Source organism: Photorhabdus noenieputensis (genome assembly GCF_018448935.1).
Lineage (GTDB): Bacteria > Pseudomonadota > Gammaproteobacteria > Enterobacterales > Enterobacteriaceae > Photorhabdus > Photorhabdus noenieputensis.
Map to the genome: position 1 here is coordinate 1 of NZ_RCWC01000005.1, position 57,671 is coordinate 57,671.

Genomic DNA, 57,671 nt, shown 5'->3' on the forward strand with positions numbered 1-57,671 from the left:
TTTTTGAAAGGTAATCGACGTATTGCAACACGCTATGAAAAAACAGCACGAAACTATCTGTCGATGGTGAAATTAGGCTGTATTCGACTCTTTTGCCGGAGATTATATAATTAAGGGACACTACCTAGTGCGTAGAATAGGTGGGTTTTACAGAGTCTTATATCAAATTAAATACAGCTATTTTACTTTCGTGCTCTGTTTAAAAAAGCCGTAGTATGATTGACCGGGTGTAATCCTCCATCAAATTCAAGTCCCAGTTCTTGAGGCGTAATATCTGTACTTGGCCAGATGAACATCCCTCCTTCATATAAACGCCTTAGATCTAATTCATTTAACTTGTTAAATAAGGCATCTTTATATTTATTGTAATGAACTCTATTTAGCCAATAAGTAAATGAACTTGAAATAATATCAGCAATTTGTAATTGCTTATGATTTTCTGATTTTGCGAAAATTAACTCTTTTACTTTTAGAGGTAATTTAAACCTTCTTTTATCATATCCAAGTTCTATCTCTGACTGGGTGTTATCCATAAGAAGCCTAAATGTTTCTTTTTTAGATTCAATCGCTTTTGAGTCATCATGAATTATATTAAACCCATCATGATATATTTCCCCCCATAAAACAGAATGAGAAAACAAAGCAGGAATAGCAGGATCTAATGCTGTTTTATCCACCGTACAAAGTACGTTTCTAACAATATGCCGTGTTCTCATTATTTCGGATATAAAATATCGCAATTCTACATCCGAACATTTCTCATATAGCCTTTGAATGTTTGAATAAAAATCAATTATATTTTTCTCTGTTTTTTCCTGTATCATTTTAATGAATGATATATACATTTCATCTACATGTTCTTTTTCAAAAAAATTTGAAAATATAATAAAAAATACGTTTGAGTAAGAGATATTTAGTCCATTTTTGTGTAGGTCTCTACCCTCTGCATGCCATTGGCTTTCTATTAATATATCTACAATTTTACTAACAACCATAAAGGGTTTGTTAAATATAGAAATCTTGACATTATTAGGGTTAATTAAATGATTGCTCATTAGATTAATTATACTATCTTGTCCATTGGTACTCTTTCTGAGTCGTTTAAAATGAGCCTCTGTAGTAAAATTGCTTTGAATGATACTAATTAGTTCATTTGATTGTTCATCATCAAAATTACACGAAGCTAATACAAATACTGGCTGTTCACTGTCTGTAAGATTATGACCTGTATTTCCTGATTCATCAAAATATATATTTGTAAAATTATTTATTTTCACATTAACACCACGTTATTTAATAAAAACACTGCATATAATAAAGTATGGCAAATTAGACCAATAAGTACAATTTATTTGTATAAATCGATAAATATTATCTTTTGCCATATTATAGAAATATAAATTTCCTGATGGATGAGATTATTCATCTTTTGGTATTAAAATTCGCTTACCAATCCATGTCATCACAGGCACAGCCATTGAATTTCCGATTGCCCGGTAACGGTGACCATCAGGACAATCAGCCGAAGCCTTGCCATTCCACGGAATTTGGGTGTGATTGTCGGGAAAACCCTGTAGTCTTTCGCATTCCACTGGTGTTAAACGACGCACAGCCCCATGAATTGCTATTAGGTCAGTAGCGCTTTTATTATCTCTGGAGCGCAGTGTTGATGAAATATCATCTGTCCGGTATTCACCAAACGAAAGCAACCGATACGTAGATACCAATCCACTGCCTCTCTGAGAAAATATCTCCTGATTGCTCATGCCAATACCGCCTGAGTTTAATGTCGGATGCGGGTTTAACCCTGAATCCCAGTGACTACCGATAACAACACGGCTTCCAGCATTTTTGGTAATTGCTTTCCTCTCCGTTCCGCGCGATTCAAAATGCCGACGCACGCTGCTTGGCTCAAAAAGTATTTTTGCGGGACAGATGTCTGTTCTAGCACTTGCGACAACAAACACACGGCGACGTCGTTGGGCCACTCCGAAATATTGAGCGTCCAGCACCCGCCACGCAACAGCTCTTTGTGGTCCAGACACATAACCTGAGTTCGTCCATTTCTTCCTTGACGGCTGCAATGGTTCATCTTCTCCGGTAAGTCCCGCAAGAAAACAACCAAAGGCATTATCCTTACTGGATAGAACTCCGGGGACATTTTCCCAGACGATAATTGAAGGCTGTTCGCCGTTTGCTGCTCTGACTGAATCAATGACATTTGCCAACTCCACGAATGATAATGTTAGTTTTCCCCGCTCATCGTCCAACCCATTACGCCGACCTGCAATGCTGAACGCCTGACAGGGTGTACCACCAACCAGAATATCCGGCGCATCGGCCTGATTTTCGGTAATCATGGCGGGGATTTCAGTCATATCCCCCAGATTTCGGACATAAGGCCAGTGATATTGCAGTACCGCGCTGGGGAATTTCTCAATTTCACTGAACCATGCCGGAGACATACCCAGCGGTTCCCATGCCACACTGGCTGCTTCAATACCGGAACAAACCGAACCGAAACGCATATTCACGATAGGTTTTTCCTCATTTCACCAATATTCTTAATCCGTTGCCACAGCAAATCGCGACGTGCTTCTTTCTGACATTCCCTCTCTATCGGAATAAAACTGCCATCCGTCCATAACTTGAACGACTGTTCACCTATGTTGATTTTTCCTCCGATGATTAATGACTTCGCCATAGCCCGGCTAAAATCCATGCCAATTGAATCCGCATAATCAATAACTTTTTCCACTAACAGATCACCGCCTCTGGCCGTACTGTCACACCCCGTACAGTTATTGACAGAACTCCAAGAGGCGGCAGAGCCGCCAGAAAACCCCAAACCCACGCCTTTAACATCAGCGTTAAATTTAGGAACAATGTTCCATTTAACAGTACGGGTAATAAAAGAAGAGGAGTCGCCCAAGCGGGGCGAGTAGACACCGGAAATACGCAACACATTTTCGCCGTAAGCATTGCCTTGTTCGGTGATTTCATAGGACAACCGCACGGTTAAATCTTTTCGTGCAACCAGAGGCCCACCTTGGAACTCGGTATAGGCGAACCAGTCCCCCACATCCGCAGCAAATCGAACATTATCCATATCTACATCAGACAAGATTTGCTCATCACCACTCAAACGACGCAATTCGCGCCAGACGGAAACGGGCGCACCACCGATCTGCTGAAACTGCCGGATACGCCAACGACTGGCCCAGGCAGAGACAGAGCGTGACATATCCTTAAGAAGTTGGCCTGTTTCCCCATCCTTTTCACCATCCAGCGCGTAACCGTCAATATTCTTGGAAATGTACTTAGCGATATAGCCCGTAGCCGAACCTTTCGCCTTATCGATGGGCTTCACATGGAATCGTGCTTTTAGTGCTTTCTGCCCCTGTAATTCTTCTGAATCTTCCAACCGGGCGTAATAACACATGATGTCACGCATTTCATCGACATGTTCAGGACGCATAAACAGCAACATATGCCAATGCGGCGTACCATCATGGTGGGGTTCAACTACACGAAAACCGAAAGCGCTGATCCCCGCACGGGAATAAGCCGCCCTGATTTTCGCCCAGACGTTGCACAGATATTTTTGTGTATCACGGGGACTGGCCCCGTTCCAATTTGAAACAAAGCCACCGACACTGTGGACAGCGTGATATTTTGATGGCGCGGTGATGGTATAAAACTCACCGACATAGCCGAGTTCGTCAGCCAGATTTTCAAAACCGCGCATTCTCACCATCAATTCACTACGGCGGATAGCAGGATTAGCCACACTACCGAGTACCATATCTTCCAGCGGCACCCTGTCGCCCTGTTCATTCTCAACATCAAACTGTTTGATAAAATCCCAATTACGGCGCTTCTGCTCTAACCATTCACGCAGCGTACTACGGGAAACATAGGGAGAGGCTGATTTCTGCACTTGACCTACCGCAATAGCCATATGCTCAGCACGAATATCACGCATTCTTTTCAAGCGGGCATACCACCATTTATCCGACATCATGCGCAGGAGGCCGGCACACAATTGATCGACTGTGGCACCTTCCCTGCCTTTGGTGAACTGCTGCCAGTAAGGAGCTGTTGTGCCGGCTTGTTGAGTCAGTTTTGCCAGTAACTCATAGATACGGATCAAACGTTCTCTGGCGTCTTGTTCGCTCACAGGTTGTTGATTGACATACTGAGCCGATGTATTTTCGTAGTTCTCGGCCATAAAATGGGAAATTCCCCAGGCAAGCTGTTTGATATCCTTACGCTCCAACGTAACCAATCGCTCTAACTGCTCAATAAAGGGGAACGGGGTAACGCCGGATACCTGATGCTTGAATTGATAGCGTTCAGTGACTTTATTCAGCCGTGGTAATACGTTCTCGCCAAACTGACGCAAAAACGTATTAGCACGACGGCGATCACCCCCCGATTGGGTAAATATTTTTTTGTACCGGGTAGCAAAATAGAGCGCCAAAAAATCGGGCATATCACCGATAATTTTATGACGCCAGTCATAATCATCAGGGTTTACCTGCCACATGATCTGTTCAGCTAACGTTGACTCGCCGGGCAAACCGGGCTTGAACATCTCATATTGCAGGCGTTTTGACTGCTGGTAATCGCTGTTGTGCTCCTGCAACAAGTCGATTAACTCACTCATGCACTCGCCTCTAGCGTCGCAATAATTTCTATTACTGGCTGACGATTGCCATTGGCGGCAATGGTGCGGGGTGCTTCGATTTCATGGATAGTGAACCCCAGATCAGCATAAAGTTCTTTGGCTTCAATGGAGTTGGACACGGTGACCGGAACGCCCAATAACTCATTGAGCTGTTTCAGAGAAGTCGCTAGCTCCTGATGATCATGATGAAGAAAGCCATTTTTGCAATACTGCGTGAAATTAACGCCGTTGGTGAAATAAGGCGGATCGCAATAAACCACATCCCCAAAATCAACCATTTTCAGTATTTCGCGCCAATCGGCGCAATGAATAGAGGCAATCTTAGATTTCGCAGCAAACGCCAATATTTCTACTTCGGGAAAGTAAGGTTTTTTACCGTTCCCAAAAGGCACATTGAATTCACCTTTTGAGTTATAACGACACAGGCCATTAAAGCAATGCCGGTTTAGAAATAAAAATACCGATGCGTGCCATATCTGTGATTTATATTTTTTATCATCAGAACTAAATAAAGCTCTCAGACAATAAAACCCATGCTCGCTATTAAAATACGAAAACCAGTCTTGCGCAGAATTTATAAACCCATCACAATTCACTTTGATACACTGATACATATCAATTAAATCGCTGTTAGCATCTGCAATTAAATACGCATCATATTGCGTATTCATCATTACAGAACATGAACCTGCGAACGGTTCAACCAACCGTTGACCTGCTGGCAGATGGGGCAGCAATTTATCCATAATGCGAATTTTAGAACCTGCCCATTTCAAGATAGTTTTATTCACCAATTCATATACTCCGATAATGCTTCTGTTTCAGTTCAAAAACTTCCTGACATGCGACGCAGCAGATAACTCCAACGATACTCATCCGGCGTTCTACGGGGATAGGTTGGCCGCACTCTTCACATTCAAACGCAGAGACACCGACGGAGCGGTTTACATGCTCTGATATTCTGCGCTCTAACGTTTTCTCAGCATGTTGGCAAGCACGGTCGATTTCCCTAGACACTCTCCAGCTCCCGTGCTTCGAGTTCTATTTTCTCGGCTTCACTGTTCAACAATGCAGATGACGCGGCGTAATCCAATTTCTTTGCCACAATATGCGCCGCGATTTTTAACAGACGTGAAGAAGAACGCTCGGCTAATATCTTGCGTTCGTCTTCTCTATTTCTTTTAATTAATTGCTCTATATTCATTTTTTATTTCCTATTTTTAGGCAATAAAAACCCCTGCGAATTTACACATTAATTTCTTAGATTATGCTTTAAATTAATATTGGGTTGATTTTGGCAATGCCAATTTATCTGGCAATATAGATGCCACAGCCCGAAGTTGATTAATTGCCAGTATTAATGATCGCCGTCCCTCTATTGTTAATTCCTTAAACTTGACGTGATAACGCTCTTTATCAAAACCTGCCAAGTGAAAAATCAAATGCAAAACCCGTTCATTGTTTCTAACGCGGTTATTTGTACGATCGCGCATAGTTTCAATGAAATCGTCCAATTTGTTATTATTTTCTTTATCATCGAAAAAATACCGATTACGCGCCTCAGAGGCTTTATTGAGACCATCGATTTTTTCATCCAGTGTTAAGACAACAGCACGGCACGGCTCTGTATTTGCCATTTTGTCACCTGTAAATAAAAACTAATAACGGGGTTAATATCACAGTTGCCAAACCAATTACCGAAACTACAAAATATCTGTAATGATCCATCTTTTTGAAATCATCACCCGTTAATTTATATTTATGCAGAATTTTCGTTAACTCGTTCATTTATTTTTCTCCCGTAAAGCTGCCTTGCAAAACTGATAGCCTGCTTTTTTGAATCGAATCGGCCATAAGAATATTCACCATCACTGACCTGATATTGGGTAATCTGAACTATGGCGTTCTTGCGTAAAGGTCGAATAAGTAATTTTCCAAATTTTACCCGTCCCTTTCTATATTCCTCTAGTGCCGGTATTTGAGTCATTGCACTCACCTTACAATCCAACCCACAATAACCACGCATCACGTAATTCTTTAGGACGGTTCAAATATGCGTCACGCATTCCTCTATTAAACTCAGGTAAATAAACCCAGTTTTCTCCACGAGTTTTTACTCCCTCTGGTGCCTCTGGTATCTGCCACGGAATAATTGGTAATTTACTCTTGTCAATCATTCCCTTAACAGCACTCGGAGTTTTGCCTATCAGTTCAGCAAACTTCTGATAGGGCACTGCATCAACTGGATAATAAACCTGCATGTACCCATCTGAATTTTTTTCCATCACTCATCAATTTCCTTTCTATAACACTCAGTAGTGGTCAATTAAGAACCTCGTAATTTCCCAACTCGTTTGCTAATCTGGCTAGCTCAAACGCCTATAGTTGCTTCTAAGGGCATCTTTAGGGGTTTTTACGCTTTAAAAGGTCTTAAATGTGGAACCTTTTGAGGGAGTTTAGTCTTAGAAATGGAACCTGTCAACTATGGACATGTCACAAAAAATTCGGGCTATACGTAAGGCCGAAGGACTTACACAGATGAAGTTTAGTGAATTAACAGGCATTGCCTTAAGCACTCTAAAAAACTACGAAGGTGAGCACACCGCGCCTGGATTAAGTACCGTCCTACAAATTACCAATCACCCCAAATTTGAAAAATACACACTCTGGCTAATGACGGGAAAGATTGCCCCAGAATCTGGGCAAATTAGCCCAACCCTCTCCCCTGATGGTGTAGACATCAAAACGTCACACCACTCAGACCGGAAAACTGGCTAACACTACATGAGGAATTAATCGACTGGATCGACAGTCAATCAATTTGTTGCATCGGAGGGCTTCACTATGCCAATTAAGAAGCTCGATGATGGTCGTTATATGGTGGACATTAGACCTCTTGGGCGACAAGGAAATCGCATCAGGAGAACATTCAACAAGAAGACAGAAGCTATTGCCTTCGAACGTCATTCAATGGCAAATGCTCAAAAACTCAGTGCAAGGACTAATAGACGAGACCTTAGCGATTTACTGAACTTATGGTGGCTATATCACGGACAAACCGCAGAGAACGGCACTATAGAAAAACGACAACTGATGAAGACAATCAGGCAGTTAAATGATCCATCGATAAACCGTCTCAACAAGCATGTTTTACTGGAACACCGCAGTAATCGCCTGGCTGATGGGATCAAAGCGTCAACGATAAATCGGGATATGTATCGTCTATCAGGAATGATAACGACATTGCAAAAACTTGAAGTTTTTAGCGGGAGCAACCCACTGAATGGATTACCCCCGTTAAAGGAAAAACAGCCAGAAATGACCTTTTTAACAAAAGAAGAGGTCAAAACTCTGTTATCAGTACTATCAGGGGATGAAAGAAAAATTGCGCTGCTATGTCTCAGCACGGGTGCTAGATGGGGAGAAGCATCAACCTTAAAAAGCGCCCAAGTAAAGAGTTGTCGAGTGACATTTTTAAAAACCAAAAATGGCAAGCAAAGAGCTATTCCGATATCAAAAGAGTTAGAAAAGGAAATCAAACAGAAGTCAGGGGAATTATTTGACGTTGATTACGAAAGCTTTCGTACAAAGTTAAAATCAATAAAACCTGATTTACCAGAAGGACAAGCAACGCACGTTCTACGCCACACATTCGCGAGTCATTTTGTGATGAAAGGTGGAAACATTGTTGCACTGCAACAAATACTCGGTCATGCCAATATACAACAAACTATGGCGTATGCTCATCTGGCACCCGACTATTTGCAATTTGCAATCACGTTAAACCCACTGAATGGCGGCATGGAAATTTAGCAATCATAAGCAACCGTAGCACTCAAAAGTGTCCACACTAGTGTCCACACTTGAAAATTTCCACGCTACTTACAGTTGCTTGTAAAACTTTTATCTGGTTGATTTTAAAGTGAATTAATCTTAGCCAGATAAAAAAATCCCGCCATAAGGCGGGGGAAAAGACAGGGATGGTGTCTATGGCAAGGAAAAATTCTCGTTTGCTACTACTTTGTACTACTACTTTGCTGCTATGGGTATTACAAATCAGTTCGGTAACTGGGACATACGCTGCCGATAATGTTGCTCCAATTGTACTTGTTGCTCAGGCGTCAACAGTTGGTACATCTGATGATGGATACGTGCCATTTCTACCTGACGTTCCACATTACATCTGATCATCTTTTCAATTAGGGCTTTTACTGCCACTTCATCAAAATCCTTCGCGATGACCAGCTTACGCATCTCTTCTCGCTCCGTGCGATTCATTGACATCGATGAACGCGGTTGATGTTTCTGCCCTACCAAATCACGCATCTGTTGACGCTGCTGCTCAGTTAAAGTGATACCGCTGAACATATGGTCATTGTCACCAACATCATTATTATTACGATAATGATAGTTTCCTACATTTTTATAATCGCAAGGTGTGCAATTATCGGGTACCGTAGCAGCGTGAATTGTACTTGCTGTTCCAGCTAAAGATGCTGTCGAGTCAAGAACAAACATTGACGCTAAAACTAACGCTGCTATGTTACGCATTAAATAACTCCTCGTTTCCCCGAACGATGCTATTAGGTCCAATGTGGACAACTATACCTACGCGGCTGCAAACTAGCGTCAAAAGCTTGTAAAAGAACGTAAAGTCGTGGAATAGCAAAGTTTGTTATCGTATTTTTGTTCTTGGAGGAAGTAATCGATGCATAAAATCCTATTAGTTGATGATGACCGTGAACTGACATCACTATTAAAAGAATTACTTGAAATGGAAGGATTTAACGTTGTGATCGCTCATGACGGAGAGCAGGCATTAAAATTCCTTGACGATTCGATCGACTTACTGCTACTCGATATTATGATGCCACGTAAAAATGGCATTATGACATTAAAGGAGCTTCGTCTACACCATCAAACTCCAGTCATTATGCTGACAGCACGAGGAAGTGATTTGGATCGTGTTCTGGGACTAGAATTAGGGGCGGATGATTATCTTGCCAAACCATTTAATGATCGTGAGTTAGTCGCGCGTATACGTGCTATTCTTCGCCGCTCAAACTGGAGTGAGCAACAACAAACAGACAATGGCCTACCTACACTTCAGGTCGATAACCTACAACTGAACCCTGGCCGACAGGAAGCCAGCTTTGCTAATCAGATTCTCGATTTAACCGGTACCGAATTTACCTTGCTCTATTTATTAGCTCAACATTTAGGTCAGGTTGTCTCCCGCGAACATTTGAGCCAGGAAGTATTAGGTAAGCGGCTCACCCCATTTGACCGAGCAATTGATATGCATATCTCTAACCTACGCCGTAAATTGCCCGATCGGGAAGATGGACTCGCCTGGTTTAAGACTTTACGTGGCCGAGGATATTTAATGGTTTCCGCGACATGATAAATAGTTTAACGGCACGCATCTTCGCGATTTTCTGGTTTACTCTGGCATTAGTCCTAATGTTGGTATTAATGGTACCGAAGCTGGATTCCAGACAACTAACCTCTCTGCTGGAAAATGAATATCGGCAGGGAGTTATGCTGGAACAACATATCGAAGCAGAATTAGCTCAAGATCCCGCTAACGATTTACTTTGGTGGCGACGTTTATTTCGCGCAATTGAAAAATGGGCACCCCCGGGTCAACGCCTGATACTGGTCACCAGCGAAGGGCGAGTTATTGGTGCACAAAGAAGTGAAATGCAAGTTGTCCGCAACTTTATCGGACAATCAAATAACGCCGATCACCCGAAAAAGAAAAAATATGGCCGCTCTGAAATGCTAGGGCCTTTTTCCATTCGAGATGGAGAAGATCATTATCAACTTTATTTAGTTCGTCCAGCAAATAGCCCACAATCGGATTTTATTAATCTGATGTTTGACCGGCCACTATTATTATTAACTGCCACCATGTTAATCAGTGCGCCACTCCTATTATGGCTGGCATGGAGTTTAGCTAAACCTGCCCGCAAATTAAAAAATGCCGCAGACGATGTTGCTAAAGGTAATTTACGCCAGCATCCAGAGCTGGAAGCCGGCCCACAAGAGTTTCTAGCCGCCGGTAACAGCTTCAACCAAATGATCAGTGTATTGGAAAGAATGGTCACCGCACAACAACGGCTAATTTCCGATATTTCCCATGAACTACGCACACCTCTCACCCGCCTACAGCTTGCAACAGCATTACTTCGCCGCCGTCATGGTGAGAGTAAAGAGCTGGAAAGAATTGAGACAGAAGCCCAACGGCTAGACAGCATGATTAACGATCTGTTAGTACTCTCCCGCAGCCAGCATAAAAATGAACTGTTGAGAGAAAACATCAAAATGACAGATTTATGGAACGATATCCTTGACAATGCCCGCTTCGAAGCTGAACAGATGGATAAAATCCTTGAAGCAACCTTACCACCGAGTTCTTGGGCGATTTACTGCAACCCATTAGCACTTGGCAGTGCTTTTGAAAATATCGTGCGTAATGCCTTACGCTACTCCCACCACCATATTGCGGTCGCATTTCACGCTGATAATCAAGGGATCACCATTACCGTTGATGATGACGGCCCGGGTGTCAACCCAGAAGACCGCGAACACATATTCCGCCCTTTCTACCGTACAGACGAAGCCCGCGATCGGGAATCCGGCGGCACTGGCCTTGGTTTAGCAATTGTTGAAACCGCGATTAACCAGCACCGCGGTTGGGTGCGAGCTAAGGACAGTCCACTCGGCGGCTTACGTTTGGTTATTTGGCTACCGCTTCATGGCCGGTAATACAGATTTCCGCTAACCTTATTCCACAAATTTATTAAATAAATAAATTTTATTTATGCTTGACCCGGCGAGTCTGACGGTTTAACCTCCCCAATTATTCATTAAAAATACTTATCTTTAATTGCTTTTCTATTACAGCGACAAAAGCACTGAAAAATCAGAACAGTAGATAAAATTATAAGATTCGATGGAGTTCTGGGAACCAATAACCTAGTGCGGTAGCTTTGTTATTACCTTATTTATTATTTCAATCATATATCTTACACAATCTATTTAAAAATCTTGTTAAAGTTTCACTTGCCAAATAAAACTTATGAAAATAGATAACATCCTATTAAAAACCAAATGTAATTTATTTTCACAATTTCATTTTTAAGTCATCATCTTAAAAGGCAAAATATGTCCTCACTCAACATTCTCACCGAGAAATTTGATAATAAAACCGCCACCATTGCCATTGTTGGCCTGGGTTATGTTGGTTTACCGTTAATGCTCAGATATAACGACATTGGTTTTAAAGTCATTGGTTTCGATATTGATCAAGAAAAAACAGATAAATTAAATCACGGCCAAAGTTACATTGAACATATTCCCGCAGCCAAAATTAGTCACGCGATAAAGACCGGTTTTGAAGCCACCACGGATTTCACCAAAATCGCGCAATGCGATGCCATTATTCTTTGCGTCCCGACACCGTTAAATAAATACCGTGAACCCGATATCAGTTTCGTGATTAACACCACCGATAGGGTGAAACCGTATTTAAGGGCCGGGCAAGTCCTCTCCTTAGAAAGCACCACCTATCCGGGCACCACGGAAGAAGAGTTACTCCCCCGGGTTGAAGAAAGCGGATTAAAAGTAGGTGAAGATATCTTTCTGGTCTATTCACCCGAACGGGAAGATCCCGGTAACCCCGATTTCGAAACCCGTACCATTCCTAAAGTCATAGGTGGTCATACTGAAAACTGCTTAAAAGCCGGCATCGCCGTTTATCAACACGCGATTGATCAGGTTGTTCCCGTCAGCTCAACCAAAGCCGCCGAGATGACAAAACTCCTGGAGAATATCCATCGGGCGGTCAATATCGGCTTAGTCAATGAAATGAAACTGGTTGCCGATAAAATGGGGATTGATATCCACGAAGTAATTAAAGCGGCGGCAACCAAACCCTTCGGCTTTGTCCCCTATTATCCCGGCCCCGGATTAGGCGGCCACTGTATTCCGATTGATCCTTTCTATTTAACCTGGAAAGCCCGAGAATATGGTATCAATACCCGCTTTATTGAACTCTCCGGTGAAGTCAATTCCTCCATGCCCGATTATGTGGTCACTAAGACTGTATTAGCCCTCAACAAAGCGAATAAATCCATTAATGGCAGCCGCATTTTAATCCTCGGCATCGCCTATAAAAAGAATGTGGATGATATGCGAGAAAGCCCCTCCGTGCATATTATGGAAAAATTAAGAGGATTAGGAGCCAATATTGAATATGCCGATCCGCATGTTCCGGTCTTCCCGAAAATGCGGGAACATCATTTTAATTTAATCAGCCACCCTGTCACTGAAAATAGCCTCAAAGACTTCGACTGCGTTATTTTAGCCACCGATCACGATAAATTTGATTATGAATTAATTATTAATAACGCCAAATTAGTCGTCGATACCCGTGGCAAATACTCTCCCAATCACAAAAACATTATCAAAGCTTAACTTAGGATAAGATTATGCTGAACACTATCAACGACAAAAAGATAAGATTTGCTTTAGTCGGTTGTGGGCGGATTGCCAAAAATCATTTCAATTCTCTGGAAATACATCAAGACACGGCCGAATTAGTGGCCGTCTGTGATAACGATCAAAACGCATTAAATGCGGCGGTAGAAAAAACCGGTGTTCCGGGTTTTAGCGACTTCAATACAATGCTGGATAACATCACCGCCGATATCATTATCCTGACCACCCCCTCCGGCCTGCATCCAGCGCAAGCGATGACCTGCTTTGATAAAGGCTTTCATGTCGTCACCGAAAAGCCGATGGCCACCCGGCTGGCTGAGGGGGAAAACATGGTTAAAGCCGCGGATAAAGCCGGAAAACACCTGTTTGTCGTCAAACAAAACCGCTTAAATGCCACCCTGCAATTACTGAAACGGGCGGTCAGTGAAAAACGGTTTGGCAAAATCCACCTAGTCCACCTCAATGTTTTCTGGACCCGTCCTCAAGCCTATTACGACCAGGCCGCCTGGCGAGGCACCTGGGAATTTGATGGCGGCGCTTTCATGAATCAGGCGAGCCACTATGTGGATTTAATTGAATGGTTAATCGGCCCGGTCAAAGATGTTCAGGCCATGACCTCGACACACTTAGATATCGAAACAGAAGATACCGGGGTACTCAATATCCGCTGGCGGGATGGCACATTAGGCTCAATGGCCGTCACCATGTGCACTTACCCTCAGAACCTAGAAGGCTCTATCACCATCTTGGGGGAAAAAGGCACGGTCAGAGTGGGGGGATTAGCCGTCAATGAAATCCAGGAATGGCATTTCGCTGACGAAAAAGAGTATGACCAGCAAGTCAAAACCGCCAATTACGAAACCACCTCGGTGTACGGATTTGGTCATCCGCTTTACTATAAAAATGTCATTGATGTGATGAAAGGCGAAGCCAAACCGATAACCGACGGCCGGGAAGGCTTAAAATCCCTGGAGCTGCTTATCGCCGCCTACCTATCCGCCAGAGATAATAAAACCATTTCTTTGCCTTTAACCTATTAAACCTATGGAACCGGTCTCATGTCAGCGGAACACGTAATGATACATCCCAGTGCCATTGTGGATGCCGGGGCGCAAATCGGGAAAAACAGCCGTATCTGGCATTTCACCCATGTCTGTTCTGGCGCTCAAATTGGCGAAGGCTGTTCTTTAGGACAAAATGTCTTTATTGGCAATCAAGTCACCATCGGCAATCACTGCAAAATACAAAATAATGTCTCGGTTTATGACAACGTTCATCTGGAAGACGGAGTATTTTGTGGCCCCAGTATGGTGTTCACCAATGTCTATAATCCCCGCTCATTAATTGAAAGAAAAAGTGAATATCAAAATACGCGGGTAAAAACAGGTGCCACCTTAGGTGCCAATTGTACCATTATTTGTGGCACCACCATTGGCGCTTATGCCTTTATTGGTGCCGGCGCGGTAGTGAATAAAGATGTCCCCGATTATGCCCTGATGGTGGGGGTGCCAGCCAAACAAATTGGCTGGATGAGTGAATTTGGTGAACAATTAGATTTACCGCTACACGGACAAGCCACCGCCACCTGCCCGCACACCCAGCATATTTATCAGCTCAATAACAACATTGTCGTGCGCATTAAATAATCAAGGACCAAAGCATGCAATTTACCGATCTGGCAGCACAGCAGCTTAAAATTAAAGATAAAATTGACGCGAATATCCAGAAAGTATTAGCACATGGAAAATATATTTTAGGACCCGAAGTCGCCGAATTAGAAGACAGGCTCATTGAATATACGGGGGCACCATATTGCATTACCTGCGCCAATGGCACCGATGCGCTACAAATTGCTTTAATGGCGATTGGCATCAAACCGGGCGATGAAGTAATTACCCCGGGCTTTACCTACATTGCCACCGCTGAAACCGTTGCGCTACTGGGCGGGGTTCCGGTTTATGTTGACGTCAAACCCACCACGTATAACTTAGATCCAGCGCTACTTGAAGCAGCGATTACCCCGAAAACCAAAGCCATCATGCCGGTTTCCTTATTTGGTCAATGTGCCGATTTTGACGAAATTAACACCATCGCCGAAAAATATAACCTGACCGTGATAGAAGATGCAGCCCAAAGTTTCGGCGCAACGTATAAAGGCAAACGTTCCTGTAACCTGACCACAATTTCCTGTACCAGTTTCTTCCCCAGTAAACCGTTGGGGTGTTACGGTGATGGCGGGGCGATTTTCACCCGTGATGAAGAGCTGGCAAAAATTATTCGTCAAATTGCCCGTCACGGCCAAGACCGACGATACCACCATATCCGAATCGGGGTGAACAGCCGTTTAGATACGCTGCAAGCGGCTATTCTGTTGCCCAAACTGGAGATATTCGATGAAGAAATGGCATTACGCCAGCAGGTAGCAGAAAACTACAATAACGCATTGAACGACATCGGTATCATGACCACGCCGTATATTGAGCCACACAATCTCTCAGCCTATGCACAATATACTCTCCGGGTTAAAAACCGCGATGAATTGCAACACAAATTAAAAGAACAGGGTATTCCCACCGCCATTCATTACCCCATTCCCCTGAATAAACAACCTGCGGTGGCCAGCAATATTGCTCTGCCTATAGGAGACGAAATCGCCCAAGAAGTCATTAGCTTGCCCATGCACCCCTATTTATCCATAGATTTAATTAATAAAATTGCCCGTTCAATTTAAAATCTATGAACTATAAATTATTGAGGAATATATCTGGCTTATTACTCTCATCATTATTCAGCCAGATATTATTATTACTATCAACGCCGGTATTAACCAGACTCTTCTCACCTGAAGAATTAGGTATTTACGCTTCATTTTCATCGCTTTTAAGTGTTTTTGCCGTCGGCGCTTGTCTTCGTTATGAATTTTCAATCAGTGCATCAGGAAAAACGCGTGAAATTAATTCACTAATTACATTATCTTGCATTATTCCAATAACCATTAGCTTGATAGTTATCACCGTTCTTGCGATATCTAATATCCCAGAAAAGATAATTATCGGAAATTATATATACTATATTCCACTGGGCATTATCACCTATGGATTTTATCGTGCAATGAGTTTCAATAGTATAAGAGACAAGCAATACCATGCACTCTCTATCACTAAAATAACGCAAACCGTTGCCATGATTAGCACTCAAATCATGGGTGGCATTGCCCATTTAGGCGCAAGCAGTCTCATCTTAGGCCAAATATTAGGCCAATCATTAGGTGTTCTATTTTTAAGTAAAAGATCCAAATATCGTTTAATTATCAACAAATATGAATTCAAAAAAATAAAACTGCTTGCGAATAAATATTATAAATTTCCCGTTTATGATTTTCCTGCGTCTCTCATTAACACATTGAGCAACGAGCTACCTCAATTGTTTATCATGTCCACCTATGGGCTAAAATCCGCAGGATTTTATCTAATTGCATCTAGAATATCAGGCACCCCAATTACATTATTAACCCAAACCGTTTCGTCTATATTACAAGGATATTTAAAAGATACGATTACATCACCTTTTTTAAAGATTAAAAAAACATTTTATTGCCTAACGGGCATTGCTATTTTATTTGCTATCGTGACATACTTCACGGGCATACCCATCATAACCTTTATCTTTGGTGAAGAATGGCTTGAATCAGGTAAATATCTATTATGTTTAATCCCCCACTTATGCGGACAAATAATATATTCATCGTTATCGATATATTTATCCATTTATGAACACCAAAAAAGCAATTTATTTATTCAAACAATATCAATTATATTAAGATTAACAGCTCTTCTTGCTGGATATCTATTAGGTAATATTTACCTTACTCTTTTGTTATTTTCACTCACAAGTTTTGTTCTTTATATGACAAGTACGGCTTATATTTTAAAATTATCTTTCATGCGTAAAGAAGGTTAACATGAAGAAAATCATAATAAAAATAATTCCCTATATTATTATCGTGATGATTGTCAGCTATACATTCAATAAATATGCTTATGAGCTAGATGAATTCAATGGCAATGTAAGAAACCTGGTCATGAAAGGAAAATTCACGCAACGCGAATTTAATAGCAATGGTTTTCCTTTATCACACTCACCTCATATTTCAGATTCATTCTTATCCCCATTTTATGTTGTTCACTATGGCCTGATATACTCGTCTTTAGGCTTAAATAAAGATAACGTCAATATATTATGGCGAACCGATTCATCCTTACCCGGATGGAATGTACCGCCACCTCAATTCAATCAAAACGAATTGATTGCTAATTTTAAATTTTCAGCCGACTGGTTATTAAATAACGTAAAATTATTTCATGGTGAAAGTCATTACTTATATGATTTTGACTGGTCATATAAAGGCTACAAAAATAATAAACTCTCTGCCCCCTGGTGGTCTGGACTAACCGATGCCTATGCCATTATTCTCTTATTAAGAGCTTATGACTATTTTGGTGATGATAAATATTTGCTAACTTCGAAACAACTCTACCAATCATCACTAACCCCTATCCATCAAGGCGGCAGTTTAACAACCTTAGATACTATGCCGTGGATTGAAGAATATGTTGATCCTCAAGCCAATTCAGACCAATTAGCTTTTGTATTAAACGGCATGATCTACTCTACTTATGGTATTGAATCCTTTGAGGATCATTTAAATATAGATGAAAACACCAGAATATCCGACAAATTATATCAGTCAATCAGTCATAATATATTTAAGTTCGACATAAAAAATGAATGGTCCAGTTATGATTTAATTGGCAATCCAAGTAACATTAAATATCATAAAATACATACTCTGCTTTTAAAAGATCTGATAGAGAGAAATCAAAATTTTAAAAATAAAGAAATAATAGATTTATATCATAACTGGAATAAATCCGCTGCTAATAGCGGGTATTATTACATCAAACATGGCCCTACGAGTTGGGCATACTATCAATTTATTACTATGTATTTCCTAACTATCCTGGCATTATCAGCCCTTTATTTCTTTATCAGCAAAAATGCAAAACAAAATTAAAATAATCCTGAAAATATTCATCTATCAGATTATTATCTACCTGAACTCAGTGCTTATATTAGACACATTTCATGAGGTAAGAGGCTATAATATTACCCCACAAGGTTACTTAAGTATTTTTTTCTGTTGGATATCATTCTTACCGCTCATTTTACTCAACAACCAAAAAAATCCCGTGATGGTTTTTTTATGGTTAATCTATATCACTTACATTATACCGGTATCAATTATATTCCCACTAATTAATTCAGCTTCTATCTACTCAATCATTTTCGTATGCACCATAAATATATTATTTTTCTCATCGATATTATTCTTTCGGATAATAGATAGAATAACGATGCCGAAATTAAAAATCCCGTGGGATTTATATAAGATACTGATAATAGGGTGCGGTATTATTGTCCTCTTATTCGTCATGAGTAATCCTGGATTAAGTTTAATCCCACCTAACATATTTAAAGTTTATTCCGTGAGACAGCACTTTAAAGACAACACGCCGCTACTCACTATGTACATCATCACCAATGGGGGATATGTTATCTCACCATTACTACTATTAGCTTCACTCTATATCAGAGGTCCAATTAAATATCTCCTCATTACAATAAGTATTTTGATTTCCTATTTAATCTACAGTTCTTCAGGATTAAAAAGCATCGCATTCATGAATCTCGCGGTTATCATTCTATACTTCTATATAAAAGGAACAAAATCGATAAGTCATTCGGTGATAAATATCATTCTCTATTTATTCTTGGCCGCCGGGGTATTATATTTTATTTTCGATTTTTATGATCCACTTATCCATTGGCTACGCAGAGTATTCTTCACACCCACATTAAATACCTATTACTTTTATGATTATATCTACAATAACAATAGTGAATTTACAACAGAAGCACCTCAAATAATTTCTCAAATCTATTATGGTACCTCAGGCTCGGCTAATACCGGCTTTATTGGCGACGGTATCGCCAGATACGGCACACTGGGTTTAATCATAAACTTTTTTATATTTAATATATTACTCTTTGCCATGAACCTGAGCTCAAAAAAGGTTCCATTTGAATTTTCAACGACACTCTATCTCCCCTTTGTATACACGATAGCAAACTCAGCGATTACAGCACTGCTACTAACATACGGACTGCTAGCATTAAGCATATTATTATTTCTATTCCCAACGAAAACTAACAAAATACCCTTATGAAAATCACACATATGACCTCGGTACATTCGCGTTTCGACATTCGTATTTTCCTAAAAGAATGTTCTGCCTTACAAAAAGAACATGAGGTCTCCCTTATTGTCGCAGATGGTAAAGGTAATGAAGCCAAGAATAACATTGCTATCATTGATGTCGGTATATTACCCGGCAGACTAAATAGAATATTTAAAACAACCGATAAAGTTTATAGAAAAGCATTAGAATTAGATGCTGACTTATATCATTTTCATGATCCGGAGCTTATCCCTATCGGATTAAAGCTCAAAAAGAGAGGTAAAATAGTTATTTTTGATGCCCATGAAGATATTCCTAAACAAATTTTCAGCAAGCCTTATTTAAATAAATTTACCCAAGTGATTATCTCTAAATTATTCTCCCTCTACGAAAAATATTCTACGCCTAAATTTGATGGGATTATTACGGCCACTCCCTCAATAAGAAACAAATTCTTAAAACTCAATAACAACACCATAGACATTAATAATTATCCCATATTAGGCGAATTACATAATAAGCATGTCAACTGGTATGAAAAAGAAACACAAGTCTGCTATGTCGGCGGCATTTCTGACATTAGAGGTATCGCAGAGATGGTTGAATCCCTCTCTTACCTCACAACGAATACAACAATGAAACTCGCGGGCAATTTTTCAGATACAGAGCTAGAGAATAAAATAAAAAGTATGAAAAATTGGCACAAAATAGAGGCACTGGGATTTTTAAATCGCATAGAAACCAAAGAACTTTTATCTAAATCCATTGCGGGCATCGTGCTATATCACCCATTACCCAATCATATCGATGCCCAGCCCAATAAGATATTCGAGTATATGAGTGCGGGTATCCCGGTTATCGCTTCCAATTTCACATTATGGAAAGATATTGTTGTAAAAAACCATTGTGGCATTTGTGTCGATCCATTAAATCCGAAAGAAATAGCTGATGCGATAGATTACTTATCAAATAACCCTGATATCGCGGAAGAAATGGGTAACAATGGGCTTCTGGCAGTCAATGAAAAATACAATTGGGATATTGAACAGAATAAATTAACCAAATTTTACCAACACATTGGACATTAATCGATATGAAAAAAATCATTACCGTATTAGGTGCCAGACCGCAATTCATTAAAGCCAGCCCAGTCTCTCGCGCTTTAAAAAATCATAATAAATTTAAAGAGATTATCATTCATACCGGTCAACATTTTGATACTAATATGTCTGATATATTTTTTAATGAATTAGCCATTCCCAAACCGGATTACACACTCAATATTCATGGCGGCTCGCACGGTGAAATGACCGGAAAAATGCTCATAGAAATTGAAAAAGTACTTATCACAGAAAAACCGGATGCCGTTATGGTATATGGTGATACAAACTCGACTTTAGCTGGCGCATTAGCCGCCTCTAAATTACATATTCCCATTATCCATGTTGAAGCCGGTCTGCGCAGTTTTAATATGCAGATGCCCGAAGAGATCAATAGAATATTAACCGATAATGTCAGCTCAATTCTCTTCTGCCCAACAGACGCCGCTGTCAATAACCTACAAGCAGAAGGCTTCAATTCAAAGCCCGTTCATATCAGAAAAGTCGGTGATGTCATGGAAGATGCCGCTTTATATTTCAGCCAAACAGCAAAAAAACCTGATGAGCTAGATTCCATACAAAACTTCATATTAGCCACACTCCATCGTGCTGAAAATACCGATAATCAGGCACGTTTAACTGAAATAGTAAACGCATTGAATGATATACACAGAAGAATTGCTACTGTTGTTATGCCGATCCACCCAAGGACTAAAAAAATGTTAGCACAATACGGCTTACATTTAGATGTCCATTTAATTGAGCCAGTGGGATATTTAGAGATGATCTGGCTACTCAAAAACACCGCCCTGATTATTACCGATAGCGGCGGACTGCAAAAAGAGGCTTTCTTCTTCCGTAGACCTTGTATCACCGTGAGAGATCAAACTGAATGGGTAGAATTAATTGAAGCCGGCGTAAATAAACTCTCAAAAGCTGAAAATAAAAAAATAACCCAGGCCGTTCATGACATGATAGGGACTAATATGGCCTCTATTCAATCCATGTATGGCGGCGGTATCGCCGCGACAAGAATTGCTGACGAATTAGAAAAATTACTATGAATATCGTCTATATAAACCATTATGCGGGTTCGCCGGACCTGGGTATGGAATTTCGCCCATATCATTTAGGGCAAGAGTGGATTAAATCTGGACATAATATTACCCTACTCGCAGCCTCCTATTCTCATGTCCGAACAAAACAACCTAAGCTGATAGATAATAAAAAAACCACCGAAAATATTAACGGATTAGAATATGTCTGGTATCCAACCCCGAGCTATAGCGGAAATGGATTACCCAGAGTCAAAAATATTTTCTCTTTTTTACGGCAAATTTGGTTTGATAGTCACAATCTAGTTAAAAAATATCGACCTGATGTTGTCATTGCTTCAAGTACATATCCGATGGATATCTGGGTGGCAAAACGTATTGCTCAAAAAGCTAATGCCAAATTGGTCTTTGAACTACATGATTTATGGCCGCTTTCCCCCATAGAATTAGGTGGCATGTCACCGAAACATCCCTTTATTCAATTATGTCAATTCGCTGAAAACTCGGCTTATAAACATGCGGATATGGTTGTTTCCATGCTTCCTAACGTACAAGAACATACGAAAGCACATGGATTAGGTCTTAATAAATTACATATTATTCCCAATGGTGTAGTTATAGATGATTGGGTAAATCAACTCACGCCATTAAACAGCTTACTTGAAACGTTAATCACAGCTGAAAAAAATAAAGGGCACAAAATTGTATGTTATTGTGGCGCTCACGGACGGCCAAATGCACTAGAAAGATTACTCAAAACAGCTTCACTGCTTCATGATAAACCCATTACTTTTTTATTGGTTGGCACTGGCTTCGAAAAGGAGAATTTAATTAAAGAATCTGAATCACTGGGAATACATAACGTTATCTTCTTTGAGCCGATCCCTAAAACTCAAATCCCGACACTACTCAATAAAATTGACATTGCCTATATAGGGTTACAAAAACAATCATTATTCAGATTTGGCATCAGCCCCAATAAACTTATCGATTATATGATGGCGGGCAAACCCATTTTATGTGCGATTGATGCCGGTAATGATCCGGTTTCCGAAGTGAATTGCGGTATCACCGTTAAGTCAGGCAAGCCAGAAGACATTGCTCAAGCCTTATTAAAACTCAGTGAATTATCAAATGAAAAATTAAACCAAATGGGACAAAAAGGTAAAATTTACGCTTTAGAAAATCACGCTTATTCCGTATTAGCAGACAATTTCATAAAGGCTACAATTAATCATGAATAATAAATTCCTTCCTTTTGCATTACCTGAAATTGGACAATCTGAAATTGATGAAGTTATTGACTCACTTAAAACGGGTTGGATAACCACCGGGCCTAAAGCCAGAAGATTTGAACAAGATTTTGCCCAATATTTGGGTTCTGATGTTGAAGCAATTTCTGTAAATTCAGCTACGGCGGGATTACATTTAGCGTTGGAAGCCATTGGTATCCAGCCGGGTGATGAAGTCATCGTTCCGACCTATACCTTTACGGCAACCGCAGAAGTTGTCCGTTATTTAGGGGCTCACCCTGTTTTTGTTGACTCTTTACCTGACAGCCTGAATATTGACCCAATAGCAATAGAAAAAGCCATAACCGCCAAAACTAAAGCAATTATGCCTGTACACTTTGCGGGTCTGTCCTGTGATATGGATGCCATTATTGCGTTAGCTAAAAAATTTAATTTACGAATAGTTGAAGATGCCGCCCATTCATTTCCGACTTTATACAAGGGAAAGAAAATTGGCACACTAGACACCGATGTCACCGTATTCAGCTTCTACGCGAATAAAACCATGACGACAGCAGAGGGCGGCATGCTAGTCTCCAGAGATCCAGATATCATAAAAAGAGCAAAAATAATGCGTCTCCACGGCATTAGCAAAGACGCCTTTGATAGATATCAATCTAAAATACCTGCCTGGTATTATGAAGTGATTGAGCCAGGATATAAATATAACATGCCCGATATTTGTGCATCCATCGGCATCCATCAATTACAGAAAATAAACACTTTCCACAAGAAAAGAGAGGAGATGGCGAAACTCTATGATGATGAATTAAAAGATCTGCCCATTATCTTACCTACTAAGCCTAAAGAACCTAATAGCCAACACGCCTGGCATCTATATACCATTAGATTAAACGATGAAGTCAAAATATCCAGAGATAATTTCATTATAAAAATGGCAGAAAAAAATATAGGTTGCTCTGTCCATTTTATTCCACTGCATAAACAACCCATCTGGAAAAACACCTATTCTCTTAATGAAAATAACTTCCCCGTTGCAGAAGAGAATTTTAAAAGAATTGTCTCGATCCCTTTATATACAAAAATGACAAAAGAAGACCAAATCTACGTTATCAAAACAATTAAAGAGATCTTGGCATAAATGATGACATATTATTTAGCTCTAAAAAGGCTTTTTGATTTTACTTCTTCCTTCATTGGACTCATTCTATTATTCCCTATTTTAATCACTATTGCTATCTGGATAAAAATGGATTCGAAAGGACCCATTTTTTTCCGACAAAAACGAGTAGGCCAATATAATCAAGATTTCTATATTCACAAATTCAGGAGCATGACAACGGGATCGGAGCAAAAAGGACAACTCACTATTGGTAATGACCTCCGTATTACCAATTCTGGAAAATTCATCCGCAAATATAAAATTGATGAATTAGCTCAACTGATTGATGTTGTTCGAGGCAAAATGAGTTTAGTCGGGCCAAGACCTGAAGTGCCACAATTTATGGACAAATATCCGGATGATGTCAGAAACAAAATATTATCAGTAAAACCCGGCATAACCGATTTGGCTTCCATAGAAATGATCGATGAAAACCAGATACTAAGTCAATATCAAGATCCACATCAAGCTTATATTGATATTATTATGCCGATAAAAGCCAAGTACTATTTAGAATATATTGATAAAAAGTCATTTTTCTATGACCTGAAGATTATTTTTAAAACAATTTACAAAGTAGTTTTTAGGTAATTAACCATGATGAACAAAAGAATGTTTTTCAATCAAGATAGATTAATGAAGACTATCGTTCTTCTAATTGTAGATATATTTATTATCATTATTTCATACTGGCTAAGCATGTGGCTACGCCTTGATAGAGAAGTGCCCATCTACAGCTTACAACATTGGTTAACTATCATATTCGCCATACCCTTAACGCTATTTATTTTTTTAAGAATTGGCTTTTACAGATCGATATTAAAATATGTCAACATGAGCATATTGAAATGGGCCATTGTTGGTTCATTTCTATCTACTCTACTATTAACTGCAATTTCCTTATACCAGCAAGCATTTTTACCCAGAACTGTACCAATTATCTATTTCTCTTTTTTAGTTATCTCACTCTGCGGCACAAGATTTGTCTATAGAACGCTACGTAATTTAATAAAATATAAAGGCGCTCCTGTTATCATATACGGAGCCGGAGAATCTGGCCGACAACTCTTACCCATATTAAGAGAACATAGAGAATTCAACCCAATTGCTTTTGTTGATGATAATGACAAATTACATAATTTATCTATTCATGGAATTTGTGTCTTTTCTCCAGAGAAGATAACGCTCTTAGTAGAAAAATACCATATAAAGAAAATATTATTAGCCATACCCAGCGCATCAATATCTAATAGAAAAAAAATACTTGAAAGACTCCAAAAAGAGCATTGTGAAATCCTCACCATCCCAAGCTTCAATGATCTGGTTGAAGGCAAAGCGCAAATAAACTCACTGAAACGTGTTTCCATTAACGATCTGTTAGGCAGAGAACAAGTTAACCCATTACCAAGCTTACTCAGTAAAAATATCAAAAACAAAAATGTGCTTATTACTGGTGCCGGTGGTTCAATCGGATCAGAATTATGCAGGCAAATCATCACTCAGTCTCCTTCGCAACTGATCTTATTTGAATTAACCGAATATTGCCTTTACTCAATAGAAAAAGAGTTACAAAAGATAAACTCAGATAAAGATTTGAATATAACAATTACTGCAATTCTCGGTGATATAAAAGATTCAGATAAAATAGCCAGAATAATCAATAAATTTAACATTAATACCATATACCATGCTGCGGCATATAAACATGTTCCACTGGTAGAAATGAATACCATAGAGGGCATTAATAACAATATTTTTGGCACCCTCTCACTTGCTAAAGCCGCAGTTAATGAAAAAGTTGAAAAATTTGTATTAATCTCTACCGACAAAGCCGTCCGCCCGACGAATACAATGGGCGCGACAAAAAGATTTGCCGAGCTGATACTGCAAGCTTTTGCTAAAGAGAACAGTTATACCAAATTCTCAATGGTTCGCTTTGGCAACGTCCTTGGTTCATCCGGTTCCGTTGTCCCCCTATTCGAGAAACAGATAAAAAGTGGTGGGCCGATGACCCTCACTCACAAAGACATTACCCGTTACTTCATGACCATCCCGGAAGCCGCCCAATTAGTTATCCAAGCAGGAGCGATGGGCAATAATGGCGACGTCTTTGTTCTGGATATGGGCGAATCAGTAAAAATTTATGATCTCGCCCGGAAAATGATCCATCTTTCTGGGCTGGCCGTAAAAGATGAAGCCAATCCTCATGGCGATATCGAAATCAAAATTACCGGATTAAGACCCGGTGAAAAACTTTATGAAGAGCTCTTAATTGGTGATAATGTCTCTGGCACCAATCACCCAAGAATAATGACAGCCAATGAAGTTTTTCTGACTTGGGATAAATTAAACCCATTATTAAATGACCTAAAAACATCTTGTGAAAATTACGATTTTGAAAATATTAGGAAGCTCCTTATCAATGCTCCTATTGATTTCCATCCTAAAGATTACATTTACGATCTTCTAAAATAATATCTATAAATACATTCATGTCATGAAACTGGCTGGAAATCATATAATTCAGAAAATTAAAATAACAAGCTAACAAAAACCTCATTATTAGATATATCATATGCATTATACTTCCTTCATTTATTCCCTCAACAAAGGAGAATGATTAAACATCTGGAAATTATGAAACCAGCCTCTTAGCATGAGTCTATAAACTTATGAAACAGTACCCAAATGGCTATATTCATCAACCGTAAAGTAACAGCCAATGCCTATGGACTATTCTCCGGTGTTTTTTGGGGACTCACTGGTGTTCTTTTAGCTATTTTATTAAAAAGCAACACTCTTTCCTCTTATTTCTTTATTCCTATCATTATTGCTTTCCTAAATGATACGATTTCATGCGGATATATGTTTATATATCTTATAGTTAAAGGAAAATACCGAGCGATACGCCTTATCCCCAAAAACAAGAAAAATGGCATAATTATACTAGCGGCTATATTTGGCGGCCCAATTGGCATGTCTTGTTATATTTTAGCTATACAATACATTGGTATTAGCTACACAGCCACTATTTCGGCAACTTACCCTGCTATTGGGGCGCTCATTTCTTTTTTCCTGCTTAAAGATCGTATTCACCTTATCGGCATATTGGGATTAATACTGGCCGTTGTATGCACTATGATACTCGGTTATTCGGCATCAACTCAGACAATATCTGGTTGGATAGGTTTTCTCTTCGCTTTTATATGCGCACTAGGCTGGAGTTCCGAAGTTGTTATCAGCTCTTACGGTATGAACAAAGATATACCTGCTGATATTGCTTACTTCATCAGGCAATTATCATCCTCAGTGGGCTATTTAGTTATTATCATATTATTCATTCACTCTTTCCCTGGTATTGTAAACATATTCTCAAATATAGAATTATACTCCTTATTGTTTTTCACCTCTCTGGTCGCCACGCTATCGTACCTCTTCTACTACAAAGCAATCTGCATGCTTCAACCCATCCGTGCAATGAGTTTAAATATCACCTATGCTATCTGGGCAGTGATTTTTGCTTGTTTGCTGGTAGACGAACCCATCTCTATAAAACTCCTACTCCTATGCGTAGGAGTCTCTGCTGGTTCATTCCTGACTGCCGTAAATCCACTTAATATCAAAAAATTGATTCTGACACTTAAATGAGTACGATTCTGTTCGTATCGTAACAAGTTTAGGCTTGCTTTAATGTTATAGTTAAATAAAACTACTAAAACTCCACTCCCTATCAATACCAAGTATTCCCTAATCTACACCAACCACTCCCCTCTCTTCTCTAGCCTTTTAGATAACAATCACTATTGGGTTTCTACACCTTCAAAGATTACGGATTTCAGAATCAGGAACATCGTTATCCCACCAATCACAATGCTAAATAAACATAATGTCACAATTAAGCTTTACTACCGAATGGATATCACGGAAACATTGCCACATCCCGATGCGAATGGAATAGCAGCAAACTTGTTGAAAAATAAGGCATCATAGCACGTTTTCGGTAAGATCTAACTGCCATTCCATGAACAGTAATACAGATTTCAGCTAACTGTATTCTACCAATTAGCTAAACAAGTGGTTTGTTAAACTTGACCCAGAAGAATTTACAGTCTAATCTCCCCGCAACTAGTTACAAAATCTTATCCCCCATTACTTTTTGTTAAGACAGACAAAAGTATTGAGAAATCAGGGAAATAGATAAGATTTACGAATACCACAGGCACTCTGGGAGCCAAAAACCTAGTGCGGTAGCTTTGCTTATCCATAGGATATAGATAACATTCAAAGCTCTTCAAGGCCCTCAAAACATCAGTGAATTTATGAAATATATGGTCATAAAACCTATATTCTAAATTCTACCTATAACAAAAAGTATAACCTTAGGAAAATAAAAGAAATTTTTATTTAAAGCTAAAGCTAAAGCTAAAGCTAAAGCTAAAGCTACTTACATCATATTTTTGTATCTCGAAAAAAACCATACCTCCATAATTTTAAATTAAGCTATTAAAAATTAAAAGATGAAAGAAGCAATCACGAAAAATAGTGTACTAAGTAATATTAATGCTTTATTTATTACGCAAATAGCAAATTATTTATCTTTATTATTGATATTTCCTTATTTAAGTCGAATATTAGGTATTGACGGTTTTGGTAAAATAGGAATATCACTGTCTATTATATCTATTTTTCTAATTTTGACCGATTATGGATTTAATCTATCAGCTCCTAGTTGGATCGCCAATAATAAAAAAAACATAAATAAAACATGTGAATATATAGGGGCTATTTTTATACTAAAAATATTACTAACAACTTTAGGCATTATGTTACTTTTTATTTTTACTTATTCTCATGACACATTACTAACCGATATTAAATTAATAGTCTCCATTGCACTATGCGCCACTTTTCAATCCATGCAACCAACTTGGTTTTTTCAAGGGATTGAGAAAATGAGAAAAATAACTTACTATACCATTATAGCTAAAGCTATTTACATGATCCTAGTATTGTTTTTTGTAAAAAATCCGGGACAAGAATGGTTAGTCATATTTTTTCAAGCAATAAGTTTTTGCTTGTCTTCAAGCATAGCTATTTATTTTATATACCGTGAAGGATATACAATTAGGTTAATCTCTAATCCTCGGATTATAAAAGTATTTAAAGAAAGCACTTGGTTTTTTATATCTAGAGCTGCCGTTTGTGTATATACTAGTGCAAGTACGTTAATCATCGGTAGTGCTGCCGGGGTTCAGCAAGCAGGTCTATATTCTAGTTCAGAAAAAATATATAATGCAGGACAAGGAATTATATCACCAATAAGTCAAGCAATTTATCCATACCTCTCAAGATCTGGTGATAAAAGATTTCTTTACAAAATATCATTTATTATTGCAATACCAATGATAATCGGCTGCTATGTTATTACATCTTTTTCAAGTGATATTCTAACTATTTTCTACGGCCCATCATTTTCATCTGCGGCCCCAATATTGAATATTTTTTTATTCTGCCTAATAATAAATTATATCAGTGTCAATTTTGGATATCCAGCTTTTTCTATAATAAAAAGGTTAGATATTGCAAATAAAACTGTAATATTAGGTGCATTATTACAATTAATAAATTTGATTATATTGTTTTATACTGAGAGTATTAATGCAATAAATATTTCATTAGCTATACTTATTGTTGAAATAATAGTCATGATTGTGCGGGTGGTTATTTTCATATCCTTAATTAATAGACCACAATAAACTAGCACTCATTTTATCACGTACTGGAAACAAGGCTGTTAGAAATGAAGAAATTTAGAAAACTATATTCTGGTTTATTACTATTAATTCAATATCCGTTTTACCCTATATCATTTTTATTTTATAGAAATAAAAATAGATGGATATTTGGAAGTTATGGCATATATAACGATAACAGTAGGTACCTTTTTGAATATTGTAATAAGCACTGTCCAGAAATTAGAGCTATTTGGATCGGGAAAAATAGATATTCTATATTACCTATAATTAAAGATGGATATGAAGCGTACACAAAATATAGTTTAAAAGGATTATATTATCAATTAACATCAAAAGTCTATATATACTCCTCATACGTAAATAATATAAACTTCTTTACGAGTGGCAATACACTATTAGTTAATTTATGGCATGGGATACCATTGAAAAAAATAGAATTTGATATAAATACATTACCATTATCAAAATACTTTAAAAATGCTACATTTATTACAAAAATCTTATACCCTCAATATCATAAGAAACCAGATCTATTATTATCTCCCGGTGAATTTGTATATAATTATTCATTCAAAACAGCATTCAAATTACCAAAAGAAAATATTATATTCGCAAATTACCCTAGGGTAAACAACTTAATAAATAGAAAAAACGTAAACAAAGAATTTTATTTCTTATATACCCCTACATGGAGAGACGATGATCATGACTTTCTATGTAATAAATTAGAGCTATTAGAAAAAATAAATGAATTTTGTAATAAAAGAAAGTGTAAATTTTTACTCAAGTTACATGCAAATACAAATATGAATAATGCCGAGATAGGAAATCTAAATAGAATAGAAATAGTCAACAATAAAACAGATCCTAATGAAGTATTAAGTAAAGCTGATTGCTTAATAACAGATTATTCATCCATATATTTCGATTATTTATATCTTAATAGACCTATTATTTTCTTCACATACGATGAAGATTCCTATTCAAAGAATAGAGAATTGTATAATTTGCCAGAGAATATCAGGCCAGGACCAATAGTAAGAGAAGACGATGCTCTATTGTCTTTATTTAAAAATATACTAGATGGAAAAGACGATTTTAAAATAGCTAGAAACAATATAAAGAAATTGTTTTCTTCATCTGAAAATGACGATTTCATCATTCAAAGAATAAGAGAAAAATTAACTAATTAATTCATAAGGTGAGAAATTGAAAATTTACATTTTTAGCGAAATTAATTACAATGATAATAAACATATAAACCAATATCTATTCGATTACCTTACAGAGAAAGAAGATGATTGTTATTTTGTTGAGAGAGTAACAATGAAATTTCCTAAGTTGCAGCATTTCATTTCTCTTTTCAAAAAAAATAAAGCAGTGAATAAAGATAAAACTAAAATAATAAAATGTAGAATACTACCTCCTTTAAGAGTATTTAAGATTTTAAATTATTTTTTATTAAAAAAAGCAAATCTGATTTTAAATGAAAGTGATATTATTATTAGCTTTGTACCACATTCACATGTTTATGATATTGCAGGAAATAAAGCAAAAAAAATATATTACTGTGTGCATGATTCCCAAAAACAAAATTACCCGATTAATATTATCCCATATGAGAAAAAACTAGCAAATAAATCTATATTTTTCTGTGATAACGAAACTGTTATGAAAAATATCACAACTAATTACCATCTATCTTATGATGAAAGAAGAGAGAAAAATATATCAGACTATAAAGCATTTTTAGTTCCTCCTCCTGTTCCAGATGAATTTTTCAAAATTAATAAAGACCAAGAGATAAAGTATAATTTCGTTTATTATGGTAGTTTTCATCCGCATATCGATATCGGACTTATTAAACAGTTATCAAAAAGATACACCATCTTAATTATCAGTAATAATCCCCCTTCTGATTTAAAGAGAAATAATAATATTACCATATTAAAATCTATTTATGATATGGAAGAATTGGCTAACAAAATAAATAGTGCAGAAAACATACTATTGCCTTACGATAATAGCTATTTTATGTCTACCATAACCCCAGCTAAAGCTTTACAAGTTAAATCGTTTGGGAAGGGAGTTTATTGTAGTAATATTTGCATTTCAAAAAAATATAAATTTTCAACACAATTAAAAAAACTAAAGCCAACAGAAAAAATTACTCAAGATTATTCTGTATCTAATATCTGTGATTTCTTATACGATATAATAAGCCAGAAAAACAATTAATGGATACTTCAATAATATTCTTTATTACCTCAATAATTATACTATCAGTAGGATTAAACTCATTTACAAAATCGCTACTGGCATCATCAATTTTACTAGCACTAACTCCGTTAGGTGAGTTAAATGTACATATCCCATTAATCTTATTATCAATACTACTCTGCTTATTAAATAAAGACTTCACCATATCCAAAAATAGATTATTATATTTCATCTTATTTATATCTTTAAGTATAATTATATTCTTTTTTTCTTTCTATATTGACATTATAAAAACAATAGGAAAATGGGCAAAAACAATAGCCTTAATGTTTCCCCTTACTTTTATATCTAATAATAAAATAAAGAAAGAAATTAATATTCAAATTCTATTTAAATCAATTCTATTATTATCAATAATTGGAACTTTTATATGGATATTTAATAGACAATACCATAGTGGCATAGAAGGTACTTATAGATTATCTGGTTTAGCACTAGATCCTAATTATACAGCAATACTATTAATTTCTTTTTTATTTCTAATAAAATTATTAAATTATAAACTTACAAATACTGTTCTCATACTTACTTATATACTAATACTAACAACACAAGCGGTATCATCCATAGTTATTGCTATAATACTCTACATAATAATATATAAATTGCCTATTCCTTATCTGAAAAAAAATCGTAGTCTATTTAGGTTACTTGTATTCCTTATTTTAGGTAATTTATTCTCTACCTATGAAATAAGTCAAATATTCCATATTAATCTGTTTAATGATTGGCAAAATAACTACCTATCAATGAAGTTAAATTCAATGTTTATCAGATTAAATTCACAAATTGGTGGGATAAAAATGCTTGTTGCCGAGCCTAGTCGGCTATTATATGGATTTGGTTCTCATGTAAGCTTTAAGCTTTTTGGTAAAGTTATGCATCATGCTTATTTGCAAACTATATTTGATCATGGGATTATTTTCTTAGCGATGTTATTTTTCTATATAAATACAGCTTTAAAGAAATACCCAGTTTATCCATTGTTTTTCTATTTACAAATCATGAATTTTTTATTCGATACATATTTTATGGGAATAGTAACTTTCATGTATATTATTTATATAAGTATAGAAAAAACCGAATACTATGGCAGTACAGAAAATAAATATAATCTTCCATAATAGATAAATAGGAATCAAAATGAATTTCTCCGTTCTAATGTCATTATATGACAAAGAATCTCCTTCTTATCTAGATCAGTGCCTAGAAAGTTTATTTAATCAAAAATTGAAATCGAATGAAATAGTTTTAATTTTTGATGGAAAAATAAATTTAGAACTAGAAAAAACTGTTTCTAATTGGATGGATTTATTACCAATAAAAATTATAAGATTAGAAGAAAATGTAGGATTAGCATCGGCATTAAATATAGGATTAGAATTTTGCAACAACGAACTTATTGCAAGAATGGATACTGACGATATTTGTGAATACGATAGATTTTTCCAACAAGTAAAATATTTAAAAAAGAACCCTAATACAGATATTGTCGGCATGTGGATCTCAGAAATAGATGAAAATAATAATATAATAAAAGGGTTAGTTAAGTATCCATTAGAACATAAGGATCTATTAAGTTTCTTTTCTAAACGAGCACCATTAGCGCATCCTTCTGTAATGTTCAGAAAATCCTTTTTCAATAAAGCGGGTATCTACCCAACTAATATACTATTAGAAGAAGATACAGCATTATGGTACAATGGATTTTTAAATAATTGTATATTTGCTAATATACCTTATATAGGGTTAAAATTCAGAAGAACAAGTAATTTTTATAAACGTCGTTCTAACCTTAGAAAAACTATAGATTTATTAAAATTTCGTTTAATAGTTATTAATAGAAAGTTAGGGTACGGATTAAAAGGTGATATATATGCCGTTTTATATTTCTTCATATCACTATCTCCCAGTTTTATGAAAAAGGTCTTATACAAATATTTAAGATGACATTGAAAATTAACTCTAGAAAATTATGAGTAAATTCTTACCATTTACATTACCTAGAATTGATGAGATCATTAATTCACTTAAAACGGATTGGATAACTACAGCTCATAAAGCAAAAGATTTGAACAAAACTCTGTTCAACATTTGAACTATAATGTTGAAACAATTACTACAAATTTAGCAACTGCTGGACTACATTTAACTCTGGAAACAATCGGTATCTAAGAAGCTGGATAACTACTTAACCAGCTGAATTTACACCCGGCGTTTACAGACGCTACTGAGTATTGATTTTCTAAACATGTCGGTTCTGAATTCAGAAATGGCCGTCATTTTATGAATTATCCCAGTTTGGTCCCCAAAGAAAAGAGCGGAGCCGTGATAGTATGAATAAGGCGGCCGTTGTCCTGACGAATAAAAATAACCGAATAGCCTGAACATTAGTCAGAAACAAAACGAAATACGTAGAATGTCTATTCCCAGTAGTGGTTGATACACTGATAGGTAGGACAAACTCTCTATGAACCTGGCAAATATCTCAGTTTTTCAAAACGATTGAAATAATTAGGGCAAAGAGTGTGGATAATTATTAGGGCCTTTCTGAAGCCGAATAAATATATGTTTGCGGTTACATTGTCAACAGAAAGAAAAATCATCACTTGTATTGAATTAGCATCCGTATATACTCTATGGATTTCAAGATGCTTCGCGATGGCAAGGGAGCGAATCCCCGGGAGCATAGATAACTATGTGGCCAGGCTGAACGAATAAAGAGGCAAGAGGCAAGAGGCAAGAGGCAACTTGAAAGATAACGGGTATATACTATTTAGATAACTTTACCTAGTAATAATAGATCATCCGAAAAAAATTAAATCTGGTGTAGATTCTTTGAACAATTTTCAACTTACTAACTGAAAAAAACGCATCCCACACTGAAAGTGAGTACACAAAAGTTAGACGCTACGACGCTACCAAGTATCTAAAACAAATGACCACACCAAATAGAGTCTATACTGATAAGCTCAGATAATTCCATAACAATCGTAAGCTAGAAAAATAACCACTCAATAACCCCAAATTTATGCTGTTATATTCACCTATTCATTCGCTTAACTTAATAAAATCAAATAGTAACAATTATCTCTGTAGAAGAAATACATAATCACCTTTATAGCAACTGCTAAAAAGTTCCTCGACATATATCAGAAGGTAGCAAAAATGAAACGATATTAAGCAAAGTCATTTTAGATAATGAAATCATTGTCCCACTAATATATCCTTATTACTACAATATAATAAAAATATTATCACTATGAGAGCAAGCAATGCCTAGGGAATAGCATATAATTTAATCTACATTCGTTCAATTCTAAATATCTATATATCTCTTAATTACTTATTCTCCAATTCCCCTGAGATAAAAAAACATTTATTAATATCTAGTAAATATGAAAAAATCACAAATTTTCCTCAAAAGAATATTTGATCTTATACTATCAATATCAATTATTTTGATTATACTTCCTATAATACTTATAAGCTGGTTTATTTCTACTATTGAAACACGATCCAATGGTTTTTTCCTACAAAAAAGAGTAGGGCAAAATGGGAAAATATTTTCAGTTATTAAAATAAAAACAATGCGACCAGTTATTAAAAACGAAAATAGATCGTCAATCACTTCAGAGAATAGTCAATTGATTACTAAAAGTGGTAATTTTTTCAGAAAATACAAAATCGACGAACTACCTCAATTAATTAATGTGATAATTGGTGATATGAGTTTTGTTGGGCCTCGACCTGACGTTCCCGGATATGCAGATAAGTTAATCGGCGATGATAGAATCATTCTTAAATTAAAGCCGGGAATAACAGGTCCTGCATCAATAAAATATAAGAATGAAGAGACTTTACTAAAAGAAAAGTCTAATCCTAAAGAATATAATGATCTCATTATCTGGCCTGATAAAGTCAATATTAATAAGGAATATTACCTAAAATATTCCTTCCTTAAAGACATCAAGTATATTATACATACATTAAAATAAAGAGATGAAAATGTTAAATACACATTTTTCCCCTTGGCCATCTTTTACAAATGAAGAGGCTAAAGCAGTTGAAAAAATCTTACTTTCTAATAAAGTTAATTATTGGACTGGAAATGAATGTAAGACTTTTGAGAAAGAATTCGCAGAATTCACTAAGTCAAAATACGCGATTGCTCTTGCTAATGGAACAGTTGCCATAGACATTGCACTATACGCATTGAATATTGGTGTCGGTGATGATGTATTAGTCACTTCTAGGACATTTTTAGCTTCAGCATCATGTATTGTCAACGCTGGAGCCAATCCTATATTCGCTGATGTTGATCTAAATAGCCAAAATGTCACCTCTAGTACTCTTAATGATGCTTTAACACCAAAAACTAAAGCTATAATAGTTGTACATTTATCAGGAATGCCAGCAGACATGGATGAAATCATGAATTTTGCCAATCAACATAATCTTTTTATTATTGAAGATTGTGCACAAGCTCACGGTGCGAAATATAAAGGCCGTTCAGTAGGTACTTTTGGTCATATTGGTGCATGGTCCTTTTGCCAAGATAAAATTATGTCAACAGGTGGTGAAGGAGGCATGGTAACAACAAATGATTTTAATCTTTGGTCTAGAATGTGGAGCTATAAAGATCACGGAAAAAATTTTGATGTAGTAAATAATCAAGAGAGTAAATCAGGTTTTAGATGGTTGCATGAGAGTTTTGGCACCAATTGGCGTCTTACAGAAATGCAAGCAGCTATCGGACGTATTCAATTAAAAAGATTACCAGAATGGATTAGAATACGTTCTGAAAACTCAAAAATACTCACTAATATATTAAAAAAATTCGACTGTATTAGAATTCCTATTGTTCCTGACTATGTACAACATGCTTGGTATAAGTATTATGCATTCATTAAACCTGACTTGTTATCAAAAGATTGGACGCGAGATCGCATAATTGAAGAGCTTGGTAAATTGGGTGTTCCTTGTTATCAAGGTAGCTGTTCTGAAGTATATTTAGAAAAAGCATTTGATAATACAGCTTGGCGTCCCAAAGTTCGATTAAAGAATGCAAAAGAACTTGGTGAAACAAGCTTGATGTTTCTGGTGCACCCAACATTAACTATAAAAGAAATGAAATTAATGGGCAAATTTATATGTCAAGTATTAAATAATGCACAAATAAAATAACATCTTATTTTTACCTTAAAATTCAATTATAAAACTAAATTAATTAAATCTCTTTAGTGATCTTGAACTATATTAATAAGGCACCAAAGAGATTATTATATGAATTTGCTTTAATAAATACTAACCTATCATTATGCCTCAATTTACAATCTACTCTGTATATTTTCTGCTAATTAAATGAATCCAGAGATATTTAATTAGAAATTTTATAAATCTATATAATAAATATACTATTATAATATTGGCTATACATATTTTGAGATTTTAATATTCTTATCGGAAGAATTTCTTACTTATTAAAATGGTATTTAAGTAATCAAAAATCATGAATAAAAAAACAATTCTTAATAGAAACAAAGACAGGTTAATAAAAACTATAATCCTTCTAACAGTTGATATATTGATGATCATTACCTCATATTGGCTCAGTATGTGGTTACGTTTAGACAGAGAAATCCCAATTCATAGCTTGAATCATTGGCTGGCGATCATATTCACAATACCTTGTACTCTATTTATCTTCTCAAAAACTGGCTTTTATAGATCTATAATAAAGTACGTCAATATGAGTATATTAAAATGGGCTATTATTGGTTCATTTCTATCTTCTCTATTATTATCAGCTATCTCTTTATATCAACAGGCATTTCTACCCAGAACTGTACCAATTATCTATTTTTCTTTTCTGATTATATCACTCTGCGGCACTAGATTCTTATACAGAACGTTGCGCAATCTATTAAAAAATAAAGGCGACGCGGTGATTATATATGGGGCAGGAGAATCTGGCCGGCAACTTTTACCCATATTAAGAGAGCATAGAGAATTTAATCCCATTGCTTTCATTGATGATAACTCTAAATTACACAATTTATCTATTCATGGAGTTTGTGTATTTCCTCCAGAAAAAGTAACATCTTTAATAGAGAAATATCATATAAAGAAAATATTATTGGCAATACCTAGCGCACCAATATCTAATAGAAAGAAGATACTTGAAAAACTACAAACAGAACATTGTGAAATCCTCACCATCCCAAGTTTTAATGATCTAGTTGAAGGAAAAGCCCAAATAAATTCACTGAAACGCGTTTCTATTAATGATCTACTTGGTAGAGAACAAATTAATCCATTACAAGATTTACTAAGTAAGAATATTAAAAATAAAAATATTCTCGTTACAGGTGCCGGTGGCTCAATAGGTTCAGAGTTATGCAGACAAATTATCAATCAGTCTCCCTCTAAGATGGTATTATTTGAGTTAACCGAATACTGCCTTTATTTAATAGAAAAAGAGTTACAAAAAATAAATTCAGAAAATAACTTGAATATAACCATTATTCCAATTTTAGGTGATATAAAAGACTCAGATAAGATAAATAAAACAATAAATAGATTCAATATTAATACAATATACCATGCCGCTGCATATAAACATGTCCCTCTTGTAGAAATGAATACAATAGAAGGTGTGAATAATAATATTTTTGGGACCCTTTCACTTGTCAAAGCAGCAATTAATCAAAAAGTTGATAAATTCGTATTAATCTCTACAGATAAAGCTGTCCGCCCTACAAATATAATGGGGGCAACTAAAAGATTTGCGGAACTTATATTGCAAGCTTTTTCCAAAGAAAACATCCATACAAAATTCTCAATGGTTCGTTTTGGCAACGTCCTGGGTTCATCCGGTTCCGTTGTCCCCCTGTTCGAGAAACAGATAAAAAGTGGTGGACCGATAACCCTCACCCATAAAGACATTACCCGTTACTTCATGACAATCCCAGAAGCCGCCCAATTAGTCATCCAGGCAGGGGCATTGGGCAATAATGGCGATGTTTTTGTTCTGGATATGGGAGAATCAGTAAAAATTTATGATCTCGCCCGGAAAATGATCCATCTTTCCGGCCTGACAGTGAAAGATGAAACCAACCCTCATGGTGATATCGAAATCAAAATTACCGGATTAAGACCCGGTGAAAAACTTTACGAAGAGCTCCTAATTGGTGATAACGTTTCTGGCACCAATCACCCAAGAATCATGACAGCCAATGAAGTTTTTCTCACTTGGGATAAATTAAATCCGTTATTAAATGACTTAAAAACATCTTGTGAAAATTACGATTTTGAAAATATTAGGAAACTCCTGATCAATGCTCCTATTGATTTTCATCCTAAAGATTATATTTACGATCTTCTAAAATAATACCCATAATATTATAGATAAATTTGGAGATTATTATATAATACAGAGAACATCGGCTCGGAACATATATTTCAACGAACGCCGATCAACATCAACCATATATATGTACATTTTTTATATTCCTCTCATTTATTAATATACCTGTGTTTTTATAAGAATAAGATAAAAAATAAAGTATATATAGATTTGTTAAAATTATATGGATTAATATTATCACTATCTATTTTTCTATCTTTTAATAGAGAAATAGCTCTCAGGAGCTATATTATGTTACAATATATAGTTCCTATTATATATCTTCATACATAAAACAAAAATTAATATTCAGTATGTTATTCGCTAGCTATACGTTGTTATATTTTTATTACTTATTAAATCGCTATTGGTTCACCGATCAATTCTTAGGAAATATTACTTCATAAGGAAAAACCATGAAAAAAGTTATAACGTATGGAACATTTGATCTTTTTCATGTAGGACATATTCGTCTTTTGAAACGGCTAAAAGCCCTTGGAAATTATTTAATCGTTGTAATTTCTACTGATGATTTTAATCAACTTAAAGGAAAAAAATCATTTTTTTCCTATGAAGAGCGTAAAGAAATAATTGAATCCTGTAAGTACGTTGATATGGTTCTTCCCGAAAATACTTGGGAGCAAAAAAGAGTAGATATCATTAGCAATAAAGTAGATATACTTGGAATGGGAGATGATTGGAGAGGTCACTTTGATGACTTAAATGATATATGCGAAGTTATCTATTTAGAACGAACTAAAGATATTTCAACAACTCAGATTAAAAATGAATTATCATTTATTACACCACAAAAGCTACAAGAGCTTGAAGAGTCAGTTAGCAATGTCTTTGATATCGTAAAAGCAATATCTGGAGCTAATAAATAAATGTTAGGACCAAAAGTAATTACATGTACTGGTTATGGTGATACAGGCTCAAGTGTTGTTTCAGATTTACTAAAAGAATTTTCTAATATTCACTCATTTGGAAATTTTGAATTCGGATTTTTGCAAGATCCTCATGGGATTAGAGATCTAGATTATGGTATTGTCCAAAACAATAATCGTTTAACTACAAATTATCATATCAATAATTATTTATATAAAATATGTGAATTTCTTGAGTAAAAGTAATGTTTATTCACATGAACACTTTTTCAATAATAGATTTAAAGAAATTACAAAAGAATATTTAAAAAATATTATTGATGTAAAGTGGCATGGATTTTGGCATCAAGATATCATTGATGAAAAACCTTTTGGAAAATTTATATATTATCTTGAAAGATTCTACCAGAAAAAAATTCTGAGAATAAATGGAGGTGGTGCAAGAATCTACAGTAAAATTTTTAACAAGAATATGTATTACTCTTATCCAAGAGAAAATTTTTATATTGAAACCCGCAAGTATTTGAGAAATTTAATCAATGCATCGAATTACAATTCGAAAGAATATGCAGCATTTGATCAACTTATCCCACCGAATAATACTAATCAATGGAGGATTCGACTAATAAGTACAATTTTTCAGAAGGGTGGTTATTGCTTTAATATATTATCTAAAATCACAGGCAAAGAATTTTCTACTAGCAGCATTCGTGTTAGAAAATTCTGTGCTCGCACACATTCAAATCAGACTTCATTGAAAAAACTGGCTTCAAAGCTCCCGTTTCTTTAGAACAAGGCATTAATAACACTGTTCAGTCTGAGTTTAAGCACCTATAGATTTATTATGCGGGATAACAAATGCCAACCCTAATCACCGGCGGAGCCGGCTATATCGGTTCACACACAGTATTAGCACTTCTGGAAAGAGGAGCAGATGTTGTTGTTATTGATAACCTATGTAACTCATCACCAGAATCTCTTCGTAGAGTTGAAAAACTTACTGGCAAATCCGTGAAATTCTATCAAGGCGATGTACTTGATCTAAATTTACTTAATACAGTTTTCCAAGAAAACAAAATAGAATCTGTAATTCATTTTGCTGGATTAAAAGCGGTTGGCGAATCTACCAGAAAGCCACTTGAATATTATCAGAACAATGTTACTGGCACTCTAGTTCTGTTACAGGCTATGCGCGCTAATGGTGTACATCAACTAATTTTCAGTTCATCGGCGACAGTCTACGGTAATCCTGAATTTGTACCACTTACTGAAAATGCTAAAGTAGGCGGCACCACCAACCCTTATGGCACATCAAAACTGATGGTAGAGCAAATTCTAAAAGATTTTGCCGCAGCCGAGCCAAGTTTCAAAATTACCAGTCTAAGATATTTCAACCCTGTTGGTGCACACTCATCAGGTATGATTGGTGAAGACCCTAACGGTATTCCTAACAACCTGTTACCTTATATCACTCAGGTTGCTATTGGCCGTCTGGAATGTTTATCAGTGTATGGCAATGATTATCCAACTAAAGACGGTACCGGTGTTCGTGATTATATTCACGTAATGGATTTAGCTGAAGGCCATATTGCCGCCATTGATTATCTGAATAAACAGCAATCCTATGAAGTTTTTAATTTAGGAACCGGTGCTGGTTATTCTGTACTTGAACTACTTCATGCTTTTGAAAAGGCATCAGGTAAAGATATTCCGTACAAAATTACAGATAGACGTTCTGGGGATATTGCCGAGTGTTGGTCTGATCCATCCAGAGCTTTCGATATCCTTGGCTGGCAAGCGACACGCAATATTGACGATATGATGCGTGATAGTTGGAATTGGCAAAAGAGTAACCCTCATGGTTTTCGCTCAGGGAAAGAACGTTAAAAACCTTTTTACGATTGATTTAGCAACCTCTCGGTTACTCGCAATCCTAGCCAAGACAGCAAACAATTATAAATAAGCTGACAGATATTCTGCCGTTAACAATCAGTGCCGTCATTGCTGGCACCAAAGACTGGGAAGAAATTGAAGACTTTGGTGTTGAGGATTGTTAGAGCAATACAGTGAATTTGAGCAGGATATTCCAACTCATAAAACCATAGCCATATGGTTGTATCAATACCAAGCAGTCTCAAAAGTATTTCATTAAATGGATGAATATTTGCCGTGAACTGACGAAAAGCTCAAGGGGTGCCACCGATGGAAAAACCGTCAGGCGCTCCCAATTCAGTGCGGTCACTCAGGGAAATGGCTATCTTGGATAAAATATATTTCAGTGAATGTACTGAATAACACTAAAATATTTAAGGAGAATATTGAAATGAAAGCAACGCTAAGTACAGCCTATCTACCTGAAATTCTTGCTAAGCAGGTCCTTACGTAATCCTTTTTTATAATACCATCATTAAAAAATAATGTATCACTAGATCTTAGTAATTTACTATAAAAGTATTATCAAAATAATTAATCTATTGGTCATTTTATGAAAACAGAAAACTCAAAAGAGCTTCTCTATGATGTAATAGAGTGGGATATATGTAATTGGGGTCATGCCTTAAAATATTGGAGGGACCATTCTAGCTTAGAATTAAAGTCAGCTAATATTCTAGAACTAGGAAGCCGAAATGGTGGATTATCACTGTGGGCAGCATTAAATGGAGGTAATGTTTTATGTACGGATTTAAATGGCCCTACTTCAAAAGCACAGGAGAAACATAAGCGTTATAATATAGAAAATAGAATTCGATATGGTAAATTAAGTGCATTAGATATTAAATATAGAAACCATTTTGATATTGTGATGTTTAAATCAGTATTAGGTGGTATTGGCTACAATTCAAATAAATCAGCACAAAAAAAGGCGATTAATCAGATTTTCCATTCATTAAAAGAGGGGGGTGAATTTTGGTTTGCAGAGAATTTAATCGCATCGCCATTGCATAAGTTTCTCAGAAAAAATTATGTTAATTGGGGGAATACTTGGGGCTATGTTACTGTCAACGAAATGACCGAGTATCTGTCAGCATTTTCACATGTTAATTATACAACTTTAGGTTTCCTTGCTACGTTTGGCAGGAATGAATCTCAAAGAAATTTTTTAGGGATGTTAGATAATAAAGTGTTAAATAAAGTCGTTCCTAAACATTGGCACTATATTATCATCGGTGTGGCAAAGAAATAATCCAGAAAGTCTCTAAAAAATTTAGTATGTTAGGTTATATCCAGTGATGTTCTTTCACTTTTAAGTTTACTGACAATACAATCGAGTACCCCTACAGGGAAAGATCTTCCAACAGGTAAATAAGAATATCGATGAAGATCCTCCTGCATCCCCTCCCGATTTCTGCTAACCTGTGCCCCTTGTTTCTGGGGGGCATTATGCTAAACATCGTCTTATTTGAACCTGAAATCCCACCTAATACCGGTAATATTATTCGTCTTTGTGCTAACACCGGATTTCAATTGCATCTAATTCAGCCTCTGGGTTTTACCTGGGATGATAAAAGGCTACGTCGAGCCGGGCTGGATTATCACGAATTTGCCAATATTAAACAACATCATGATTATTTTGCTTTTTTAGAGAATGAAGGATTAACAGGAGAGTCTTCTGCTCGTTTGTTTGCTCTCACAACAAAAGGAACTCCGGCACATAGCGCCGTAAGTTATCAAGCAAGCGATTATTTAATGTTTGGGCCGGAAACCAGAGGGTTACCACCTTATGTATTGGATAATATGTCACCACAACAAAAAATTCGTATCCCAATGCTAGCAAACAGTCGCAGTATGAATCTTTCCAATTCAGTTGCTGTTGTTGTTTTTGAAGCCTGGCGGCAACTAGATTATCAGGGCGCTATCATCAGAAAATAGTGCGTCAATAAATATGCCTAATATCGCTACACATTCCTGCAATGGTTCAACGTGTTAATTGACCATATCACGGCCGTTTTTTCCTCTTTGCGTGGGTCACAGAAATGCAGTATAGAAACTGCTCTGCACCAGACCCACGATGAAAACCAAATAACCATTTTCGTCATGTGTTCGGATCAAGCATGGTACGGCCACGATGGTTATCAGCTCAGTACTCCAGAGCAGAGTACAACAGGTTTTGATGATGTAAGTGACAGAAGTGACCATAATGTATCGTTAGGAAAACAGTAAGACATCAAGGGTATAGTTTTTATTCTAAGTTTTATGAATAAGTTTTTGCGCTAAATCATAATTCATCACAAGAAGTAGGTGCTATGATTAGTATAATTTAACCCTATTGAGGAATTTTTTCTCTTTGAAAATCGATTCAGATAACTTAATCAGGGTTGATTCCCTTAAATGATCTTCTATTTGATAAAACTATTTAGATCATAATAATTTAATAAAGTTATTATTAAAACACCTCACCTTCATTGATATATATTGGTTACGCTATGAAAGCAAAAAATTCAAAAGAATTTCTCCATGATGTCATAGAATGGGACATATATAATTGGAGCCATTCCTTAAAATATTGGCAAGATCACTCTGGATTAGAATTAAAATCAGCTAATATTCTAGAACTAGGTAGTAGAAATGGTGGATTATCATTATGGGCAGCATTGAATGGAGCCAATGTCTTATGCACTGATTTAGATGGCCCTACGCCAACAGCACAGGAGAAACATAAGCATTATCATATAGAAAAGAGCATTCAATATGATAAATTAAACGCATCGGATATTAAATATAAGAACCATTTTGACATTGTTATGTTTAAATCAGTATTAGGTGCTGTCGGTTATAATTTCAATAAAACAGCACAAAAAGAGGCTATTAATCAGATCTTTCATTCATTAAAAGAAGGGGGTGAACTTTGGTTTGCAGAAAATCTGGTTGCATCACCATTGCATAAATTTCTCAGGAAAAATTATGTTAATTGGGGAAATACCTGGGGCTATGTTACCACCAGGGAAATGACAGATTATCTGTCAGCATTTTCAAGTGTTAATTATACAACATTAGGCTTCCTTGCCACGCTTGGTAGGAATGAATTTCAAAGAAAATTTTTAGGGGTGTTAGATAATAAAGTTCTAAATAAAGTCATTCCTAAACATTGGCACTATATTATAATAGGTGTAGCAAAAAAATAATTTATAGAAGATTTAATAAGTTAAACGTGCAAAATCATATTTCCACATTCAACATGTGAAAATATGATAGTGATTATTAATATCCAGATTTCGATAAATCAAATCCCATCACCGTACTCAAAGCCATGATTGATACCATTAAAATGTTGGTTCATATCCAATGATGGCTTTTCGCTTTCAGGTTTACCGACAATACGGGCAGGCACCCCAGCGGCTGTTGTGTGTGGTGGAACAGATCGAAGTACAACTGAACCTGCGCCAATTTTAGCCCCACGACCAATTTCGATATTGCCTAGTATTGTCGAACCTGCGCCAATCATCACCCCTTCCCTGACTTTCGGATGACGATCACCCCCTGTTTTACCCGTACCGCCGAGAGTGACGGATTGCAGGATAGAAACGTCATTTTCCACTACTGCCGTTTCACCAATCACAATGCCTGTAGCATGATCAAGCATAATGCCACACCCAATCTTTGCTGCCGGATGAATATCAACGCCAAAAGACATCGAGATTTGGTTTTGCAGATAAATAGCCAATGCTTTACGCCCTTCTCCCCAAATCCAATGGGCAATACGATAAGCCTGTAGAGCATGAAATCCTTTAAGATACAGCAGAGGGGTTGAATATTTATCTACGGCGGGATCACGTAGACGTACTGCTATGATGTCGCGGGCAGCAGAGACAATCATCTTTTGATCTGAACTATAAGCCTCTTCTACAATCTCTCTAACCGCAATAGCCGGCATAATCGGCGTAGCCAGCTTATTAGCCAGCATATAACTTAGGGCACTACGAAGATTTTCATGCTTGAGTAATGTTGCATGAAAAAAACTGGCCAACATCGGTTCACATTCAGCCAGCGCTCTCGCCTCTGTTTTTATGTTCTTCCAAACTTCGTCCAATTCCTCTAGCGACATATTTTTTACTCTCACATCTAGAACCTATCTCATTAGATTTTTATTTAAGAGCGCACATTATCGCTCTCATCCTTTCTGGCTCTTCCTAATAATGCCTGAGCAGCTTCTTTCACATTTTTATTGCAATAGAGTATCTGGTAGATTTGTTCTGCAATCGGCATTTCTACATTGGCACGATTAGCCAACGCACGTACTTCTTTGGTATTACGGTAACCTTCAACAACCTGCCCAATCTGATTCTGGGCGTCTTCGACACTAATTCCCTGCCCCAGCATCATGCCAAAACGACGGTTACGTGATTGGTTATCAGTACAAGTTAAGACCAAATCACCCAATCCCGCCATGCCCATAAAGGTTGAAGGATCAGCACCAAGCGCTGTACCAAGGCGACTCATTTCCGCCAATCCACGAGTGATCAAGGCAGTACGAGCATTAGCGCCAAAATCCATACCATCAGATATTCCCGCACCAATGGCAATCACGTTTTTTACGGCACCACCGAGTTGAACGCCAATAAAATCAGGATTTTTATAAACCCGGAAGCTTTTACCACAGTGGAATAATTGCTGAAGTTCATCGCCAAAAGCAGGTTCCGTCGCGGAAATAGCAATCGCAGTGGGCAAACCAGCCGCTAACTCTTTAGCAAATGTTGGCCCAGAGAGCACCGCTAGCGGTATCGCATCGCCTAATATCTCACGGGCCACATCCTGTAATAACCGACCAGTATCCGCTTCCAAGCCTTTAGTTGCCCAGACAATACGTGAATCAGCCCGTAGATGTGGTTTTAGCCGCTTTAACACTTCACCAAACACATGGCTAGGTACCACAACAAGAATATCGCGACTCGCTGTTAGTGCTTTTATGAGGTCTGTTCCAAGCAATAAACTATCAGGAAAGGAAACATCCGGCAGAAATTCCTGATTACAACGCGCCTGTTGCAATGCCCTAACATGTTCTGGATTATGCCCCCAAAGTACAACATTATGACCATTACGAGCCAACGTAATAGCCAATGAGGTGCCGTATGAACCGGCACCGATAACTGTCATAGAAACAGTACTATTCATTAAGCTTCCTGTTCAGTTTGTTCACCACCCTGAGACTGTTCCGCCTGCTGTTGCAGGTAGTTCATGAACAGGGCATCAAAGTTTACTGGAGCCAGATTGAGTTGTGGGAAAGTACCACGACTAACCAAGTTAGTGATGCATTCACGAGCATATGGGAACAGGATATTCGGACAGTATGCACCCAAGCAGTGAGCTAGCTGAGTTCCTTCAATACCATCAATAGAGAAAATACCCCCTTGCTGTACTTCACACAGGAATGCCGTCTCTTCTCCCAAAGTTGCTGTTACAGTCACACGCAGAACAACTTCATAAACCCCTTGAGCCAACTCACTGGAAGCTGTATCCAGATCCAGTTTTACTTCCGGCTGCCATTCCTGCTGAAACACTTGTGGAGCGTTTGGTGCTTCAAAAGAGATATCTTTGGTGTAGATACGTTGGATCTGGAAAGCCATTTCTGTATTGCTTTGTTCTGACATAATAATTGTTACCTTTAGATGTCCTTATTAAATTTTTTATGTGAATGTCTCCATTCACGCCCAAAATGATTACTTTTTACCACGCGCCAATGGCAAGTTTTCACCTGTCCAACCCGCCAAGCCCTCTTTCAAGGAGCATACGCGTTCAAAACCGGCACGAATAAGATTCTCTGCCGGAGTACGAGATTCAGTACCATTCGCAGAAACAACAATTACAGGCTGCTTTTTATGTTTTTCCAACTCAGCAAAATTGTTGTCTTTAATTTCAGAGGGAGTCAGGTTTACTGCACCAATAATATGCCCTTTGCGGAAATCTTCACGGGAACGTAAATCCACGACGATGGCTTCTTCTTTGTTGATCAGATTAATAGCTTGAGCACGAGTTATCTCTTTGGTTTTAGAGAAGAAACCTCTCGTTGTAGTCACAATAACGGCAACCAGCAGTGCAATCCAAATGAGGCTTAAGGTCATATGCTGGTTAATAAATTGCATGATTTCTTGCAGCATGGGGGCAACAACTCCCGTTGGTTAATAACAAATTTCTAAGGTTCCAGAGTATACCTTTGTGTTGCGTCAATTACAGCCAAATAGCATAAGCTCAATGCAAATTTTGCGGAGAGTTTCGAGAAAAAATAAAAATATCCTGAAAATGAAGCATTTTAAGTACATCACCAGCATTGCCCTGTCACACTCAATGCATGCAGGAATTTCAACGATAAGTAGGCTAATATGTTTATTATCATTTAATTTCGATGTTAAGACAGCATTATCTGAAAGTGTAAAAAATCAGCGCAACATCTGGTAACTATTTGTTCATCATGAAATAATCTAACGCACATAGTAGCAAGGTACATTTACAGAAATGGCTGACAACAAGGAAATACATAGCCGTAATTATCGGCGCAATCAGAACTCATGGCGGAATAATATCTGCGCCTCATTGTTCTATGTTTTCCTATTGGTTATTTTCAGCTTTAATACCTTCGCAAATCAAATTATCGCCAATAAAAATCAGCTCAAAGATCTCCAACAAAACATCGCGGAGAAAGAGAAAAGTGTGCAACAACAGCAGCAAAAACGTAGTTCTTTGCTAAATCAGCTAAAAGATCAGGAAAATACCATTTCCAAAATTGGTCAATCTCTACACAACACTCAAACTCAACTCAGTAAGCTGAATAAAGAGATTACCGCTCTAGTCTCCAACATCAAGAAACTGGAAAAACAACAAAAAGCGCAACGAGATATGCTGGCACGCCAATTGGATGCTGCATTTCGTCAAGGGCAACATCAAGGGCTTGAACTCATGTTCAGAGGAGAAGAGGGCAAGAGAGGTGAGCGCATACTCGCTTACTATAGCTACCTTAATCAAGCCCGTCAGGACACCATTGTTAAGCTTGAACAAACAGCCGTTGATTTAACTGAACAAAAAAAACTTGAGCAGCAGAAACAGGAAGAGCAAAAACAAGTTCTGACTGAGCAACAACAACAAAAGCAGCAAATGGAAGTAGCCCGCAACGCTCGGCAGAAAACCCTGACTGAGCTGGAATCCTCCTTAAAGAAAGACCAGAAAAATCTCGCTGAACTCAAACAAAATGAAACCCGTCTACGAGATAAAATCGCTAAGGCAGAACGGGAAGCGAAAGCACGTGCTGAACGAGAAGCCAGAGAAGCCGCCCGTGTCCGTGCTCAGATTGCAGCGAAACAGAAACAAGCACAGCAAAAAGGTTCCAGCTATAAACCCACTGAGGACGAGCGTGCACTGATGGCGCGTACCGGTGGCCTTGGTCGTCCGGCGGGTCAGGCAATCTGGCCTGTCCACGGTAAAGTGATACATCAGTTTGGTGAAGCGTTACAAGGCGAATTGCGCTGGAAAGGCATGGTGATTTCAGCCACAGAAGGTACGGAGGTCAAAGCGATATCCGATGGTCGGGTTTTACTGGCTGACTGGTTACAAGGCTATGGGTTGGTTGTCGTGATAGAGCATGGCAAAGGTGATATGAGTCTCTATGGCTATAATCAGAGTGCTTTGGTCAATGTCGGCCAGCAAGTTCGTGCCGGACAACCTATTGCATTGGTCGGTAACAGTGGCGGTCAGCAACAACCCGCACTCTATTTTGAAATCCGCCGTCAAGGAAGAGCGGTAAACCCACAACCGTGGCTTGGGAGATAATCAGGTGGGACAACGCAAATTAGCAAAACTCATTGGTACTACCGCCCTGTTACTTTTAAGCCTACAAACCAGTGCTGCTCGTCTGGCAATTGTTATTGATGACTTTGGCTATCGTCCTCATAACGAAAACAAAATATTGCAGATGCCTGTCGCGGTTTCTATCGCCATTCTGCCAGATTCACCGCATGGCAGAAATATGGCTGAAAAAGCCTATAAACAAGGACGGGAGATCTTAATCCACCTGCCAATGGCACCTTTAAGTAAGCAACTGCTAGAGCCGGATACTCTCCAGCCAACCATGAGCAGTGAAGAAATTGACCGCATCATCCAGCGTGCAATACAAAAAGTCCCTTATGCTGTAGGCATCAATAACCATATGGGCAGTGCTATGACTTCGAGCTTGCCGGGAATGCAAAAAGTGATGCGCTCACTGTCTCGTTATAACCTCTATTTTCTCGACAGCGTGACGATTGGCAATACTCAGGCGACAAAGGCAGCACAAGGCACGCCTGTTCGCGTTATACGCCGTAATATTTTCCTTGATGATGTGCAATCAGAAGCGGAAACTCGCCATCAGCTAAATCGTGCGATTTCCATTGCTCGTAAAAATGGTTCCGCTATTGCTATCGGTCATCCTCATTCAACAACCATTCGTGCACTACAGCAGATGCTGCCAACGCTTCCCGCTGATATTGAGTTAGTCAGCCCCAGTAGATTGTTAAGTGGCAAACCTGTTGGTGATAATCACCATAAATGGGGCAAGCTGTGTGAAATAAAAGAGGCCCCCATTACAGTTACCAGCCAAGATTATCTGACAGTTATCGGTGATACTCTGGTTGATAATCCTATTGTGAATACGGTGAGCCGATATATCCAGAAATTGGCCGGAGATAAATCTCAGGATAAAACAGAATAGAAATTCATCTTAAGAAATAGCCAATCATCTTATTATTTCTATTTATTCGATGATAGCTTGCAATATTGCTAATGCCTCAAATAGGCGCTCAAGAACTAAAAGCGCCTATTAATTTTAGTGATAACTCACTTGGTCGGTTAATCCCAATTCAGAATAACTTTACCAGACTGCCCTGAACGCATGATGTCAAAGCCTTTCTGGAAATCATCAATAGAGAACCGGTGAGTGATAATGGGTGTCAGATCCAAACCGGATTGAATCAATGTAGCCATCTTGTACCAGGTTTCAAACATTTCACGACCATAAATACCTTTAATAAACAAGCCCTTGAAAATCACCTGATTCCAATCAATTGCCATATCTGATGGAGGAATGCCCAACAGTGCAACACGGCCGCCGTGATTCATGGTATTTAATAAGGTACGAAACGCCGCCGGAGCGCCGGACATTTCTAAACCAACATCAAAACCTTCGGTCATGCCCAATTCTGCCATGACATCGGTCAGATTTTCCTGACTGACGTTCACCGCACGGGTGACACCCATTTTACGGGCCAGCTCAAGGCGATATTCGTTAACGTCGGTGATAACAACATGACGCGCACCAACATGTTTACACACTGCCGCCGCCATAATACCAATTGGACCTGCACCAGAAACCAGCACATCTTCGCCAACCAGATCAAACGAGAGCGCGGTATGAACAGCATTGCCAAATGGGTCAAAAATAGAAGCTAGCTCATCAGAGATGTTATCTGGGATTTTGAACGCATTAAATGCAGGAATAACCAGATATTGAGCAAAACAACCAGGGCGGTTTACCCCTACGCCAATGGTATTGCGGCATAAGTGAGTACGGCCACCACGACAGTTACGGCAGTAACCACAAGTAATATGCCCTTCGCCAGACACCCGATCACCAATTTTAAAACCCTTTACCTCCTGACCAATAGCCACGACTTCGCCAACATACTCATGACCAACAACCATAGGTACAGGAATGGTTTTTTGCGACCAGTCATCCCAGTTATAGATATGCACATCCGTACCACAAATCGCCGTTTTACGGATTTTGATCATCACATCATTGTGCCCCAACTCTGGCTCAGGCACATCGATCATCCAGATGCCTTCTTCCGCTTTTAACTTTGACAATGCTTTCATAGAGATGCCTTATGCAATTACATTTAATTGCTTACCAATGCGCATGAACGCCGCAACTGCGCGTTCAATTTGCTCTTCCGTATGCGCGGCTGACATTTGCGTGCGGATACGGGCCTGATTTTTAGGGACTACCGGATAGAAGAAACCGGTAACATAAATGCCTTCTTTCAGTAACTCTGCGGCAAACTCCTGTGCCAATTTTGCATCACCTAACATGACCGGAATGATCGCGTGGTCAGCCCCTGCTAAAGTGAAACCTGCTGCTGTCATTTTTTCACGGAACAGGTTAGCGTTCTTCCACAGACGATCACGCAATGCATCCCCCTCTTTCAGCATGTCCAGCACCTTAATGGATGCCGCGACAATCGCCGGTGCCAGTGAGTTAGAAAACAGATATGGACGTGAACGCTGGCGCAGCCACTCAACAACTTCTTTACGGGCCGCGGTATAGCCACCGGAAGCCCCACCCAATGCTTTACCTAGTGTGCCGGTAATGATGTCAATACGATCCATGACGTCACAATATTCATGAGTACCACGACCGTGTGCACCAACAAAACCAACCGCATGGGAATCATCCACCATGACCATTGCATCAAATTCATCAGCCAGATCACAGATAGACTTCAAATCAGCAATCACACCATCCATCGAGAACACACCATCGGTTGCAATCACAATATGGCGTGCATTATCTGCTTTCGCTTTCTCTAATTGTGCTCTCAGTTCCTGCATATCATTATTAGCATAACGATAACGCTTCGCTTTACATAAACGGACACCATCAATAATAGAAGCGTGGTTCAACGCATCAGAGATAATGGCATCTTCCGGCCCAAACAGTGTTTCAAATAAACCACCATTAGCATCAAAACAAGAAGAATAAAGAATGGCATCTTCCATACCCAAAAATTCTGCCAGTTTTCTCTCCAGCTCTTTATGAGTATCCTGAGTTCCACAAATAAAACGAACAGATGCCATACCAAAACCGTGGCTATCCATCCCCACTTTAGCAGCGGCAATAAGCTCAGAGTGATTGGCCAAACCTAAGTAGTTATTTGCGCAGAAGTTAATAACGTGGCTGCCATCGGCTACAGCAATGTCAGCATTTTGTGCAGAAGTGATGATACGTTCATTTTTGAACAATCCTTCAGAATGGGCTTGTTCTAATTGTTCGTTAATTTGCTGATAAAATGATGCTGACATTTATTTTCTCCTGATTTATAAATGAAGGGTTGTGAGATATTTTACTCATTGATCAGGCTACTGACGACACTATCAGGCAGATAATATTAACTTTGCCGTATCCGTCACGTCATGCAACCTGAATTACCATAATATTTCAGTATATTCCCCTGCTTAAGCTGCTGTCGTCATGGATGTTAGATGTTATTATAGAAGCAATTTGCTTCATTAACCCGATTGTAGAGGTGAGTCGGATGATTATTGTCACTGGCGGTGCTGGATTTATTGGTAGCAATATTGTCAAAGCACTAAATGACGAAGGATATAAAGATATTCTGGTCGTAGATAATCTGAAAGATGGTACTAAGTTCACCAATCTGGCTGACTTGGATATTGCTGATTACATGGATAAGGAAGAGTTTATTGCCAGTATTCTGGCCGGTGATGATTTCGGTGATATTGACGCTATTTTCCATGAAGGTGCTTGTTCATCCACAACCGAGTGGGATGGCAAGTATATGATGGATAATAACTATCAATATTCAAAAGAATTGCTGCACTATTGCCTCGAACGCGGCACTCCTTTCCTGTACGCCTCCTCAGCAGCAACCTATGGCGGCCGCACTGATAATTTTATCGAAGAGCGTCAATATGAGAAACCACTTAATGTTTATGGTTACTCTAAGTTTCTGTTCGACCAATACGTCCGGGAGATCCTACCTCAAGCTAATTCACAAATTTGTGGTTTCCGTTATTTCAATGTGTATGGACCACGTGAAGGGCACAAAGGTAGTATGGCGAGTGTTGCCTTTCATTTAAATAATCAAATCAATCAGGGACAAAACCCCAAATTATTCGCTGGCAGTGAAGGCTTTCAACGTGATTTTATTTATGTTGGTGATGCCGCAGCGGTTAATCTTTGGTTCTGGAAAAATGGCGTTTCCGGAATTTATAACTGTGGAACGGGTCGTGCTGAATCTTTCCAGGCGGTTGCAGATGCAGTTGTTGAATGCCATAAAGATAAATCACTGACTGTTGAGCATATTGATTTCCCTGAACATTTGAAAGGCCGTTATCAGCGTTTCACGCAAGCAGATCTGACCAAACTTCGGGCGGCGGGTTATGATAAACCATTCAAAACCGTTGCCGAAGGGGTAACGGAATATATGCATTGGCTCAATCAGGATAAGTAATCTACTCGCTATGAAAATATTGGTGATCGGCCCTTCGTGGGTGGGTGACATGATGATGTCTCAGAGCCTTTACCGGACATTAAAGGCTTTGCATCCTAATGCAGAAATTGATGTGATGGCCCCAGCCTGGTGCCGCCCGCTGCTGGATAAAATGCCGGAGGTCAATCAAGCATTAGCTATGCCGTTAGGGCATGGCGCACTGGCATTAGGCGAACGCCGTCGTTTGGGGGTCGCCCTGCGTGAACGTAAATATCATCGCGCTTATGTGCTACCAAATTCTTTCAAATCTGCCTTAGTGCCTTTCTTCGCCAATATTCCTCTACGCACCGGCTGGCGCGGTGAAATGAGATATGGATTGCTCAATGATATTCGCACATTGAATAAAGAAGCCTTCCCATTGATGGTGCAACGCTATGCTGCATTAGCTTACGATGCAAAACCCAGTAGTGCGGCAGACCTTCCTCAACCATTACTTTGGCCTCAACTAGACGTCAGTGATGAAGATATTGCTGAATCCACCGCAGCATTCAATATTTCTGATCATCGGCCTATCATCGGTTTCTGTCCCGGAGCAGAATTTGGCCCGGCAAAACGTTGGCCTCACTATCATTACGCTGCGCTAGCTCAACAGCTTATCACTCAAAAGGGCTATCAAATTCTGCTATTTGGCTCTGCCAAAGATCACGAAGGTGGAGAAGATATCCGCAAGTCACTGACGGAAGAAGCTCGTGAACACTGTATCAATCTTGCCGGACAAACCTCGCTTGAACAGGCAGTCAATATTATCGCTGCCTGTGACGCCATTGTGACCAACGATTCTGGTTTGATGCATGTCGCCGCAGCGCTTAATCGCCCTCTGGTTGCACTTTACGGCCCAAGTAGCCCCGATTTTACGCCGCCATTATCCGATAAAGCGGAAGTGCTCCGTCTTATTACTGGCTATCACAAAGTCAGAAAAGGTGACAGTGCACATGGCTATCATCAGAGCCTGATTGATATCCAACCAGAGCAAGTGATCGCTTCCCTGGAAAAATTACTACAAGCGGAGAACCAGAGTTAATGCGGGTTTTACTGGTTAAAACTTCTTCTATGGGCGACGTCCTCCACTCGCTCCCTGCACTGACTGACGCAGAAAAAAACTTACCTGACGTCCGTTTTGATTGGGTAGTAGAAGAAGGATTTGCCCAAATCCCTGGCTGGCACAGTGTTGTTGATCAAATTATTCCTGTTGCTATTCGCCGCTGGCGTAAAAACTGGTTTAGTCCAGAAATTCGTACAGAACGCCGTTTATTCAAAGAAAAATTAAAATTACATCAATATGATGCCATCATCGACGCTCAAGGGTTATTGAAAAGCGCATTTTTGGTCACTCGATTAGCTTATGGTCCTAAACATGGTTACAACCGCAAAAGTATCCGTGAGCCATTAGCAAGTTTTTTTTATGATTGCTGTCATGCAGTCAGCAAGCAACAGCACGCCGTAGAACGTATCCGGGAACTGTTTGCTGTCAGCCTGGGTTATACCAAACCGGCAGCACAGGGCGATTATGGGATTGCTCGTCATTTTCTGAATCAGCATCCAGAAAATCGGGATGATTATCTGGTTTTTCTCCATGCCACCACTCGCGATGAAAAACATTGGCCAGAAAGTCATTGGCGACAACTTATTGCTAAAATTCAGCCGACGGGCATACGAATTAAGCTCCCCTGGGGCGCAGAACATGAATACCAACGGGCGCTGAGGCTAGCGGAAAACTTCCCTCATGTGGAAGTATTACCAAAGCTGACTTTAGCACAAGTAGCCCAAGAGCTGGCTGGCGCAAAAGCGGTTGTTTCTGTTGATACTGGCCTAAGCCACCTCACTGCTGCATTAGATCGCCCTAATATCACGTTGTTTGGTCCGACAGATCCAGGACTCATTGGTGGCTATGGCAAGGAACAAATATCTTTAAAAGCGGAGGATGAGAATATCAAAAGTATTACACCATCGAAAGTATTAGCTCATCTTCAAGAGAATATTGGCTGATTAATTATTAAATCGGAGGCGTTTCTGGTAGACGCCTGATTTTTTAGTTGTTAACTTAAAACAAATAATTTGCTATAAATCATTTCCTATATTATCTATCCCGCTATTTAAGGGTTAAAATAAGCGATTTGTAATAATATATTTAAAGTCATATTTCCCCATTAATCCAACAATGACAAATATATTATTTAATTATTTTTAACGAAAATTAAATAATATCAATCCCTGCTTAAAATTTTATATTATTAATAAAGTTAACTCTCATTTTAAAATAATATATTTAATAATAAACCTAATTTAGGCAGTATTATCTGCCCAAAATTAAGTGAATCTCTATTAATGTCATTGATCATGTTAATTTTATTTTCTTAACTATGATAACCTCTTCCATTGATAATATTCAGCCAATGTCATTCCGCGAACCTGTGGCTGTAAGTAGTTAAATAGTGCCTCTAAATCCTGATAAAGTAATTCAATCTGTTGTTCATTTTTAAATGTCGGGCTACCACCAGGCATAAATTCAGATGAATGCAGCATGAATTCAACATAATCACAGCCTTCAGCTAATGTCTGTTGGACAACTTTTTTCATTTGTTCCAAATTGCCCCCCTTTGGCCTTAACCAGTTAACAGAGGGAGAACGCTGTTTACCACGTAAGCTGTCATATTTCTGTTTAAGGAAATTCATCAGCGGAGAGTGTTTATATTGAATACTCATAGGAACTTCCAGCAAAGCAGAATCACCTTTTTTAGCAATATTCTGCAAGTCCATAAAATAGGCATAAGATGGGAAGTAACGATAATCAGTTCCACCGTTACCATTAGGATCGCCTTTGGTGAAACGCCAATTAACCCGTGGTGTTACTGAACAATCGACTTGATAACCATATTCCACCAGCAATTCAGCATAATATTCATTAAATGCCCAACGACCTGCCCGATGACTTAACATTTTAACCTGTAGTTTGTCTTCCAATAACTTAGTCATGAGATCAACTTTGGCTCTAATTTGTTCTTTTGGAAATTCAATCAGATAAGG

Annotated in this window: 54 protein-coding genes and 2 pseudogenes (1 of these 56 running past the window's edge); 39 read left to right on the top strand and 17 right to left on the bottom strand. The window is 37.9% G+C overall.

The window, feature by feature from the left end:
- A pseudogene (locus tag EAE91_RS05385) lies at positions 1-114 on the top strand (IS5/IS1182 family transposase); the annotation flags it as partial.
- Between the two features lie 68 nt (positions 115-182).
- Here EAE91_RS05385 and EAE91_RS05390 read toward each other — a convergent pair.
- From EAE91_RS05390 to EAE91_RS05430, 9 genes and pseudogenes are all read right to left on the bottom strand, one after another.
- Positions 183-1,277 carry a DUF3800 domain-containing protein gene (locus tag EAE91_RS05390; RefSeq protein WP_149616319.1) on the bottom strand — a complete coding sequence of 365 codons (1,095 nt, stop codon included), beginning with the start codon at positions 1,275-1,277 and terminating at the stop codon, positions 183-185.
- Positions 1,278-1,439: 162 nt separating this feature from the next.
- Positions 1,440-2,537 (bottom strand): annotated as a pseudogene (locus EAE91_RS05395) (DNA cytosine methyltransferase); the annotation flags it as partial.
- Positions 2,531-4,669: a replication endonuclease gene (locus EAE91_RS05400; protein ID WP_214087593.1), complete on the bottom strand. Its 2,139-nt coding sequence runs from the start codon at positions 4,667-4,669 to the stop codon at positions 2,531-2,533. The gene EAE91_RS05400 and the pseudogene EAE91_RS05395, both read right to left, overlap by 7 nt.
- Positions 4,666-5,481 carry a DNA adenine methylase gene (locus tag EAE91_RS05405; protein ID WP_312149775.1) on the bottom strand — a complete coding sequence of 272 codons (816 nt, stop codon included), beginning with the start codon at positions 5,479-5,481 and terminating at the stop codon, positions 4,666-4,668. Before EAE91_RS05405 ends, EAE91_RS05400 begins: the two co-directional genes overlap by 4 nt.
- A 4-nt stretch (positions 5,482-5,485) precedes the next feature.
- Complete coding sequence (locus EAE91_RS24725) at positions 5,486-5,707, bottom strand: TraR/DksA family transcriptional regulator (protein WP_214087595.1); 222 nt, start codon at positions 5,705-5,707, stop codon at positions 5,486-5,488.
- Entirely contained in the window at positions 5,700-5,894 is a 195-nt protein-coding gene (locus EAE91_RS05415; protein WP_036773977.1) for a DUF2732 family protein, read from the bottom strand. The genes EAE91_RS24725 and EAE91_RS05415 overlap by 8 nt, the downstream gene beginning before the upstream one ends.
- Positions 5,895-5,967: 73 nt before the next feature.
- Complete coding sequence (locus tag EAE91_RS05420) at positions 5,968-6,327, bottom strand: DUF5347 family protein (protein WP_214087596.1); 360 nt, start codon at positions 6,325-6,327, stop codon at positions 5,968-5,970.
- 122 nt (positions 6,328-6,449) lie between these two features.
- Positions 6,450-6,677 (bottom strand): hypothetical protein, encoded by a 228-nt coding sequence (locus tag EAE91_RS05425; protein ID WP_036811332.1) that lies wholly within the window; start codon positions 6,675-6,677, stop codon positions 6,450-6,452.
- A gap of 10 nt (positions 6,678-6,687) precedes the next feature.
- The gene (locus EAE91_RS05430; RefSeq protein ID WP_036811329.1) at positions 6,688-6,978 is read right to left on the bottom strand and encodes a Cox family DNA-binding protein; all 291 of its coding nucleotides are present in this window, start codon (positions 6,976-6,978) and stop codon (positions 6,688-6,690) included.
- Positions 6,979-7,174: 196 nt separating this feature from the next.
- Between EAE91_RS05430 and EAE91_RS05435 the strand changes: the two genes are divergently transcribed.
- Both EAE91_RS05435 and EAE91_RS05440 read left to right on the top strand, forming a co-directional pair.
- A complete protein-coding gene (locus tag EAE91_RS05435) occupies positions 7,175-7,468 on the top strand; it encodes a helix-turn-helix domain-containing protein (RefSeq protein ID WP_036773984.1) in 294 nt (97 codons plus the stop codon).
- A 66-nt stretch (positions 7,469-7,534) separates the two neighbouring features.
- On the top strand, positions 7,535-8,503 hold the full coding sequence (locus EAE91_RS05440) for a phage integrase (protein WP_214087597.1): 969 nt from the start codon (positions 7,535-7,537) through the stop codon (positions 8,501-8,503).
- 243 nt (positions 8,504-8,746) lie between these two features.
- Here EAE91_RS05440 and cpxP read toward each other — a convergent pair whose 3' ends face one another.
- Positions 8,747-9,241 carry a cell-envelope stress modulator CpxP gene (cpxP, locus tag EAE91_RS05445; RefSeq protein ID WP_214087598.1) on the bottom strand — a complete coding sequence of 165 codons (495 nt, stop codon included), beginning with the start codon at positions 9,239-9,241 and terminating at the stop codon, positions 8,747-8,749.
- A 157-nt stretch (positions 9,242-9,398) separates the two neighbouring features.
- Between cpxP and cpxR the strand changes: the two genes are divergently transcribed.
- From cpxR to EAE91_RS05600, 31 genes are all read left to right on the top strand, one after another.
- Entirely contained in the window at positions 9,399-10,094 is a 696-nt protein-coding gene (gene cpxR / locus EAE91_RS05450) for an envelope stress response regulator transcription factor CpxR (protein WP_214087599.1), read from the top strand.
- Entirely contained in the window at positions 10,091-11,461 is a 1,371-nt protein-coding gene (gene cpxA / locus EAE91_RS05455) for an envelope stress sensor histidine kinase CpxA (protein WP_214087600.1), read from the top strand. The genes cpxR and cpxA overlap by 4 nt, the downstream gene beginning before the upstream one ends.
- A 399-nt stretch (positions 11,462-11,860) precedes the next feature.
- On the top strand, positions 11,861-13,171 hold the full coding sequence (locus EAE91_RS05460) for a nucleotide sugar dehydrogenase (protein ID WP_214087601.1): 1,311 nt from the start codon (positions 11,861-11,863) through the stop codon (positions 13,169-13,171).
- A 14-nt stretch (positions 13,172-13,185) separates the two neighbouring features.
- Positions 13,186-14,235, top strand: coding sequence for a Gfo/Idh/MocA family protein (locus tag EAE91_RS05465; RefSeq protein ID WP_214087602.1), 1,050 nt, complete (start codon positions 13,186-13,188; stop codon positions 14,233-14,235).
- A gap of 18 nt (positions 14,236-14,253) precedes the next feature.
- On the top strand, positions 14,254-14,841 hold the full coding sequence (locus EAE91_RS05470) for an acyltransferase (RefSeq protein ID WP_244868682.1): 588 nt from the start codon (positions 14,254-14,256) through the stop codon (positions 14,839-14,841).
- A 14-nt stretch (positions 14,842-14,855) separates the two neighbouring features.
- Complete coding sequence (locus tag EAE91_RS05475; protein WP_214087603.1) at positions 14,856-15,926, top strand: DegT/DnrJ/EryC1/StrS family aminotransferase; 1,071 nt, start codon at positions 14,856-14,858, stop codon at positions 15,924-15,926.
- A gap of 5 nt (positions 15,927-15,931) precedes the next feature.
- Complete coding sequence (locus EAE91_RS05480) at positions 15,932-17,155, top strand: lipopolysaccharide biosynthesis protein (RefSeq protein ID WP_214087604.1); 1,224 nt, start codon at positions 15,932-15,934, stop codon at positions 17,153-17,155.
- 1 nt (position 17,156) lies between these two features.
- The gene (locus EAE91_RS05485) at positions 17,157-18,269 is read left to right on the top strand and encodes a D-glucuronyl C5-epimerase family protein (protein WP_214087605.1); all 1,113 of its coding nucleotides are present in this window, start codon (positions 17,157-17,159) and stop codon (positions 18,267-18,269) included.
- A gap of 1,224 nt (positions 18,270-19,493) precedes the next feature.
- A complete protein-coding gene (locus EAE91_RS05490) occupies positions 19,494-20,582 on the top strand; it encodes a glycosyltransferase family 4 protein (RefSeq protein ID WP_244868683.1) in 1,089 nt (362 codons plus the stop codon).
- Positions 20,583-20,587: 5 nt separating this feature from the next.
- The gene (gene wecB / locus EAE91_RS05495) at positions 20,588-21,658 is read left to right on the top strand and encodes a non-hydrolyzing UDP-N-acetylglucosamine 2-epimerase (RefSeq protein ID WP_214087607.1); all 1,071 of its coding nucleotides are present in this window, start codon (positions 20,588-20,590) and stop codon (positions 21,656-21,658) included.
- The gene (locus tag EAE91_RS05500; RefSeq protein ID WP_214087608.1) at positions 21,655-22,893 is read left to right on the top strand and encodes a glycosyltransferase family 4 protein; all 1,239 of its coding nucleotides are present in this window, start codon (positions 21,655-21,657) and stop codon (positions 22,891-22,893) included. Before wecB ends, EAE91_RS05500 begins: the two co-directional genes overlap by 4 nt.
- Complete coding sequence (locus EAE91_RS05505; protein ID WP_214087609.1) at positions 22,886-24,043, top strand: DegT/DnrJ/EryC1/StrS family aminotransferase; 1,158 nt, start codon at positions 22,886-22,888, stop codon at positions 24,041-24,043. Before EAE91_RS05500 ends, EAE91_RS05505 begins: the two co-directional genes overlap by 8 nt.
- Complete coding sequence (locus EAE91_RS05510; protein ID WP_214087610.1) at positions 24,044-24,655, top strand: sugar transferase; 612 nt, start codon at positions 24,044-24,046, stop codon at positions 24,653-24,655.
- Positions 24,656-24,664: 9 nt separating this feature from the next.
- Positions 24,665-26,539: a polysaccharide biosynthesis protein gene (locus tag EAE91_RS05515; protein ID WP_214087734.1), complete on the top strand. Its 1,875-nt coding sequence runs from the start codon at positions 24,665-24,667 to the stop codon at positions 26,537-26,539.
- A 213-nt stretch (positions 26,540-26,752) separates the two neighbouring features.
- Positions 26,753-27,712, top strand: a complete 960-nt coding sequence (locus EAE91_RS05520; RefSeq protein ID WP_214087611.1) for a DMT family transporter — start codon at positions 26,753-26,755, stop codon at positions 27,710-27,712.
- Between the two features lie 869 nt (positions 27,713-28,581).
- The gene (locus EAE91_RS05525) at positions 28,582-29,820 is read left to right on the top strand and encodes an oligosaccharide flippase family protein (protein ID WP_214087612.1); all 1,239 of its coding nucleotides are present in this window, start codon (positions 28,582-28,584) and stop codon (positions 29,818-29,820) included.
- A gap of 44 nt (positions 29,821-29,864) precedes the next feature.
- Entirely contained in the window at positions 29,865-31,013 is a 1,149-nt protein-coding gene (locus EAE91_RS05530) for a CDP-glycerol glycerophosphotransferase family protein (protein WP_214087613.1), read from the top strand.
- A gap of 16 nt (positions 31,014-31,029) precedes the next feature.
- Positions 31,030-32,058: a hypothetical protein gene (locus EAE91_RS05535; protein ID WP_214087614.1), complete on the top strand. Its 1,029-nt coding sequence runs from the start codon at positions 31,030-31,032 to the stop codon at positions 32,056-32,058.
- Positions 32,058-33,224, top strand: coding sequence for a hypothetical protein (locus tag EAE91_RS05540; protein ID WP_214087615.1), 1,167 nt, complete (start codon positions 32,058-32,060; stop codon positions 33,222-33,224). The genes EAE91_RS05535 and EAE91_RS05540 overlap by 1 nt, the downstream gene beginning before the upstream one ends.
- Before the next feature lie 19 nt (positions 33,225-33,243).
- Positions 33,244-34,050 (top strand): glycosyltransferase, encoded by an 807-nt coding sequence (locus EAE91_RS05545; RefSeq protein WP_214087616.1) that lies wholly within the window; start codon positions 33,244-33,246, stop codon positions 34,048-34,050.
- Positions 34,051-35,498: 1,448 nt separating this feature from the next.
- Positions 35,499-36,098 (top strand): sugar transferase, encoded by a 600-nt coding sequence (locus EAE91_RS05550; protein ID WP_214087617.1) that lies wholly within the window; start codon positions 35,499-35,501, stop codon positions 36,096-36,098.
- A gap of 10 nt (positions 36,099-36,108) precedes the next feature.
- Positions 36,109-37,287 carry a DegT/DnrJ/EryC1/StrS family aminotransferase gene (locus EAE91_RS05555; RefSeq protein WP_214087618.1) on the top strand — a complete coding sequence of 393 codons (1,179 nt, stop codon included), beginning with the start codon at positions 36,109-36,111 and terminating at the stop codon, positions 37,285-37,287.
- Positions 37,288-37,612: 325 nt separating this feature from the next.
- A complete protein-coding gene (locus EAE91_RS05560) occupies positions 37,613-39,493 on the top strand; it encodes a polysaccharide biosynthesis protein (protein WP_244868684.1) in 1,881 nt (626 codons plus the stop codon).
- A 431-nt stretch (positions 39,494-39,924) separates the two neighbouring features.
- Positions 39,925-40,395, top strand: coding sequence for a glycerol-3-phosphate cytidylyltransferase (gene tagD / locus EAE91_RS05565; protein WP_214087619.1), 471 nt, complete (start codon positions 39,925-39,927; stop codon positions 40,393-40,395).
- Complete coding sequence (locus EAE91_RS05570; RefSeq protein WP_214087620.1) at positions 40,396-40,635, top strand: hypothetical protein; 240 nt, start codon at positions 40,396-40,398, stop codon at positions 40,633-40,635.
- A complete protein-coding gene (locus EAE91_RS24060) occupies positions 40,628-41,185 on the top strand; it encodes a hypothetical protein (RefSeq protein ID WP_244868685.1) in 558 nt (185 codons plus the stop codon). Before EAE91_RS05570 ends, EAE91_RS24060 begins: the two co-directional genes overlap by 8 nt.
- Positions 41,186-41,253: 68 nt before the next feature.
- The gene (gene galE, locus EAE91_RS05580; RefSeq protein ID WP_214087621.1) at positions 41,254-42,282 is read left to right on the top strand and encodes a UDP-glucose 4-epimerase GalE; all 1,029 of its coding nucleotides are present in this window, start codon (positions 41,254-41,256) and stop codon (positions 42,280-42,282) included.
- Positions 42,283-42,880: 598 nt separating this feature from the next.
- Positions 42,881-43,579: a class I SAM-dependent methyltransferase gene (locus tag EAE91_RS05585; protein WP_214087622.1), complete on the top strand. Its 699-nt coding sequence runs from the start codon at positions 42,881-42,883 to the stop codon at positions 43,577-43,579.
- A gap of 197 nt (positions 43,580-43,776) precedes the next feature.
- The gene (trmL, locus tag EAE91_RS05590; RefSeq protein WP_214087623.1) at positions 43,777-44,265 is read left to right on the top strand and encodes a tRNA (uridine(34)/cytosine(34)/5-carboxymethylaminomethyluridine(34)-2'-O)-methyltransferase TrmL; all 489 of its coding nucleotides are present in this window, start codon (positions 43,777-43,779) and stop codon (positions 44,263-44,265) included.
- Between the two features lie 51 nt (positions 44,266-44,316).
- Positions 44,317-44,556, top strand: a complete 240-nt coding sequence (locus EAE91_RS05595) for a hypothetical protein (protein ID WP_214087624.1) — start codon at positions 44,317-44,319, stop codon at positions 44,554-44,556.
- A 263-nt stretch (positions 44,557-44,819) separates the two neighbouring features.
- Positions 44,820-45,518 carry a class I SAM-dependent methyltransferase gene (locus tag EAE91_RS05600; protein WP_214087625.1) on the top strand — a complete coding sequence of 233 codons (699 nt, stop codon included), beginning with the start codon at positions 44,820-44,822 and terminating at the stop codon, positions 45,516-45,518.
- A gap of 98 nt (positions 45,519-45,616) precedes the next feature.
- On the opposite strand, the gene cysE is transcribed toward EAE91_RS05600, so the two are convergent.
- The 4 genes from cysE to EAE91_RS05620 form a co-directional block, all read right to left on the bottom strand.
- A complete protein-coding gene (gene cysE / locus EAE91_RS05605) occupies positions 45,617-46,438 on the bottom strand; it encodes a serine O-acetyltransferase (protein WP_214087626.1) in 822 nt (273 codons plus the stop codon).
- 44 nt (positions 46,439-46,482) lie between these two features.
- On the bottom strand, positions 46,483-47,505 hold the full coding sequence (gene gpsA, locus EAE91_RS05610) for an NAD(P)H-dependent glycerol-3-phosphate dehydrogenase (protein ID WP_214087627.1): 1,023 nt from the start codon (positions 47,503-47,505) through the stop codon (positions 46,483-46,485).
- Positions 47,505-47,981, bottom strand: a complete 477-nt coding sequence (secB, locus tag EAE91_RS05615; RefSeq protein WP_036778561.1) for a protein-export chaperone SecB — start codon at positions 47,979-47,981, stop codon at positions 47,505-47,507. The genes gpsA and secB overlap by 1 nt, the downstream gene beginning before the upstream one ends.
- A 69-nt stretch (positions 47,982-48,050) precedes the next feature.
- Complete coding sequence (locus EAE91_RS05620) at positions 48,051-48,488, bottom strand: rhodanese-like domain-containing protein (RefSeq protein WP_036778558.1); 438 nt, start codon at positions 48,486-48,488, stop codon at positions 48,051-48,053.
- A gap of 355 nt (positions 48,489-48,843) precedes the next feature.
- Here EAE91_RS05620 and envC point away from each other — a divergent pair, with 355 nt between their 5' ends.
- Both envC and EAE91_RS05630 read left to right on the top strand, forming a co-directional pair.
- Positions 48,844-50,151 carry a murein hydrolase activator EnvC gene (envC, locus tag EAE91_RS05625; RefSeq protein WP_214087628.1) on the top strand — a complete coding sequence of 436 codons (1,308 nt, stop codon included), beginning with the start codon at positions 48,844-48,846 and terminating at the stop codon, positions 50,149-50,151.
- 4 nt (positions 50,152-50,155) lie between these two features.
- Positions 50,156-51,067, top strand: a complete 912-nt coding sequence (locus EAE91_RS05630) for a divergent polysaccharide deacetylase family protein (RefSeq protein WP_376744733.1) — start codon at positions 50,156-50,158, stop codon at positions 51,065-51,067.
- 137 nt (positions 51,068-51,204) lie between these two features.
- On the opposite strand, the gene tdh is transcribed toward EAE91_RS05630, so the two are convergent.
- Positions 51,205-52,230 (bottom strand): L-threonine 3-dehydrogenase, encoded by a 1,026-nt coding sequence (gene tdh / locus EAE91_RS05635; RefSeq protein ID WP_214087630.1) that lies wholly within the window; start codon positions 52,228-52,230, stop codon positions 51,205-51,207.
- Positions 52,231-52,239: 9 nt separating this feature from the next.
- The gene (locus tag EAE91_RS05640) at positions 52,240-53,436 is read right to left on the bottom strand and encodes a glycine C-acetyltransferase (RefSeq protein WP_214087631.1); all 1,197 of its coding nucleotides are present in this window, start codon (positions 53,434-53,436) and stop codon (positions 52,240-52,242) included.
- A 233-nt stretch (positions 53,437-53,669) separates the two neighbouring features.
- Here EAE91_RS05640 and rfaD point away from each other — a divergent pair, with 233 nt between their 5' ends.
- Genes rfaD through rfaC form a run of 3 tightly spaced genes read left to right on the top strand, consistent with a single transcriptional unit; the run spans position 53,670 to position 56,633 of the window.
- Complete coding sequence (gene rfaD / locus EAE91_RS05645) at positions 53,670-54,608, top strand: ADP-glyceromanno-heptose 6-epimerase (RefSeq protein ID WP_214087632.1); 939 nt, start codon at positions 53,670-53,672, stop codon at positions 54,606-54,608.
- Between the two features lie 10 nt (positions 54,609-54,618).
- A complete protein-coding gene (gene rfaF / locus EAE91_RS05650) occupies positions 54,619-55,668 on the top strand; it encodes an ADP-heptose--LPS heptosyltransferase RfaF (RefSeq protein WP_214087633.1) in 1,050 nt (349 codons plus the stop codon).
- Entirely contained in the window at positions 55,668-56,633 is a 966-nt protein-coding gene (rfaC, locus tag EAE91_RS05655) for a lipopolysaccharide heptosyltransferase RfaC (RefSeq protein WP_214087634.1), read from the top strand. The genes rfaF and rfaC overlap by 1 nt, the downstream gene beginning before the upstream one ends.
- A gap of 372 nt (positions 56,634-57,005) precedes the next feature.
- Here rfaC and EAE91_RS05660 read toward each other — a convergent pair whose 3' ends face one another.
- Positions 57,006-57,671: the 3' portion of a polysaccharide deacetylase family protein gene (locus EAE91_RS05660; RefSeq protein WP_214087635.1), read on the bottom strand. It continues 294 nt past the right edge of the window; the window shows 666 of its 960 coding nt (coding positions 295-960); its start codon lies beyond the right edge, outside the window; its stop codon occupies positions 57,006-57,008.

Excerpts from the sequence above, each read along its gene's own strand:
- EAE91_RS05400 (WP_214087593.1), bottom strand. The coding sequence starts at position 4,669 with ATGAGTGAGTTAATCGACTTGTTGCAGGAGCACAACAGCGATTACCAG.
- EAE91_RS05415 (WP_036773977.1), bottom strand. The coding sequence starts at position 5,894 with ATGAATATAGAGCAATTAATTAAAAGAAATAGAGAAGACGAACGCAAG.
- EAE91_RS05420 (WP_214087596.1), bottom strand. The coding sequence starts at position 6,327 with ATGGCAAATACAGAGCCGTGCCGTGCTGTTGTCTTAACACTGGATGAA.
- EAE91_RS05425 (WP_036811332.1), bottom strand. The coding sequence starts at position 6,677 with ATGACTCAAATACCGGCACTAGAGGAATATAGAAAGGGACGGGTAAAA.
- EAE91_RS05435 (WP_036773984.1), top strand. The coding sequence starts at position 7,175 with ATGGACATGTCACAAAAAATTCGGGCTATACGTAAGGCCGAAGGACTT.
- EAE91_RS05440 (WP_214087597.1), top strand. The coding sequence starts at position 7,535 with ATGCCAATTAAGAAGCTCGATGATGGTCGTTATATGGTGGACATTAGA.
- cpxP (WP_214087598.1), bottom strand. The coding sequence starts at position 9,241 with ATGCGTAACATAGCAGCGTTAGTTTTAGCGTCAATGTTTGTTCTTGAC.
- cpxR (WP_214087599.1), top strand. The coding sequence starts at position 9,399 with ATGCATAAAATCCTATTAGTTGATGATGACCGTGAACTGACATCACTA.
- cpxA (WP_214087600.1), top strand. The coding sequence starts at position 10,091 with ATGATAAATAGTTTAACGGCACGCATCTTCGCGATTTTCTGGTTTACT.
- EAE91_RS05460 (WP_214087601.1), top strand. The coding sequence starts at position 11,861 with ATGTCCTCACTCAACATTCTCACCGAGAAATTTGATAATAAAACCGCC.
- EAE91_RS05465 (WP_214087602.1), top strand. The coding sequence starts at position 13,186 with ATGCTGAACACTATCAACGACAAAAAGATAAGATTTGCTTTAGTCGGT.
- EAE91_RS05470 (WP_244868682.1), top strand. The coding sequence starts at position 14,254 with ATGTCAGCGGAACACGTAATGATACATCCCAGTGCCATTGTGGATGCC.
- EAE91_RS05475 (WP_214087603.1), top strand. The coding sequence starts at position 14,856 with ATGCAATTTACCGATCTGGCAGCACAGCAGCTTAAAATTAAAGATAAA.
- EAE91_RS05480 (WP_214087604.1), top strand. The coding sequence starts at position 15,932 with ATGAACTATAAATTATTGAGGAATATATCTGGCTTATTACTCTCATCA.
- EAE91_RS05485 (WP_214087605.1), top strand. The coding sequence starts at position 17,157 with ATGAAGAAAATCATAATAAAAATAATTCCCTATATTATTATCGTGATG.
- EAE91_RS05490 (WP_244868683.1), top strand. The coding sequence starts at position 19,494 with ATGACCTCGGTACATTCGCGTTTCGACATTCGTATTTTCCTAAAAGAA.
- wecB (WP_214087607.1), top strand. The coding sequence starts at position 20,588 with ATGAAAAAAATCATTACCGTATTAGGTGCCAGACCGCAATTCATTAAA.
- EAE91_RS05500 (WP_214087608.1), top strand. The coding sequence starts at position 21,655 with ATGAATATCGTCTATATAAACCATTATGCGGGTTCGCCGGACCTGGGT.
- EAE91_RS05505 (WP_214087609.1), top strand. The coding sequence starts at position 22,886 with ATGAATAATAAATTCCTTCCTTTTGCATTACCTGAAATTGGACAATCT.
- EAE91_RS05510 (WP_214087610.1), top strand. The coding sequence starts at position 24,044 with ATGATGACATATTATTTAGCTCTAAAAAGGCTTTTTGATTTTACTTCT.
- EAE91_RS05515 (WP_214087734.1), top strand. The coding sequence starts at position 24,665 with ATGAACAAAAGAATGTTTTTCAATCAAGATAGATTAATGAAGACTATC.
- EAE91_RS05520 (WP_214087611.1), top strand. The coding sequence starts at position 26,753 with ATGGCTATATTCATCAACCGTAAAGTAACAGCCAATGCCTATGGACTA.
- EAE91_RS05525 (WP_214087612.1), top strand. The coding sequence starts at position 28,582 with ATGAAAGAAGCAATCACGAAAAATAGTGTACTAAGTAATATTAATGCT.
- EAE91_RS05530 (WP_214087613.1), top strand. The coding sequence starts at position 29,865 with ATGAAGAAATTTAGAAAACTATATTCTGGTTTATTACTATTAATTCAA.
- EAE91_RS05540 (WP_214087615.1), top strand. The coding sequence starts at position 32,058 with ATGGATACTTCAATAATATTCTTTATTACCTCAATAATTATACTATCA.
- EAE91_RS05545 (WP_214087616.1), top strand. The coding sequence starts at position 33,244 with ATGAATTTCTCCGTTCTAATGTCATTATATGACAAAGAATCTCCTTCT.
- EAE91_RS05550 (WP_214087617.1), top strand. The coding sequence starts at position 35,499 with ATGAAAAAATCACAAATTTTCCTCAAAAGAATATTTGATCTTATACTA.
- EAE91_RS05555 (WP_214087618.1), top strand. The coding sequence starts at position 36,109 with ATGTTAAATACACATTTTTCCCCTTGGCCATCTTTTACAAATGAAGAG.
- EAE91_RS05560 (WP_244868684.1), top strand. The coding sequence starts at position 37,613 with ATGAATAAAAAAACAATTCTTAATAGAAACAAAGACAGGTTAATAAAA.
- tagD (WP_214087619.1), top strand. The coding sequence starts at position 39,925 with ATGAAAAAAGTTATAACGTATGGAACATTTGATCTTTTTCATGTAGGA.
- EAE91_RS05570 (WP_214087620.1), top strand. The coding sequence starts at position 40,396 with ATGTTAGGACCAAAAGTAATTACATGTACTGGTTATGGTGATACAGGC.
- galE (WP_214087621.1), top strand. The coding sequence starts at position 41,254 with ATGCCAACCCTAATCACCGGCGGAGCCGGCTATATCGGTTCACACACA.
- EAE91_RS05585 (WP_214087622.1), top strand. The coding sequence starts at position 42,881 with ATGAAAACAGAAAACTCAAAAGAGCTTCTCTATGATGTAATAGAGTGG.
- trmL (WP_214087623.1), top strand. The coding sequence starts at position 43,777 with ATGCTAAACATCGTCTTATTTGAACCTGAAATCCCACCTAATACCGGT.
- EAE91_RS05600 (WP_214087625.1), top strand. The coding sequence starts at position 44,820 with ATGAAAGCAAAAAATTCAAAAGAATTTCTCCATGATGTCATAGAATGG.
- cysE (WP_214087626.1), bottom strand. The coding sequence starts at position 46,438 with ATGTCGCTAGAGGAATTGGACGAAGTTTGGAAGAACATAAAAACAGAG.
- gpsA (WP_214087627.1), bottom strand. The coding sequence starts at position 47,505 with ATGAATAGTACTGTTTCTATGACAGTTATCGGTGCCGGTTCATACGGC.
- secB (WP_036778561.1), bottom strand. The coding sequence starts at position 47,981 with ATGTCAGAACAAAGCAATACAGAAATGGCTTTCCAGATCCAACGTATC.
- EAE91_RS05620 (WP_036778558.1), bottom strand. The coding sequence starts at position 48,488 with ATGCTGCAAGAAATCATGCAATTTATTAACCAGCATATGACCTTAAGC.
- envC (WP_214087628.1), top strand. The coding sequence starts at position 48,844 with ATGGCTGACAACAAGGAAATACATAGCCGTAATTATCGGCGCAATCAG.
- tdh (WP_214087630.1), bottom strand. The coding sequence starts at position 52,230 with ATGAAAGCATTGTCAAAGTTAAAAGCGGAAGAAGGCATCTGGATGATC.
- EAE91_RS05640 (WP_214087631.1), bottom strand. The coding sequence starts at position 53,436 with ATGTCAGCATCATTTTATCAGCAAATTAACGAACAATTAGAACAAGCC.
- rfaD (WP_214087632.1), top strand. The coding sequence starts at position 53,670 with ATGATTATTGTCACTGGCGGTGCTGGATTTATTGGTAGCAATATTGTC.
- rfaF (WP_214087633.1), top strand. The coding sequence starts at position 54,619 with ATGAAAATATTGGTGATCGGCCCTTCGTGGGTGGGTGACATGATGATG.
- rfaC (WP_214087634.1), top strand. The coding sequence starts at position 55,668 with ATGCGGGTTTTACTGGTTAAAACTTCTTCTATGGGCGACGTCCTCCAC.